Source organism: Ectothiorhodospira lacustris (assembly GCF_022227845.1).
Taxonomy (GTDB): Bacteria; Pseudomonadota; Gammaproteobacteria; order Ectothiorhodospirales; family Ectothiorhodospiraceae; genus Ectothiorhodospira; species Ectothiorhodospira lacustris.
The window spans coordinates 1-56,763 of record NZ_JAJNQN010000006.1 but is presented as its reverse complement, the minus strand read 5'-3'; the positions used below and the strand labels follow the sequence as shown (position 1 = coordinate 56,763).

The 56,763-nt window shown below is 63.8% G+C and carries 57 protein-coding genes (1 of these 57 only partly in view); 29 read left to right on the top strand and 28 right to left on the bottom strand.

The window, feature by feature from the left end:
* Both murU and ubiT read left to right on the top strand, forming a co-directional pair.
* Positions 1-587, top strand: partial view of an N-acetylmuramate alpha-1-phosphate uridylyltransferase MurU gene (gene murU, locus LQ956_RS06290; RefSeq protein WP_238629413.1) — the 3' portion only. 79 nt of this gene lie to the left of the window's left edge; 587 of the gene's 666 nt are visible here — the last part of the coding sequence; its start codon lies beyond the left edge, outside the window; it ends in the stop codon at positions 585-587.
* A gap of 85 nt (positions 588-672) precedes the next feature.
* Positions 673-1,200 carry a ubiquinone anaerobic biosynthesis accessory factor UbiT gene (gene ubiT, locus LQ956_RS06285; protein WP_274521505.1) on the top strand — a complete coding sequence of 176 codons (528 nt, stop codon included), beginning with the start codon at positions 673-675 and terminating at the stop codon, positions 1,198-1,200.
* 48 nt (positions 1,201-1,248) lie between these two features.
* On the opposite strand, the gene LQ956_RS06280 is transcribed toward ubiT, so the two are convergent.
* Both LQ956_RS06280 and rpmE read right to left on the bottom strand, forming a co-directional pair.
* Positions 1,249-2,049 carry a thermonuclease family protein gene (locus tag LQ956_RS06280; protein WP_238629412.1) on the bottom strand — a complete coding sequence of 267 codons (801 nt, stop codon included), beginning with the start codon at positions 2,047-2,049 and terminating at the stop codon, positions 1,249-1,251.
* Between the two features lie 16 nt (positions 2,050-2,065).
* Entirely contained in the window at positions 2,066-2,269 is a 204-nt protein-coding gene (gene rpmE / locus LQ956_RS06275; RefSeq protein WP_238621744.1) for a 50S ribosomal protein L31, read from the bottom strand.
* Between the two features lie 132 nt (positions 2,270-2,401).
* Here rpmE and rimO point away from each other — a divergent pair, with 132 nt between their 5' ends.
* Complete coding sequence (rimO, locus tag LQ956_RS06270; RefSeq protein ID WP_238629411.1) at positions 2,402-3,757, top strand: 30S ribosomal protein S12 methylthiotransferase RimO; 1,356 nt, start codon at positions 2,402-2,404, stop codon at positions 3,755-3,757.
* A gap of 264 nt (positions 3,758-4,021) precedes the next feature.
* Here rimO and LQ956_RS06265 read toward each other — a convergent pair whose 3' ends face one another.
* Together LQ956_RS06265 and LQ956_RS06260 are read right to left on the bottom strand one after the other, a co-directional pair.
* A complete protein-coding gene (locus LQ956_RS06265; protein WP_238621746.1) occupies positions 4,022-5,002 on the bottom strand; it encodes a malate dehydrogenase in 981 nt (326 codons plus the stop codon).
* Between the two features lie 77 nt (positions 5,003-5,079).
* Complete coding sequence (locus tag LQ956_RS06260; protein ID WP_238629410.1) at positions 5,080-5,331, bottom strand: DUF6489 family protein; 252 nt, start codon at positions 5,329-5,331, stop codon at positions 5,080-5,082.
* Between the two features lie 108 nt (positions 5,332-5,439).
* On the opposite strand from LQ956_RS06260, the gene LQ956_RS15045 reads away from it, so the two are divergent.
* The 5 genes from LQ956_RS15045 to LQ956_RS06235 all read left to right on the top strand — a co-directional run bounded on the left by LQ956_RS15045 (position 5,440) and on the right by LQ956_RS06235 (position 11,089).
* Positions 5,440-6,318 (top strand): 5'-3' exonuclease, encoded by an 879-nt coding sequence (locus LQ956_RS15045; RefSeq protein ID WP_238621748.1) that lies wholly within the window; start codon positions 5,440-5,442, stop codon positions 6,316-6,318.
* Between the two features lie 28 nt (positions 6,319-6,346).
* On the top strand, positions 6,347-7,012 hold the full coding sequence (locus LQ956_RS06250) for a DUF1007 family protein (protein WP_238629409.1): 666 nt from the start codon (positions 6,347-6,349) through the stop codon (positions 7,010-7,012).
* Positions 7,000-8,085 carry a nickel/cobalt transporter gene (locus tag LQ956_RS06245; protein WP_238621750.1) on the top strand — a complete coding sequence of 362 codons (1,086 nt, stop codon included), beginning with the start codon at positions 7,000-7,002 and terminating at the stop codon, positions 8,083-8,085. Before LQ956_RS06250 ends, LQ956_RS06245 begins: the two co-directional genes overlap by 13 nt.
* A 58-nt stretch (positions 8,086-8,143) precedes the next feature.
* Complete coding sequence (locus LQ956_RS06240) at positions 8,144-8,668, top strand: pseudouridine synthase (protein WP_238621771.1); 525 nt, start codon at positions 8,144-8,146, stop codon at positions 8,666-8,668.
* 363 nt (positions 8,669-9,031) lie between these two features.
* Entirely contained in the window at positions 9,032-11,089 is a 2,058-nt protein-coding gene (locus LQ956_RS06235; protein ID WP_238629408.1) for a transglycosylase SLT domain-containing protein, read from the top strand.
* 186 nt (positions 11,090-11,275) lie between these two features.
* Here LQ956_RS06235 and LQ956_RS06230 read toward each other — a convergent pair whose 3' ends face one another.
* From LQ956_RS06230 to LQ956_RS06215, 4 genes are read right to left on the bottom strand one after another with little or no spacing between them, the layout of a single operon-like run.
* Positions 11,276-12,160 (bottom strand): fructosamine kinase family protein, encoded by an 885-nt coding sequence (locus tag LQ956_RS06230; RefSeq protein WP_238629407.1) that lies wholly within the window; start codon positions 12,158-12,160, stop codon positions 11,276-11,278.
* The gene (gene rsmD, locus LQ956_RS06225; RefSeq protein ID WP_238629406.1) at positions 12,157-12,741 is read right to left on the bottom strand and encodes a 16S rRNA (guanine(966)-N(2))-methyltransferase RsmD; all 585 of its coding nucleotides are present in this window, start codon (positions 12,739-12,741) and stop codon (positions 12,157-12,159) included. Before rsmD ends, LQ956_RS06230 begins: the two co-directional genes overlap by 4 nt.
* On the bottom strand, positions 12,741-14,066 hold the full coding sequence (locus tag LQ956_RS06220) for a M16 family metallopeptidase (protein WP_238621754.1): 1,326 nt from the start codon (positions 14,064-14,066) through the stop codon (positions 12,741-12,743). Before LQ956_RS06220 ends, rsmD begins: the two co-directional genes overlap by 1 nt.
* Before the next feature lie 56 nt (positions 14,067-14,122).
* Positions 14,123-15,487: a M16 family metallopeptidase gene (locus LQ956_RS06215; RefSeq protein WP_430733393.1), complete on the bottom strand. Its 1,365-nt coding sequence runs from the start codon at positions 15,485-15,487 to the stop codon at positions 14,123-14,125.
* A 383-nt stretch (positions 15,488-15,870) separates the two neighbouring features.
* On the opposite strand from LQ956_RS06215, the gene ftsY reads away from it, so the two are divergent.
* From ftsY to ftsX, 3 genes are read left to right on the top strand one after another with little or no spacing between them, the layout of a single operon-like run.
* Complete coding sequence (ftsY, locus tag LQ956_RS06210) at positions 15,871-16,986, top strand: signal recognition particle-docking protein FtsY (protein ID WP_238629479.1); 1,116 nt, start codon at positions 15,871-15,873, stop codon at positions 16,984-16,986.
* 12 nt (positions 16,987-16,998) lie between these two features.
* Positions 16,999-17,667 (top strand): cell division ATP-binding protein FtsE, encoded by a 669-nt coding sequence (ftsE, locus tag LQ956_RS06205; RefSeq protein ID WP_238621756.1) that lies wholly within the window; start codon positions 16,999-17,001, stop codon positions 17,665-17,667.
* Positions 17,664-18,623 carry a permease-like cell division protein FtsX gene (ftsX, locus tag LQ956_RS06200; RefSeq protein WP_238629404.1) on the top strand — a complete coding sequence of 320 codons (960 nt, stop codon included), beginning with the start codon at positions 17,664-17,666 and terminating at the stop codon, positions 18,621-18,623. Before ftsE ends, ftsX begins: the two co-directional genes overlap by 4 nt.
* Before the next feature lie 399 nt (positions 18,624-19,022).
* Here ftsX and rpoH read toward each other — a convergent pair whose 3' ends face one another.
* The 12 genes from rpoH to bioH all read right to left on the bottom strand — a co-directional run bounded on the left by rpoH (position 19,023) and on the right by bioH (position 30,294).
* The gene (gene rpoH / locus LQ956_RS06195; protein WP_238621758.1) at positions 19,023-19,880 is read right to left on the bottom strand and encodes an RNA polymerase sigma factor RpoH; all 858 of its coding nucleotides are present in this window, start codon (positions 19,878-19,880) and stop codon (positions 19,023-19,025) included.
* A 108-nt stretch (positions 19,881-19,988) separates the two neighbouring features.
* Positions 19,989-20,144, bottom strand: a complete 156-nt coding sequence (locus LQ956_RS06190) for a hypothetical protein (protein ID WP_238621773.1) — start codon at positions 20,142-20,144, stop codon at positions 19,989-19,991.
* On the bottom strand, positions 20,144-20,341 hold the full coding sequence (gene ccoS / locus LQ956_RS06185; RefSeq protein ID WP_238621759.1) for a cbb3-type cytochrome oxidase assembly protein CcoS: 198 nt from the start codon (positions 20,339-20,341) through the stop codon (positions 20,144-20,146). Before ccoS ends, LQ956_RS06190 begins: the two co-directional genes overlap by 1 nt.
* Positions 20,341-22,830: a heavy metal translocating P-type ATPase gene (locus LQ956_RS06180; protein WP_430733392.1), complete on the bottom strand. Its 2,490-nt coding sequence runs from the start codon at positions 22,828-22,830 to the stop codon at positions 20,341-20,343. Before LQ956_RS06180 ends, ccoS begins: the two co-directional genes overlap by 1 nt.
* Complete coding sequence (locus LQ956_RS06175) at positions 22,827-23,654, bottom strand: FixH family protein (protein ID WP_238629402.1); 828 nt, start codon at positions 23,652-23,654, stop codon at positions 22,827-22,829. The genes LQ956_RS06180 and LQ956_RS06175 overlap by 4 nt, the downstream gene beginning before the upstream one ends.
* A gap of 21 nt (positions 23,655-23,675) precedes the next feature.
* Positions 23,676-25,070 carry a cytochrome c oxidase accessory protein CcoG gene (gene ccoG / locus LQ956_RS06170; protein ID WP_238621762.1) on the bottom strand — a complete coding sequence of 465 codons (1,395 nt, stop codon included), beginning with the start codon at positions 25,068-25,070 and terminating at the stop codon, positions 23,676-23,678.
* Positions 25,071-25,088: 18 nt separating this feature from the next.
* Complete coding sequence (gene ccoP, locus LQ956_RS06165) at positions 25,089-26,033, bottom strand: cytochrome-c oxidase, cbb3-type subunit III (protein WP_238621763.1); 945 nt, start codon at positions 26,031-26,033, stop codon at positions 25,089-25,091.
* The gene (locus LQ956_RS06160; RefSeq protein ID WP_238621764.1) at positions 26,030-26,227 is read right to left on the bottom strand and encodes a cbb3-type cytochrome oxidase subunit 3; all 198 of its coding nucleotides are present in this window, start codon (positions 26,225-26,227) and stop codon (positions 26,030-26,032) included. The genes ccoP and LQ956_RS06160 overlap by 4 nt, the downstream gene beginning before the upstream one ends.
* Before the next feature lie 20 nt (positions 26,228-26,247).
* The gene (ccoO, locus tag LQ956_RS06155; protein WP_238629401.1) at positions 26,248-26,982 is read right to left on the bottom strand and encodes a cytochrome-c oxidase, cbb3-type subunit II; all 735 of its coding nucleotides are present in this window, start codon (positions 26,980-26,982) and stop codon (positions 26,248-26,250) included.
* Between the two features lie 18 nt (positions 26,983-27,000).
* Positions 27,001-28,497, bottom strand: coding sequence for a cytochrome-c oxidase, cbb3-type subunit I (gene ccoN / locus LQ956_RS06150; RefSeq protein WP_238621766.1), 1,497 nt, complete (start codon positions 28,495-28,497; stop codon positions 27,001-27,003).
* Positions 28,498-28,661: 164 nt separating this feature from the next.
* A complete protein-coding gene (bioC, locus tag LQ956_RS06145; RefSeq protein WP_238621767.1) occupies positions 28,662-29,528 on the bottom strand; it encodes a malonyl-ACP O-methyltransferase BioC in 867 nt (288 codons plus the stop codon).
* Positions 29,521-30,294 (bottom strand): pimeloyl-ACP methyl ester esterase BioH, encoded by a 774-nt coding sequence (gene bioH / locus LQ956_RS06140; protein ID WP_238621768.1) that lies wholly within the window; start codon positions 30,292-30,294, stop codon positions 29,521-29,523. The genes bioC and bioH overlap by 8 nt, the downstream gene beginning before the upstream one ends.
* Positions 30,295-30,452: 158 nt before the next feature.
* Here bioH and plsY point away from each other — a divergent pair, with 158 nt between their 5' ends.
* Entirely contained in the window at positions 30,453-31,052 is a 600-nt protein-coding gene (plsY, locus tag LQ956_RS06135) for a glycerol-3-phosphate 1-O-acyltransferase PlsY (RefSeq protein ID WP_238629400.1), read from the top strand.
* A gap of 77 nt (positions 31,053-31,129) precedes the next feature.
* On the opposite strand, the gene tsaD is transcribed toward plsY, so the two are convergent.
* Positions 31,130-32,143, bottom strand: a complete 1,014-nt coding sequence (gene tsaD / locus LQ956_RS06130; RefSeq protein ID WP_238629478.1) for a tRNA (adenosine(37)-N6)-threonylcarbamoyltransferase complex transferase subunit TsaD — start codon at positions 32,141-32,143, stop codon at positions 31,130-31,132.
* A gap of 155 nt (positions 32,144-32,298) precedes the next feature.
* Between tsaD and rpsU the strand changes: the two genes are divergently transcribed.
* From rpsU to hemE, 3 genes are all read left to right on the top strand, one after another.
* Positions 32,299-32,514, top strand: coding sequence for a 30S ribosomal protein S21 (rpsU, locus tag LQ956_RS06125; RefSeq protein ID WP_008931893.1), 216 nt, complete (start codon positions 32,299-32,301; stop codon positions 32,512-32,514).
* A gap of 14 nt (positions 32,515-32,528) precedes the next feature.
* Entirely contained in the window at positions 32,529-32,981 is a 453-nt protein-coding gene (locus LQ956_RS06120; protein ID WP_238629399.1) for a GatB/YqeY domain-containing protein, read from the top strand.
* Positions 32,982-33,566: 585 nt separating this feature from the next.
* The gene (gene hemE / locus LQ956_RS06115; protein WP_238623223.1) at positions 33,567-34,634 is read left to right on the top strand and encodes a uroporphyrinogen decarboxylase; all 1,068 of its coding nucleotides are present in this window, start codon (positions 33,567-33,569) and stop codon (positions 34,632-34,634) included.
* 24 nt (positions 34,635-34,658) lie between these two features.
* On the opposite strand, the gene LQ956_RS06110 is transcribed toward hemE, so the two are convergent.
* Positions 34,659-35,252 carry a hypothetical protein gene (locus tag LQ956_RS06110; protein WP_238623222.1) on the bottom strand — a complete coding sequence of 198 codons (594 nt, stop codon included), beginning with the start codon at positions 35,250-35,252 and terminating at the stop codon, positions 34,659-34,661.
* A gap of 19 nt (positions 35,253-35,271) precedes the next feature.
* A complete protein-coding gene (locus tag LQ956_RS06105) occupies positions 35,272-37,707 on the bottom strand; it encodes a penicillin-binding protein 1A (RefSeq protein ID WP_238623221.1) in 2,436 nt (811 codons plus the stop codon).
* A 186-nt stretch (positions 37,708-37,893) separates the two neighbouring features.
* Here LQ956_RS06105 and LQ956_RS06100 point away from each other — a divergent pair, with 186 nt between their 5' ends.
* The 12 genes from LQ956_RS06100 to LQ956_RS06045 all read left to right on the top strand — a co-directional run bounded on the left by LQ956_RS06100 (position 37,894) and on the right by LQ956_RS06045 (position 51,563).
* Complete coding sequence (locus tag LQ956_RS06100) at positions 37,894-38,955, top strand: type IV pilus assembly protein PilM (RefSeq protein WP_238629398.1); 1,062 nt, start codon at positions 37,894-37,896, stop codon at positions 38,953-38,955.
* On the top strand, positions 38,955-39,524 hold the full coding sequence (locus tag LQ956_RS06095) for a PilN domain-containing protein (protein ID WP_238623219.1): 570 nt from the start codon (positions 38,955-38,957) through the stop codon (positions 39,522-39,524). Before LQ956_RS06100 ends, LQ956_RS06095 begins: the two co-directional genes overlap by 1 nt.
* On the top strand, positions 39,521-40,123 hold the full coding sequence (locus tag LQ956_RS06090) for a type IV pilus inner membrane component PilO (protein ID WP_238623218.1): 603 nt from the start codon (positions 39,521-39,523) through the stop codon (positions 40,121-40,123). Before LQ956_RS06095 ends, LQ956_RS06090 begins: the two co-directional genes overlap by 4 nt.
* Positions 40,116-40,667, top strand: a complete 552-nt coding sequence (locus LQ956_RS06085) for a pilus assembly protein PilP (protein WP_238629397.1) — start codon at positions 40,116-40,118, stop codon at positions 40,665-40,667. The genes LQ956_RS06090 and LQ956_RS06085 overlap by 8 nt, the downstream gene beginning before the upstream one ends.
* Before the next feature lie 18 nt (positions 40,668-40,685).
* Positions 40,686-42,860: a type IV pilus secretin PilQ gene (locus tag LQ956_RS06080; protein ID WP_238623216.1), complete on the top strand. Its 2,175-nt coding sequence runs from the start codon at positions 40,686-40,688 to the stop codon at positions 42,858-42,860.
* A 147-nt stretch (positions 42,861-43,007) separates the two neighbouring features.
* Positions 43,008-45,008, top strand: a complete 2,001-nt coding sequence (locus LQ956_RS06075; RefSeq protein ID WP_238629396.1) for an invasin domain 3-containing protein — start codon at positions 43,008-43,010, stop codon at positions 45,006-45,008.
* A 192-nt stretch (positions 45,009-45,200) separates the two neighbouring features.
* Positions 45,201-45,683, top strand: coding sequence for a GspH/FimT family pseudopilin (locus tag LQ956_RS06070; RefSeq protein WP_238629395.1), 483 nt, complete (start codon positions 45,201-45,203; stop codon positions 45,681-45,683).
* 20 nt (positions 45,684-45,703) lie between these two features.
* Positions 45,704-46,165 carry a type IV pilus modification protein PilV gene (gene pilV, locus LQ956_RS06065; protein ID WP_238623126.1) on the top strand — a complete coding sequence of 154 codons (462 nt, stop codon included), beginning with the start codon at positions 45,704-45,706 and terminating at the stop codon, positions 46,163-46,165.
* Positions 46,166-46,167: 2 nt separating this feature from the next.
* Positions 46,168-47,193 carry a PilW family protein gene (locus LQ956_RS06060; RefSeq protein WP_238629394.1) on the top strand — a complete coding sequence of 342 codons (1,026 nt, stop codon included), beginning with the start codon at positions 46,168-46,170 and terminating at the stop codon, positions 47,191-47,193.
* A gap of 9 nt (positions 47,194-47,202) precedes the next feature.
* Positions 47,203-47,712, top strand: a complete 510-nt coding sequence (locus LQ956_RS06055) for a pilus assembly PilX family protein (protein WP_238629393.1) — start codon at positions 47,203-47,205, stop codon at positions 47,710-47,712.
* 105 nt (positions 47,713-47,817) lie between these two features.
* Complete coding sequence (locus tag LQ956_RS06050) at positions 47,818-51,210, top strand: pilus assembly protein (protein WP_238629392.1); 3,393 nt, start codon at positions 47,818-47,820, stop codon at positions 51,208-51,210.
* A gap of 5 nt (positions 51,211-51,215) precedes the next feature.
* Positions 51,216-51,563: a PilY2 family type 4a fimbrial biogenesis protein gene (locus LQ956_RS06045; protein ID WP_238623122.1), complete on the top strand. Its 348-nt coding sequence runs from the start codon at positions 51,216-51,218 to the stop codon at positions 51,561-51,563.
* Between the two features lie 132 nt (positions 51,564-51,695).
* Here LQ956_RS06045 and LQ956_RS06040 read toward each other — a convergent pair whose 3' ends face one another.
* The 3 genes from LQ956_RS06040 to pilV (LQ956_RS06030) form a co-directional block, all read right to left on the bottom strand.
* The gene (locus LQ956_RS06040; RefSeq protein ID WP_238629391.1) at positions 51,696-52,922 is read right to left on the bottom strand and encodes a pilus assembly PilX N-terminal domain-containing protein; all 1,227 of its coding nucleotides are present in this window, start codon (positions 52,920-52,922) and stop codon (positions 51,696-51,698) included.
* A 121-nt stretch (positions 52,923-53,043) separates the two neighbouring features.
* A complete protein-coding gene (locus LQ956_RS06035; protein WP_238629390.1) occupies positions 53,044-53,613 on the bottom strand; it encodes a PilW family protein in 570 nt (189 codons plus the stop codon).
* Positions 53,614-53,624: 11 nt separating this feature from the next.
* Positions 53,625-54,068 carry a type IV pilus modification protein PilV gene (gene pilV, locus LQ956_RS06030; RefSeq protein ID WP_238629389.1) on the bottom strand — a complete coding sequence of 148 codons (444 nt, stop codon included), beginning with the start codon at positions 54,066-54,068 and terminating at the stop codon, positions 53,625-53,627.
* Between the two features lie 356 nt (positions 54,069-54,424).
* Here pilV (LQ956_RS06030) and LQ956_RS06025 point away from each other — a divergent pair, with 356 nt between their 5' ends.
* Complete coding sequence (locus LQ956_RS06025) at positions 54,425-54,808, top strand: type IV pilin protein (RefSeq protein ID WP_238629388.1); 384 nt, start codon at positions 54,425-54,427, stop codon at positions 54,806-54,808.
* A 3-nt stretch (positions 54,809-54,811) separates the two neighbouring features.
* On the opposite strand, the gene LQ956_RS06020 is transcribed toward LQ956_RS06025, so the two are convergent.
* Complete coding sequence (locus LQ956_RS06020; protein WP_238629387.1) at positions 54,812-55,279, bottom strand: DUF4124 domain-containing protein; 468 nt, start codon at positions 55,277-55,279, stop codon at positions 54,812-54,814.
* A 100-nt stretch (positions 55,280-55,379) separates the two neighbouring features.
* The gene (locus LQ956_RS06015; RefSeq protein ID WP_238629386.1) at positions 55,380-55,859 is read right to left on the bottom strand and encodes a tetratricopeptide repeat protein; all 480 of its coding nucleotides are present in this window, start codon (positions 55,857-55,859) and stop codon (positions 55,380-55,382) included.
* 234 nt (positions 55,860-56,093) lie between these two features.
* Here LQ956_RS06015 and LQ956_RS06010 point away from each other — a divergent pair, with 234 nt between their 5' ends.
* A complete protein-coding gene (locus LQ956_RS06010) occupies positions 56,094-56,516 on the top strand; it encodes a pilin (RefSeq protein ID WP_238629385.1) in 423 nt (140 codons plus the stop codon).
* The last annotated feature ends 247 nt before the right edge of the window (positions 56,517-56,763 follow it).

The window sequence follows — 56,763 nt, the reverse complement described above, 5'->3', positions numbered from 1 at the left end:
CGGTGGCCGGACGCCCCCTGATCGAGTACCACCTGTTGCGTCTGGCCACCGCCGGTTATCGGGACGTGATCATCAATCTGGCCCATCTGGGGGAACAGATCCGGGCACACCTGGGAGACGGGGGTCACTGGGGACTGCGCATCCGCTACTCCCCCGAGGACGAGGCACTGGAAACCGGCGGCGGAATCTTTCAGGCCCTGCCGTGGCTGGATTCGAACCCGTTTCTGGTGATCAATGGCGATGTCTGGACGGATCACCCGCTGACGCCGCCGACAATGCCTGCACAGGATCTGGCCCACCTGGTCCTGGTGGACAATCCGCCCCATCACCCGAGGGGGGATTTCCATGAGAACAACGGGCGGATCATGGCGGCGGGCGAGCCCCGCCTCACCTTCTCCGGCGTCGGCTGGTATCGGCATGAACTGTTTGCAGACTGCCGACCGGGGCGCTTCCCGCTGGCGCCCCTGTTGCGCGCGGCGATGATCCAGGGGCGGGTCGGCGGCCGGCATCATCGGGGAATCTGGCAGGACGTGGGGACGGTGGCACGACTGCGGGCACTGGATGACATGCTCGGCAACCCGGCGTAAGACTGGCCGCGTCCCCTCGATACGGGCTAGAATTTCAGGCTACCAAGGACACACCCGTCATACCGCGACAGTCACAGGTATTGCCATGCATCTTCCCAAGCCCCCCATCCTGCTGCCCCTGGGCGCCGGCCTTCGCCTGCTTCCGGACGCCGTCCATACCCGGGTCTTCTCCGCCCTCATGAATCACATGCTCAAGGGTCAGCCTGCGGCTGATGAACTGGGTCCGCTGGAAGGCAAGCGCATCTGCCTGGCGGTGACCGATCATTCCGGCAGCATCTGTTTCCGGGTCAAGGATGGGGGCGTCACCCACTGGGACTGCAAGGCAGCGAATGACTGGGACGTGCGCATTCGGGGTCGTCTGGAAGACTTCTGGCGCCTGGCCACCCGCAGTGAAGACCCGGACACCCTGTTCTTCAGCCGACGACTGGATCTGGAGGGGGAAACCGAGGCGGGCCTGTACCTGAAAAACCTGCTGGACACCGCCGAACCGGACTGGGAAAGCCACATCCACGCGGTGCTGGGGCAGCGTGCCGGCGCCAAGGCCGTGAAGATGCTCAACCACCTGGGCCTGGGCCGTTACCTGCCCGGAGGCCTGCACCCCACCGGCCACTGACACGAGAGGCCCGCGCCGGGGGATGCCCGGCGCGGGCCGGTGTGCAGGTCAATCCAGAATCTGCAGATCCGACGGATGGCGGATGCGGATGCGCGCCTGGCCCCGGTGACTGTAGACCAATCCCCGCCCCATCACCTGCCGCCCCTGAAGCACCGCCGGGTCCAGCCCCGGGAAATGAATCATATCCTCATGATCGATGCGGAAGGCCACATTCCCCTCCAGATTGATCCAGTGGGAACGCTGACTCTCTCCCAGACGCACCACCCGGCCCTCCACCTGCCGGAAACCCTCGGTATCCGGGGGTAACTCCTGCGAATTGAACACCCGCAGATGTTCCTGCTCCCAGATCTTCAGCCCGGCCTCGCGGGCCTGGGCCTCCGCATCCCGGTAGCACTGCAGATTCCAGTCGTTGGGGGGGATGGTCAACGCCACCGCCAGACCACGGGCCAGCAGCTCGGCGTGGATGGACTTGCCGTCCGGGGTGAACAGGTGGGCGAGACGCCGTCGGTAGTGATCCCGACGCTCACGGTCAAGCACCAGCAGCACCTGATGGTCATGGGCCTCCAGGATCTCGATCAGGGCATCCCGGGCCTCGTGGCCGAAAGGTTCGGCACTGTTTTCCCGCCGGAATATCTCCGGGGTATCCAGGCCGATCATGCGCACCCGGGTACCGTCGGAGAGGCGCACGGTATCCCCGTCATAGACATGATTGACCCGGGCCTGCTCCACCCGCCCCGCCGGGCCGCCGCAGGCATCGGGCAGCGTCACGGCCTGGGCCATGCCCGCCACGGACGCAACAAGGGCGCCGACCAGCAGCGCCCCTGTTTTCAAACCGGTCAATCGAGCCACGAAATCCGGCCCGATCTTACATTCCGTAACGACGACGGAACTTGTCCACCTGGCCGGCCGTATCGACGATCTTCTGCTTGCCGGTATAGAACGGATGGCAGGCGGAGCATACTTCCACCTGCAGGCTGTTACCGGCCTGGGTGGAACGGGTGGTGAACGTGTTGCCGCAACTGCAGGTCACGGTGACATCGTGGTAATCGGGATGGATATCCGCCTTCATGCAAGCACCCTCGAAAGCCTGTATAGCGCTAAGAAAAGAGCGGCAATATACTGGATGATCCCATCAGATACAAGGCGCGCGTGGATGGGCAGCCATTTTGGCCCCCCCCGCCGCCCCTTTTGCGAGTCATCCGTGAACCAGCTTTCCTCCGCATTGCCTCCCCGCGTCGGTTTCATCAGCCTGGGCTGCCCCAAGGCCCTGTCCGACTCAGAACGCATCCTCACCCAGCTGCGCGCCGAAGGCTACGGCGTCTCTCCCAGCTACGCCGATGCCGACCTGGTGGTGGTCAACACCTGCGGCTTCATCGATGCCGCCGTCACCGAGTCCCTGGAGGCCATCGGTGAGGCCCTGGCGGAAAACGGCCGAGTCATCGTCACCGGCTGCCTGGGCGCAGACGCAGACAAGATCCGCGACCGCTTCCCGAACGTGCTGTCCGTCTCCGGCCCCCATGCCTACGAACAGGTCATGACGGCGGTACACGCCCATCTGCCCGCCCCCCACGCCCCGTTCGAGAGCCTGGTCCCACCCCAGGGAGTACGCCTCACCCCCCGGCATTTTGCCTACCTGAAGATCTCCGAGGGCTGCAATCACCACTGCAGCTTCTGCATCATCCCCCGCTTTCGCGGTGATCTGGTCAGCCGCCCCGTGGGCGAGGTGATGCAGGAGGCGGAGAACCTGGTGGCCGCCGGCGTCAAGGAGCTGCTGGTCATCTCCCAGGACTCCGGCGCCTACGGGGTGGACGTGAAATACCGCACCGGGTTCTGGGGCGGCAAGCCCCTGCGCACCCACATCCAGAGCCTGGCCGAGGCCCTGGGCAGCCTGGGGGTCTGGGTGCGGATGCACTATGTCTACCCCTACCCCCATGTGGATGACCTGATCCCGCTGATGGCGGAGGGACGCATCCTGCCCTACCTGGACATCCCCCTGCAGCACGGCAGCCCCCGCATTCTCAAGGCCATGCGCCGCCCGGCCGCCGCGGAACGGGTGCTGGAGCGAGTTCGGCAATGGCGCGAAGTCTGCCCCGACATCACCCTGCGCAGCACCTTCATCGTCGGTTTTCCGGGAGAGACGGACGAAGACTTCGAAACCCTGCTGGACTTCATCCGTGAGGCCCGACTGGACCGGGTAGGCTGCTTCACCTATTCACCGGTGGACGGCGCCCCCGCCAACGAGCTGCCCGGCGCGGTGCCGGAGTCCGTCAAGGAGGCGCGCATGGCCCGATTCATGGAGGTACAGGCCGGCATCAGCGAGGCCCGGCTGGCGGAAAAGGTGGGGCGCCGGATGCGGGTGCTGGTGGACGATCTGGACGAGGACGGCACCGCCATCGCCCGCTCCAGCGCAGACGCACCGGAGATCGACGGCCTGGTCTTCGTGGAAGATGGGGAGGCACTGCGACCCGGAGACTGGGCCGACGTGGAGATCATTGACGCCTCGGAACATGACCTGTTTGCCCGGCAAACAGAGGGGACCGCCGGTCCGGCAAATTAAAGATCCGCCATTCCCTTCTCATCCGTCATTCCCGCGAACGCGGGAATCCAGCAGTGCTCAGCCCAACCTGGACTCCCGCTTTCGCGGGAGTGACGACGAGGGTGGGAACAGACCGCTTACACAAACGCAGCCCCGCTATTCCCTTGCACATCCGTCATTCCCTTACACCCGTCATTCCCGCGAACGCGGGAATCCAGTCACGGATGTTGAAAAAATCCCGAACGCCCCCCTTCTCCCCCAAGGAGACAAGGGGGGCGAAAACCCTCAGGGCAGCAGATGCGCCACGCCGTCGCGCTCTTCCCGCAGCTCCTGCTCCGTCACGGTCATGCGCCCGCGGCTGAACTCATCAATCTCCAGGCCCTGCACGATGCTGTAGTCGCCATTCTTGCAGGTCACGGGGAAGGAGTAGATCAAACCTTCCTCAATGCCGTAGCTGCCGTCGGAAGGCACGGCCATGCTCACCCAGTCACCATCCGGCGTGCCCAAAGCCCAGTCACGGATGTGATCGATGGCGGAGCCGGCCGCAGAAGCGGCGGAAGAGGCACCACGGGCCTTGATGATCGCGGCACCGCGCTGCTGCACGGTGGGAATGAAGTCACCCTCATACCAGTCCCTCGCCACCAGACCGGAAGCGGCATCACCCTTCACGGTGGCCTGACTGATATCCGGATACTGGGTGGCGGAATGATTGCCCCAGATGATCATCTGACGGATGTCCGTGGTGGCGGCACCGGTCTTGCCGGCCAGCTGGGCCAGGGCCCGGTTGTGGTCCAGACGGGTCATGGCGGTGAAGTTGCGCGGATCCAGATCCGGTGCATTGCGCTGGGCGATCAGGGCATTGGTATTGGCAGGATTGCCCACCACCAGCACCTTCACCTGACGGCCGGCCACCGCGTTCAGGGCCTTGCCCTGCACGGAGAAGATCGCCGCATTGGCCTCCAGCAGGTCCTTGCGCTCCATGCCCGGACCACGGGGACGCGCACCCACCAGCAGGGCGTAATCCGCATCGGCAAAGGCCTCTTCCGGCTTGTCGGAGATCACCGTACCGGCCAGCAGCGGGAAGGCACAGTCTTCCAGCTCCATCACCACGCCACGCAGGGCATCCATGGCGGGGGTGATTTCCAGCAACTGAAGGATGACCGGCTGGTCCTTGCCGAGCATGTCGCCGGAGGCGATGCGGAACAAGAGGCTATAGGAGATCTGGCCAGCCGCGCCGGTGACGGCAACGCGCACGGGGTTCTTCATGAAACTACCTCCAGAGTACTCGATAGGATGAACAAGGCCGGAATTCTAGCAGAAAGCATGCTCAGGCAATGGGACGGTCATTTCTTTTCGGAATCACTACCGCTCTGGGTAAAAGCCTGCCAGAACAACTTCTGCATGGCATCCATATTGGCGATGCCGCTTTGCAGCATGGGCTGCATGAGGGTCAGGGACTCATAACCCTGCTGACCCTCACGGATACGCCGGGCCAGATCATCCATCATTTCCTTCTGCAGCGGCGCCACATCGGGCAAGCCGAGAAAGGCACGCAATTCTTCCGGAGTGGCATCCAGCTCCACGGTCACCTTCATGACAACTCCTTCGCCGCGCAGACGGCGTTTGGGGGTAAACCCGCAAGGTAACAGATATCGCCCGCACTTGAAGCCATCCCGCACGGCCCGGCCTGATACAATCCCGCCGTGAACACACCCACCTATCTCATCGACACCAGCATCTTCATCTTCCGGGCCTGGTTCGCCCTGCCCGACACCCTCACCTGCCCCCGGGGGCAACCGGTGAACGCAGTCGTGGGTTTCATGAATTTCGTCCGCAACCTGATGCGGGAAGAACACCCCGAACGGATTGCCTTCGCCTTCGACGAAAGCCTGGGCAGGCACTATCGCCAGGCCATCTACCCCCTGTACAAGGCCCATCGCCCCCCGGCCCCGGAGGCCCTGAAACGCCAGTTCCGGCTCTGCCGTGAACTGCTGGATGCCCACGGCCTGACCACCCTGTCCAGCCGGGAATACGAGGCCGACGACCTCATCGGCACCCTGGCCACCCGCGAACGCCGGGCCGGGCATCCGGTGATCCTGGCCACCGGCGACAAGGACCTGACCCAGCTGGTGACCGACGGCGACCTGTGGTGGGAACCGCGCCAAAACCGGCGCCTGGACCCCGGCGGCATCCGCAAGATGCTGGGCGTCCGCCCGGACCAAGTAGCAGACCAACTGGCCCTGGCGGGCGACAAGGTGGACAACATCCCCGGCATCCCCGGCGTGGGCATGACCACGGCCGCCCGCCTGCTCAGACGCACCGACACCCTGGAAGCCCTGCTGGCGGACATCCCCGCCGTGGCCCACATGCCCATCCGAGGCGCCAGGCGACTCATGGGGCTGATCGAAGCCCACCAGGACACCGTGCGCCTGGCCCGGCGGCTGACGGGCATTCATTGCCAAGTACCGCTACCCGAAGGACTGGACCTGCGGCCCGGCCCCGATGACGAAACCCGGTGGCGCGCCCTGTACGCGGAACTTGGCCTGGACGGAACCCCGGTCACCCAGGCACTGTCCCTGTAAATCGATCGCTTATCGGCAGACACCACCCATGCCTCACCCAGGACTCCAACGCCCCCTGCGCACCCTCTGTTGCCTGCTGCTGACCCTGTCGGCGGTGACCTTCAGCCCGGCCGGAGCCCACCCTCATGCCTGGATCGACCTGGAGGTGACCGCCGTGTTCGACGACACCGGCCATGTGACCGGGCTGCGCCAGACCTGGCTGATGGACCCCTTCTACAGCGTCTTCCTGCTGGACGAGATGGCTCACAATGCCACCGGCGACACCCGGGAAGAAAAGCTGGCGGACATCGCCCGGCAGGTGATCGAAAATCTCACCGAGTACCACTTCTTCACCGAAATCCATCACGGCGAACAGCTCATCCGCGACGTGCGTGCCGAGGCCCCCACCCTCAAAGAGATCAACGGGCGCCTGGCGCTGAGCTTCACCCTGCATTTCCAGACTCACGTGGACCCCGCCCGGGCGTCGCTGCGTTATGCCGTCTTCGACCCCACCTATTTCATTGAAATCCTGCACGCCGAAAACACCGTGCCCCATCTGGAGGGCGGCACGGAGCGCTGCGAGATCCGCATCCACCAACCCCGCCCCGATCCGGTCCTGGTGGCCAGGGCCATGGCCCTGGACTACGACCAGACCGGTGACCCGGACCTGGGCAAGCACTTTGCCGAACGCGCCGAAATCCGATGCTCCGACTGATCCTCCTTTGTCTGGCGGCCCTGTTGCTGCCCCTCCACGTCCATGCCTCCCCACTGACCGGAGGGGGAGCGCCGGCGGCCGCACCCGCCCAGCCGTTGATGTTGTTCGAAGATGAAGCCCGAGCGGAACCGGGTCTGCGGGATCGCATGGTGGCCTGGGTCATCACCCAACAGCGCCAACTGCACCGCCGACTGGCCGACGGCATGCAGCAGGTACGGGAGAACCCCGGCCCCACCAGTGCCGGGGCGCTGATCCTGGTGAGCTTTCTCTACGGCGTCTTCCATGCCGCCGGCCCCGGCCACGGCAAGGCCGTCATCACCACCTACCTGCTCACCCACCGTCAGCACCTGCGGCGCGCCCTGAGCCTGTCCTTTGCCTCGGCCATATTGCAGGGGGTCACCGCCATCGCGCTGGTATCCGGCGTCCTGCTCATCGCCGGCATGGCCGCCCGTGAAGCCATGGGCCGGGCCTACCTGCTGGAGCAGATCAGCTTCGCCCTGGTGGCCCTGCTGGGGGCCTGGCTCAGCCTGCGGGCGGTGCGCGGCTATCTGCGGCTGTATCGCGCACCGGCACCGGCGCCGGTCCGACTGCAACCGCTCACCGTCACGCCCCCGGCCGGTCATGGCCTGCGCTCCGCCCTGCCCCGGGACGTGACCCACCCCCACGGCCCCGGCTGCGGTTGTGGTCACGCCCACCATGTCACGCCCCGGCAGGCGGCCGAAGCGGGCAGTCTACCCGCCATGATCGCCACCATCGTGGCCGTGGGCATCCGTCCCTGCACCGGCGCCATCCTGGTGCTGGCGGCCGCCCATCTGCTGGGCCTTTGGCCGGCCGGCATCGTTGCCGTCCTGGCCATGTCCCTGGGCACGGCCATCACTGTGTCCATTTTGGCCATCCTGGCCGTCAAGGCCCGCCATCTGGCGATCCGGCTGGCGGGCGGCGGCGAACACCGGGGCATGATCTGGGTGGGCCAGACCATCACCCTCGCCGGGGGATTACTGATCCTGGGCCTGGGCCTGCTGCTGTTCACCGGCAGTCCGGGCAGCGCGGGAAGTCACCCCCTTGGTCTCTAGGCACAGATCCGCCCCCCGGCGGCCCGTCCGGAAACCGCAGGATCGACCCACCCGCGTCATCCTGCTGAACAAGCCCTACGACGTCCTCACCCAGTTCACCGACGGCCAGGGCCGCCGGACCCTGGCCGACTTTGTTCCCATCCCCGGTGTCTACGCCGCCGGCCGGCTGGACCGGGACAGTGAGGGCCTGGTGGTCCTGACCAATGACGGCCGCCTGCAGGCCCGCATCACCGATCCGGCCCATCACATGAGCAAGACCTACTGGGTGCAGGTGGAAGGGGTGCCCGACCTCGAAGCCCTGCACACCCTGGAGACAGGCGTGACGCTCAAGGACGGCCTCACCCGCCCGGCCGAGGCACGGATCATGGGTGAACCGGCGGGACTCTGGCCGCGGGACCCGCCCATCCGCGAGCGCAGGCACATCCCGGTCACCTGGCTGGAACTGACGATCCATGAAGGCCGCAACCGGCAGGTACGGCGCATGACCGCGGCGGTGGGCCACCCCACCCTGCGCCTGATTCGCCAACGGATCGGCGCCTGGACCCTGGACGGACTGGCGCCGGGACAGTGGCGGGAGGCCTGAAGATCCGGCAACGGCAGGCCACCTCTTGCACGACCCGGGATTGCCACTTAAAGTCGCATCTTAAGAAGGGTTCGGAATACGCCGAGAAGATTAAAAGCACGTCATTCCCGCGAAAGCGGGAATCTCGGAACACCGTCGTCATTCCCGCGAAAGCGAGAATCTCAGAACACCGCCGTCATTCCCGCGAAAGCGGGAATCTCGGAACACCGTCGTCATTCCCGCGAAAGCGGGAATCCAGTAACACACTGACAATTATGGGGACCCCCGCTTTCGCGGGAATGACGGAAAGGGGCTTGCTCGATGTTCCTCCAAGGTCGCCATTTCCCCAAGCATACGCCGGTCCACCCGGAAGGGGTTCTTTCCATGTCTTCGCGCCGCCTGGCGGGCTATCTGCTCCCGCTACTCATCCTCCTACCCGGCCTCCTGGCCGCGGCCCCCGCCACGGGCACCGACGCCCAGCGGGAGCGCTTCCTGCAGACGGAACGTGCCCTCCAGCAGGGCAATCGCACCGCCTTCCAGCAAGGGATACGGGAACTGCAGGACTATGCCCTGCTGCCCTACCTGATCCACGCCGACCTCAATGCCCGGTTCCCGCGGATCGAACCGGGCGAACTGGACCGGTTCCTGGAACGCTGGGGCGACAGCCACCTGGGCCACCGCCTGCGCACCCGCTGGCTCACCCACCTGGCCGGCCAGGGGCGCTGGGAAGACTACCTGCGCCATTACCAGGGCGGTCTCGGGGCTACCCACACCTGCCAATATCACAACGCCCTGCTCAGGGCCGGCCGCCGTGACCAGGCCCTGGACGGGGTGGAAACCCTCTGGCTGGTGGGTCGTTCCCAGGTCAGTGAATGTGACCCGGTGTTCAACGCCTGGCGGGAAGCCGGTGGTCTCACCTCCCAACTGGCCTGGGAACGCTTCCGGCTGGCGATGGAGGCCGGCCAACCCGGACTGGCCCGATATCTGCGCCGCTACATGCCCGAGGGTGACCGGATCTGGGCCGACCGCTGGCTCAGCCTCTACGAAGACCCCACCGGCCTGACCCGCATCCAGTGGCGCGCCGATGCCCACCCGGGCGCCCGGGACGCCATCGTCCACAGTTTCAACCGGCTGGCCCGACGCGATCCCCGCGAAGCCCTGACCCTGTGGGAGTCCGACCGGCGCGACTGGGGCATGGCCCGGGAGGATGCCTATGAGACCCGGCGCTTCATCGCCCTGCGCCTGACCTTGCGGGAAAAACAGGGTGCCCTGCCCCACCTGGCCACCCTGCCCGACGCCGTATTCGACGACCTGCTGCGGCAATGGCAACTGCGGGCAGCCCTGGCCAAGGGCGATTGGGAAACCGTGGCCAAGGCCGTCACCCACATGAGCGGCGAGGCCCGGCAGGAAGCCGCCTGGCGCTACTGGCATGCCCGCGCCCTGGAGCAGCTGGGAGACCAGCGCGGTGCCCGGACCCTCTACGACGGCGTCAGCGAGGAACGCAACTTCTATGGTTTCCTCGCCGCCGACCGTCTGGAGAGACCCTACCGCATCGGCCACCGTCCGCTGGACGTCACCCCCGACCGCATGGCAAGAGTCGCCCAGGACCCGGCTCTGGCCCGTTCCCTGGAAATGCTCGCCCTGGGCCGCATCATCGACGCCCGGCGGGAATGGATGCACCTGCAGAATCGCCTGCAGCAGCGGGACCGGGGCGACCTGGAAGCCCTGGCCCTGATCGCCGGACAGGTTGGCTGGCATGACCGGGCCATCTTCGCCGCCGCCCGCGCCCAACGCTTTGACGACATCGACCTGCGCTTCCCCCTGGCCCATGCGCCCCTGATCATGGAAAAGGCCACGGTACAGGGCATCAACCCGGCCTGGGCCATGGCGGTGGCCCGCCAGGAAAGCGCCTTCATGCAGGACGCCCGCTCCCATGCCGGGGCCATGGGTCTGATGCAGATCATGCCGGACACCGGCCGCGCCATGGCCCCCCATGTGGGCGCCACGGTCAGCAATCCCATGCAACTGCTGGACCCGGACCTGAACGTGAGCATCGGCACCTATTACCTGCGTCGTAACCTGGACAACTTCGGCGGCCATCCCATGCTCTCCACGGCGGCCTACAACGCCGGGGCCGGACGCGTCCGTTCCTGGTTGCCCCGGGACGCGGAAGTCCCCGCCGATGTATGGGCCGAACTGATCCCCTTCTCCGAGACCCGGGATTACGTCAGGCGGGTGCTGGCCTACAAGATCCTCTATGAAGTACGCCTGGGCATGAGCCCCACCACCCTGAGCAGCATCCTGCCCCCGGTGACGCCCGCCGCCCGCCTGAGTCAGTCCCAGGTGCAGCACCAGGCCCGCTGGAGCGGCGCCAACGGCGGCCGCACGGCGGTGAATGATTATTGCGACGCGCCGGGGTATACCGACACGCCCTGCCTGTAAACCGTAACAGGATCGTCTGCCGCCTCCGCTTACCGGGTTCTGAACACGTCATTCCCGCGTAAGCGGGAATCCAGTGGCATACTGAAAATTCTGGACTCCCGCTTGCGCGGGAGTGACGGGCGAAATTAGAAAGCAACGGATGGAGTCAGGGAGTAGTAACTCAAGGGCAGCGGCTCAGCGCCTCCCTTACCCCACCTCGGCCAGCAACCGCCGGGCCACCCGCTCCGACTGCCCGGCATAACCCCCGCCGAACAGATTGAAGTGATTGAGCAGGTGATAGAGGTTGTACAGATCCCGCCGCACCCGATAGCCCGGGTCCAGAGGCCAGGCAGCCCCGTAAGCGGCATAGAACTCGGGTCCGCAGCCGCCGAACAACTCGGTCATGGCCACGTCCGCCTCCCGGTCACCGTAATATACCGCCGGATCGAAGATCACCGGCCGTCCCTCCCGGTCGGTGTCGTGGTTCCCACTCCACAGATCCCCGTGCAGCACCGAGGCCGTCGGCCGGTAACCCTGGAACAAGGCCGGCAATCCCTCCATCAGCCGTGCCACGGCATCGATCAGACCCGCCCGTCCTCCTCCCGCCTCTGCCGCCCGCCGGATCTGGAAACCCAGTCGGTGCTCCCGATAGAACGTTACCCAGTCATCGCACCAGGTGTTGATCTGCGGCGTACTGCCGATGGTGTTGTCCCGGTGCCAGCCGAACCGGGGGGCCGCATGCCGATGGAGGGCCGCCAACTGTTCCCCGAACCGGGCCGTGCGTGACGGGCCACCCAGAGGGACATGCTCCATCACCAGGTAACTGCGCCCCTCGATCACCCCGTGGCACAGGGGCTCGGGCACCCGGATCGCCCCCGGCGCCCGCAGGGCCAGCAGGCCTTCCGCCTCGGCGGCGAACATGTGGACCAGATCCGGACGATTGAGCTTGACGAAGAAACTGCGGCCGTCCTGCCCCTGCAGCACGGCGGTTTCATTGATGCAGCCCCCAGCGGCACCGCGCCGATCCTTGAGCACGAAGGGGCTACCGGAGGCCCGGGCGATCTCGCGGCAGAGAGCGGGCAAAAGGGTCATGCCGCCACCAGCCTGCCGAACACTTCGCCGGCCCGGGTCTCCCGCAACACCGTCCACCCCGCCGGTAGTTCCGTCTCCGGCTCCGACAGGGCCTGCTCCAGATACAGGCGCGCCCCGGGCCGCAGCAGGCCGGGACGGCTCAGATGCGCCAGACAATCGGGCAACAGCCCCTTGCCGTAGGGCGGGTCCAGAAACACGAGGTCGAAGGACTCGTCACAGGCGGCCAGATAGGCCAGTCCATCTCGTGCCATGACCTGGATCCGGTCCGTCCCCAGGGCCTCCACCTGAGTCTTGAGGTGCGCGGCTATCCGAACATCCCGCTCTACCATCACCACCCGCGATCCCCCCCGGGAAGCCGCCTCAAACCCCAGCGCCCCACTGCCGGCAAACAGGTCCAGACAGTGGGCACCCTGGATCACCGGCTGCAGCCAGTTGAACAAGGTCTCCCGCACCCGGTCCGGGGTGGGACGCAGGCCGGGGCCGTCGGGCACCGGCAACCGACGGCTGCGCCACTCACCGCCGATGATGCGCAGACGCCCCGGCGCACCCCGCCGGGGCTGCTTCGATATCCGGGTCTGCATCAACCCTCCCCGCCGACGATGACCGTCACCAGACGCGCCGGATCCACCCGGCGCCCGAAGGCCTCATTCACCGTAGCCGGTTCCAGAGCCTCCACCCGGGCGGTGAAGGTCTCCAGATAATCCAGCGGCAGGCCGTAGAAACCCATCATGGCCACATGATCCAGGATTCCCGAGTTGCTGGCGGTGCGCAGGGGGAAACCGCCGACGATATTGGCCTGGGCAGCCTTGAGTTCATCCTCATCCAGCCCGGACGCCACGAAGTCCTCCAGGGTCCGGCGCATCACCGCCACCGCCTCATCCGCCTGGGTGGCCTGGGTCTGCACCCCCATCAGGAACGGCCCCGCCGCCGCCATGGGTGAGAAATAGCTGTAGACACTGTAGGCCAGCCCCCGCTGGGTACGGACTTCTTCCATCAGCCGGGAGGTGAAGCCGCCCCCACCCAGACGATGATTCCCCACATAGAGGGAGAAATGGTCCGCATCCCCCCGGGCCATCCCGGGGTGGCCCATGAAGACATGGACCTGTTCGGAAGGAAAGTTCACCCGGATGGTCCGACCCGCCTCCGGCATGGCCACCGCGGGGAGCGCCGGGGCCGCCTCACCTGCCGACAGGACCGCGGCGATGCGCTCGGCCAAGGCCTCGGCCTCGGATCGGTCCAGCCCGCCCACCAGGGCCAGGATGCCGTTACGGGCCACGTAGTAGGTCTGATGGAAGGTCTTCAGGTGCCCCGGGGTGATGTCGGCCAGTCCGTCCTCGGTCCCCAGGGGAGAATGGGCGTAGGGGTGTCCGGCATAGACCGTCTCGAAGAAGGTGCGGCCGGCAATGGCCCCCGGGTTCTGCTGCTGGGCCTGCAGGGAGACCAGCGCCTGACGTCGGGCCCGGTCCAGGCCCCGCTGGGAAAACACGGGTTGGCCAACCACGGTGACGAAGGTCTCCACCGCCGTCTCCAGCCAGTCGGGTTCGGTCAGGCTGCGCAGGTTGAGGATGGCCATGTCCCGCTCGGAAGCGGCCCCGAACTGGGCGCCCACCCCTTCGAACCGCTCCGCAATGGTATCGGCATCCCAGTCACCGGCACCATCCTGCAGCAGGGTGTTGGTCAGGCGGGCCAGGCCGGGGTGATCACCGTCCCGGGCACTGCCGGCATTGAACACCAGCCGTGCATCCACCATGGGCAGGGCCGGAGAAGGCACGAAGTAAACCTTGAGGCCGTTTTCCGTCTCCCAGTGCTGGACCGCGGAGTCGGCCGGAGCCGTCATGGGCACGAGCAGCACCAGCAGGAGCAGCCCCGTCCAGCCGGGGCGTGACAGGCGGGAAAATGTCGTCATGTCAGGGTTCCTTTAACGTAAAAATCGCGCGTAGCACGCACTTGCGAATCAGGAAATCAGCGCAGATGGCCTTCGAAATACCCCGGCGGATCGTCCGGATCGATGGGCAACGGGTCCAGCCAGGCCACCGTGCGCCGGTCCGCCTCGAAATAGCGCCGGGCCACTGCCTGCACCTGTTCCGGCGTCACCGCCCGGATACGCTCGGCAAATTCATCCCCCAGCTGCCAGGGCAGCCCCACGCTCTCCAGCATCCCCAGGCGCATGGCCTGCCCCTGGATCGAATCCAGGCGATAGACCTCCCGAGCCACCACCTGGGCCTTCACCCGCTCCAGCTCGGCGGTGCTCACGGGTTCATCCTTCAGACGTTCCAGGGCCTTGGTCAGGGCGGCCTCCACCTCCGCCCGCTCCACCCCGGCGGACGGGGTGGCACTGAGCATGAACAGGGTATCCAGTCGGGACAGGGGGCTGTAACCGGCCCCGGCGGAGGCCACCAGCTCACTTTCACGCACCAGTTCCCGGGAGAAACGGGCACTCTCGCCGCCGTCCAGCACCCCGGCGGCCACCTGCAGGGCATAGGGCACCCAGTCTTCCTCGGCGGTCATGATCACCGGCACCTTGTAACCCACCAGCAGATAGGGGACCCGTGCCGGCGCCCGTACCGTGATCCGCCGCTCACCCAGCTGCGGGGTCTCGGTGCGGGATTTCACCGCCGGTAGATCCCGCGCCGGGATGGGGCCGAAATGGGTCCTGGCCAGGTCGTGCACGGCCTCCGGCGCCACGTCTCCCACCACCACCAGGATGGCGTTATTGGGGGCATACCAGCGGTCATACCAGTCCCGCAGATCGGCCACCGTGTACTCATCGATGTCCGCCATCCAGCCGATCACCGGAATCCCGTAGGGACTGCTCAACCAGGCGACGGCATTGAAGTGCTCGAAGGTCAGGGCGTTGGGATTGTCCTCGGTCCGCAGACGCCGTTCCTCCCGCACCACCCGCATCTCCTGGATGAACTCATCTTCCGGCAGGGTCAGATTCCGCATCCGGTCGGCCTCCAGCGCCAGGGCCGTCCCCAGATGCTCGGTGGCCAGCTGCTGGAAATAGGCGGTGTAGTCCCGGCTGGTGAAGGCATTCTCCCGTCCCCCCAGCGCGGCGATGGTGCGGGAAAACTCCCCGGCGGGACGGGCTTCGGTGCCCTTGAACATCATGTGCTCCAGGGCGTGGGAGATCCCGGTGATGCCCCCGTGCTCATGACCGGACCCCACCCGATACCAGACCATGGAAGACACCACCGGCGCCCGCTGGTCCGGCAGCACCAGCACCTTCATGCCGTTATCCAGCATGAACTCATGGACGTTGCTCCCGTCATCGGCCGTGAGCCATCCGGGCAGCAGCAGGAACAGCAACAGACATACCCTCGTCATCTTCTGTTTCATTTCGGCAGACGTCCCTCAGTGGTAGGATGTGCGTTCTTGAACACCGTAGACCTCATCAGCGCATGTTCGGTTTCCGCAAGAAGAAAAAGCCCGTAGACCAGCCCAAGCAGGCTGTCGAACCCGTGGAGTCCCTGGAAATCATCGAGGGGCTTGAGATCATCAGGCCCCCCGAGGGTATCAGGTCCCCCCGGGACCGGGGCAAGGCCGCGCCGCAACCCGGAACGGCACCATCGACACCCGCCGGGCCGCCCCCCCCACCGGTGATCACGCCCCCGGCAGCACCGGTGATTGAACCGACCGCCAGGCAGCCGGAACCCGCCAAGGCACCGGTGATTGAGCCGGTCGCTCCCGGGCCGGAAACACCCAAGCCGATGGCACCCGCCACGGCAGTGGCCCCGGCGGCTTTGAAAACCGCACCCGAGATCAAGGCCGAAGCCCGGCCGCCGGTCGCCCCGAGCGGTCTGCCGAAAATCCCGGACGCGGCACCACCCGGGGCGGAGGCCGAGAAGCGAACAGAGCCTGAAAAGGTCGAGAAGGCCGATACAGGCGAAGAAACCTCGAAATCGGGCCTGTTCTCCCGCCTGCGCAAGGGGCTGTCCAAGACCTCCTCCAACCTCACCGAAGGCATGGCGGGTCTGGTCCTGGGCAAGAAGGCCATTGATGACGAGCTGCTGGAAGAACTGGAAACCCGGCTGCTCATGGCCGACGTGGGCATCGAGGCGACGGAAACCATCCTGGAAGGTCTCACCCGGCGGGTCGCCCGCAAGGAACTCAAGGATGCGGACGCCCTGGTCAAGGCCCTGGAAGGGGCCATGGTGGACGTGCTCAAGCCGGTGCAGAAGCCTCTGGTGATCGACGCCGGGAAAAAGCCTTATGTGATCCTGGTGCTGGGCATCAACGGTGCCGGCAAGACCACCACCATCGGCAAGCTCACCCACCATCTGCGCCGGCAGGGCAAGTCGGTCATGCTGGCGGCCGGTGACACCTTCCGGGCCGCCGCGGTGGAGCAGCTGCAGACCTGGGGCGAGCGCAACCAGGCCACGGTGATCTCCCAGGGCCAGGGTGCGGATTCTGCGTCAGTGATCTTCGATGCCTGGCAGGCCGCCAAGGCCCGGGGCATGGACGTGCTCATCGCCGATACCGCCGGTCGTCTGCATACCCAGTCCAACCTGATGGACGAGCTCAAGAAGGTGAAGCGGGTGATCCAGCGCCAGGCTCCCGACGCCCCCCACGAGGTCCTGCTGGTGGTGGACGCGGGCACCGGCCAGAACGCCCTCAACCAGGCCCGGGAATTCCATCAGGCCATGGATCTCACCGGCATCGCCGTCACCAAGCTGGACGGCACCGCCAAGGGCGGCATCCTGTTCGCCATCGCCGAACGGGTGGGTGTGCCGGTGCGTTTCATCGGGGTGGGGGAAAAGATCGAAGACCTGCGGGAGTTCAATGCCGAAGACTTTGCCAGGGCCCTGCTGTCGGCTCGTGAATAGGTCCATGGCCTCATGATCCTGCTGCGCAACGTCACCAAGCGCTACCCCAACGGCCATGAGGCCCTGTCCCGGATCAACCTGAGTCTGGACCGGGGCGCCATGGCCTTCCTCACCGGCCACTCCGGGGCCGGCAAGAGTACCCTGCTCAAACTCATCTCGCTGATCGAGCGCCCCAGCCGGGGCCAGATCGTGGTCAACGGTCAGAACCTGGAATCTTTGTCCGGTCGTCAGGTGCCCTACTTCCGGCGCCAGATCGGCATCATCTTCCAGGATCACCACCTGCTCCACGACCGCAGCGTCTTCGACAACGTGGCCCTGCCCCTGGTGATCCAGGGCTACCGGCAGCCGGAAATCGCCCGTCGCGTCCGCGCCGCCCTGGACAAGGTGGGGCTGCTGCACAAGGAGAACGCCGAACCCGTCACCCTGTCCACCGGCGAACAGCAGCGGGTGGGTATCGCCCGCGCCGTGGTCCACAAGCCCGCCATCCTGCTGGCGGACGAACCCACCGGCAACCTGGACCCTCACCTGTCCCGGGAGATCATGCAGCTGTTCCTGCGCTTCAATCAGGTGGGTACCACGGTCCTGGTCGCCAGCCACGACCTGAACCTGATCTCGTCCCTGGGCAAGCCCATGGTGCATCTCAATGAAGGCCGCCTCCAGCGCCGGGAGGCGGAGGCATGAAACGCCGTCGCGCCCTGACCCTACCGCCGGTCCATGCCCGGTTTCAGGCCTACGGCATCAACCATCTGCGGGCCCTGGTGTTCAGCCTGGGCAAGCTCTACCGTGCCCCCTTCTCCAGCGCCCTGACCCTGCTGGTGATCGCCGTCGCCCTGACCCTGCCAACCCTCTTTCATGTGGTGTTGAACAATCTTCAGCAAGTCAGCCCCCAGTGGTCCCAAACGGCGCAGATCTCGGTATTCCTCCAGGATTCAGTGGCGGATGAACAGCTGCCGGCCCTGGCCACCCGCCTGGCCCAACGCCCCGACGTGGCCGTGGCCCTGCCCGTCACCCGCGCCGAGGCCCTGGAGGAGTTTCGTGCCCATTCCGGCTTTGCCGAGGCCCTGGACACCCTGGGCGAAAATCCCCTGCCGCCCCTGATCCTGGTGACACCGGCGCTGGAGCACGGCTCCACAACAACCCTGGAAGGGCTGGTCAACGCCCTGAACAACATGCCGGAGGTTTCCCGGGCGCTCATGGACCTGCAATGGGTACAGCGCCTGTTTTCCATCATGGAGATGCTGCAGCGCGCCACGCTCGTGCTGTCCCTGCTGCTGGGATTGGGGGTATTGCTGGTGGTGGGCAACACCATCCGGCTGGACGTGCAGAATCGACGGGAAGAGATCGAGGTAGCCAAGCTGGTGGGGGCGACGGACGCCTTCATCCGGCGTCCGTTTCTTTATGGTGGGCTGTGGCTGGGACTGGGAGGCGCCATGCTAGCGGTGGTGATCGTGACCATCACCATCCTGCTGCTGTCCGGGCCGGTGCAGGCCCTGTCGCAGCTCTACGGTGGGGAATGGCGCCTCGGCGGCCTGGGTTTTCAGGGCACCCTGGCCCTGCTCGGGCTGGGCGCGCTGCTGGGACTGGCGGGGTCATGGATCACGGTGAACCAGCACCTGCGCCACATCGAACCCCGTTAGGCATATTCCAAACACACCCATTCCCGCGAAAGCCTCACGCGTTACCGTAAAGCCTCACGCATCCTCGAAAAATCCCACGGCATTCCCATGGAAGTCCCGCGTCATCCCCATGGAAGTCCCGCGCTATCCCCGCAAAGTCCCACGTCATTCCCGCGGAAGCGGGAATCCAGTGACAGACTCACAAACCCTGGACTCCCGCCTTCGCGGGAGTGACGAGTGAATGACGCATTCCCGCAAAGTCCCACGTCATTCCCATGAAAATCCCACGGCATCCCCATGGAAGTCTCGCGTCATCCCCGCAAAGTCCCACGTCATTCCCGCGGAAGCGGGAATCCAGTGACAGATTCACAAACCCTGGACTCCCGCCTTCGCGGGAGTGACGAGTATCTGGAGCCGGAGTTAAGCCGCCATCGCCTGACGCAACTTGCGAATGGAATTGCTTTCAAGCTGCCGAATCCGCTCCGCCGACACCCCGTACTCCGCCGCCAGTTCGTGGAGGGTCGCCTTCTCCTCCGCCAGCCAGCGGCGCGCCAGAATGGCCCGGCTGCGCTCGTCCAGGGCGGCCAGAGCCTGCTGCAGGCGGGCCTGGTGATAACTGTCCCAATCGGTGCGTTCCATCAACGTCGCCGGATCACCCTCGTGATCCATCAGCACATCCGCCGGGGCGGCGGTATACGTACCTTCATCATCCGGTTCCGGATCAAAACATACGTCACGGCCGGCCAGGCGGGACTCCATCTCCATCACTTCCCGGGCGGATACCCCCAGGTCATTGGCCACGGTCTCCACCTCATCCTGACTGAACCAACCCAGACGCTGCTTGGCGCCACGCAGGTTGAAGAACAGCTTGCGCTGGGCCTTGGTGGTGGCCACCTTGACGATGCGCCAGTTACGCAGCACGAATTCATGGATCTCGGCCCGGATCCAGTGGACGGCAAAGGAGATCAGGCGCACATTCATGTCCGGATCAAAGCGCTTGACCGCCTTCATCAGGCCGATGTTGCCTTCCTGAATCAGGTCACCCAGATTCAGGCCGTAGCCGGAATAGCCGCGGGCGATATGGACCACAAAGCGCAGGTTATGCATCACCAGCTTGCGGGCGGCCTCCAGGTCCTGTTCGTCCCGCAGGCGGCGGGCCAGGGCCTGCTCTTCCTCGGCCTCCAGTACCGGCAGCCGGATGACGGCCGAGATGTAGCTGTCCAGATCCCCGACCGGGACAGCAAGGTGGCTGGCTGCCGGAGTCAGTGCGGTTGTCATGGATTGCGATCCTCCCCAATTCCAAGCGGAATGCTGCGAGTTTAGCACTCGCGAGGTTGGAGTGCTAACCGTGATGAAGAGTTCCCACCCCCTCACCCCAACCCCGGCTCAACGCCCGAACACAATCACGGACAGAAAACTCAGCCACGACACCACAACCAGCACCACAATGAACGTCATGGCCGCATTGTCAAAACTGAACATGGGGTGATTCAGCACCGGCAGACGCCGCAGCGCCCGCCCCCACTCGATCAACTTGTTCATCACTCACCCTCCCCGGAACCGGGTTTGTCATCCCGACGACGGCGCGGAATCCGCGGGTCATCGTCATCCATCAGGATCCGATGCGCCGGACCCTCCATATCGTCGTACTGACCGGATCGCACCGTCCACAGGAACGCCGCCAGGGCCAGGCCGAGAAAAATCATCCCCAGGGGGATCAGAATGTAGAGCATTTCCATCAGCGTGAATCCCGTAACCGCAATGCATTCACCACCACCACCAGCGAACTCAAGGACATCCCCAGGGCCGCCAGCCAGGGCGTGAGCAGTCCCGCCGCCGCCACCGGCAGCGCCAGGGCGTTGTAACCGATGGCCCAGCGGATGTTCTGCCGGATCACGGCCACCGTCTCCCGGGCCTTGTCCACCCCGGCCGGCAGCACCCCGGGCTGATCCCGATACAGGATCATGTCCGCCCCCGACTGGGCCAGCTGCGTCCCGCCCGCCATGGCCACCGACACATGGGCCTTGGACAGCACCGGGGCATCATTGACGCCATCCCCCACCATGGCCACCACCCGGCCTGCCGACTGCAACGCCTCCAGGGCCGCCAGCTTGTCCGCCGGAGACAGGCCGCCCCGGGCATCCTCGATCCCCAGTTGCCAGGCCAGAAAGGACACCGCCACCGGGGCATCCCCCGAAAACAGATGCACGGTGATGCCCCGAGCCTTGAGTCCCGTCACCGCTGCCAGGGCATCCGGGCGGGTACGGTCCTCCAGCACGAAGGCCGCCAGCAGGCCCTGATCGTCGCCCAACACCACATGCCCCGCATGGGGCCATTGCCCGACCAGACGCGCCAGACGTGGGTCATCGACGGCATCGGGGCCGAGCTCACGGACAAAACCCGGCGCGCCGATGCGCAGCCGACGGCCCCGGACCACCCCTTCCATGCCCCGGCCGGGATGGGCGCGGATCTCTCCGGCGGCCTCTATCGGCCCCGATCCGCCACCCGCCCCGACCCGCTGAAACACCCGCCCCACCGGATGCTCGGAACCGGCCTCCAGGATGCGGGCATATTTCAGGCAACCGGCCTCATCCACATCCCCCAGCACCGCCACCGTCCGCAGGCTCAGGCGTCCCTCGGTCAAGGTCCCGGTCTTGTCGAACACCACATCCGTGATCCCGGCCAGGTGTTCCAGGGCCTGCCCCCGGGCCGTCAACAGGCCGCGGCCGGTCAGTGCCCCGGTGGCCGCCGTGATCGCCGCCGGGGTGGCCAGGGCCAGGGCACAGGGACAACTCACCACCAGCATGGTCACCATCACCCAGAAGGCGCGGGCAGGATCCACCCACAGCCACCACACCAGCCCCGTCACCAGGGTCAGCAACAGGACCGCCCCCACGAACCAGCCCGTACCCCGTTCCGCCAGCCGGGCCATGGGGGGCTTTTCCGTCTGCGCCCGCGCCAGCAGGCGCTGGATGGATGAGAGCACCGTCTCCTGCCCCACCTGGTCCACCCGCATCACCAGCGGGCTTTCCACATTCACCGTGCCGCCCACCAGGGTATCCCCCGCCGACCGGCGCCGGGGCAGGCTCTCGCCCGTGAGTAAAGACTCGTCCACGCTGGAGGTCCCCAAGAGCACCACCCCGTCCGCCGGCACCGGCGCCCCCGGCCTGACCCGCACCCGGTCTCCGGGCAGCAATTCGGTCACCGGCACCTCCTCATCGCCCGTCTCCCCGATACGGGTGGCCACCGTCGGCAGCAGGCGCCCCAGGGATTCGGTGGCCTGACCTGCCCGCTGACGGGCCGCCATCTCCAGATACCGCCCGGTGAGCAGGAAGAACACGAACATGGTTACCGACTCGAAATACACATGTTCCGGATGCCCGGTCACCGTGGCCCAGGCGCTGGCGACAAAGGTGGAACCGATGGCCAGGGCCACCGGCACGTCCATCCCCAGGCGTCGCCGACGCAGGTCCCGCCAGGCGGACACAAAGAAACCGGCCCCGGCATAGAACACCACCGGTGCCGCCACCAGCATGGCCACCCAGCGCAGGAACTGCATCATGTCGTCCTGGCCGGGCACCCCATGGCCCAGCCACAGGGCCACGGCGATCATCATCACCTGCATCATCCCCAGGCCTGCCACCGCCAGACGCCGCAAGGCCCGGTCCCGCTCCTTGCGAAAGACCGCCTCCCGGCGTCCGGGATCAAACGGATGGGCCCGGTAACCGATCTCCGTGATGGCCCTCAGGATGGCGCTGAGGCTGATCCGGCTCTGATCCCATCGCACTCGGGCGCGATGGGTGGAATAGTTCACGGCAAAAGACACCACCCCCGGCAAAGCCTGCACATGACGTTCACTCAGCCAGACGCAGGCGGCACAGACGATGCCCTCCAGCATCAGCGAGGCCTCCCGCAAATTCCCCGACGTCACATGCACAAAACTGCGCTGTACCTGCTCGCTGTCGTAGAGGGCCAGGGCATCCAGGGCCGCGGCGGGATCCGGCGGGGCGCCGGCCTTTTCCGTGCGATGGCGGTAATAATCGGCCAGACCGGCATCGATGATGGCCGCCGCCACTGCCCGGCAACCGGGGCAGCAGAAGGCCTGTGCTTCCCCCTCCACGGTCAGGCTGAAATCCGTGCCTGCGGGCACCGGCAGGCCGCAGTGAAAGCAGGACCGAGCCGCGCCCGGCGTGCCCGCCTCAAAGGCGGATTGCAGGATCACGTTCACCCTTCACGCACCGAGGTCATGCCCCGCTGTTCGTGCAGGGCCTCCCCCCGGCGGACCTGCAGCAGCAGATCCCAGCGGCCGGGAGCGGGAAAGCGCAACCGGGCCTGATACAGGCCGGGACCGATTTCGGTCATGTGGAAGGGCTGATCCAGGCGCTCATCGGAGGGGCGCATGAACTCCCCCGCCACCAGCGCCCGGCTGACCGGCGCACCGGTACGGTCCGTGACCTTCACCTGGAAGATGCTGTCCCTGTCCAGACGGGGGGCCTCCAGCCAGCCCTGACGCACCTGCCAGCCCCGCTCGGCCTGGATCCGGGCCTGTTCCATGTACTTCTGGGCCAGGGCCTGATTCTTGTGGGAGATGTGGGCGGCGGTGCCGGGAAAGAAGGACGTCACCTGTTCGGCCCCGCTGCGGGGTTCGGGCAGGAGTCTCCCCACCATGCCGCTGGGCATGCCCTGGTGGGCCAGGGTCACGAGGATGCCGTTCACGGTGGCGATGACGATGAAGAAGCCCACGATGGCGGCGGGTGCCCAGTGGATGCGCAGCCGACCGGCCTGCCGGCTGTCGCGAGTCTTCTGGTTTTCCAACTGGGACATGATGATGCCCAGGCCATAGGGGGTGATCATGTAGAGGGCCAGATGGATGGCAAAGACATCGGCGCCAGGCCAGAACACGATGGAGACGGGGATGAACACCAGCAGCACCGCCGCCAGCACCGTGAGGGACACCTGGTAGGCCCGTAGACGAGTGAAGCGGTAGAGGACGAAGAACAGCACCATGGCGGCGCCGACGCCAAGACCCAGGCTGAGGACGAGTGAATCCATGATCGTGTCTCCGGTTAAAACCTATCTCAGTATGAACTGCGATCCCACCAGCACCGGCTCCAGCCCCTCCGGCATCACCGGCACCAGCTCAAACACCAGTACCTGCCGGCGCGCCGCCCCCGTCGGGGCCTGATAACGCACCCGGGCCAGCAATGTGGTCCGATGCTCCGGCATCAGCGTCACTCGCTCGATCCGCCCCATGTCCAGCACCGCCCCGTCCAGCCCCGACACCCGCACCTCCAGAGTCATGGGGTGCTGGGTCTTGTTGTTCACCTTGATCTCGTAACTGTTCTGGATCGAACCATCCGACAGACGCACAAACAGCGGCTGACGGACCTGATTCACCGAGGCATCCAGCGGTGCCTGATGGGCCACCCCCCAGACCAGGAGCGCCGTGATCAGCAACAGCGGCAACCCGTAACCCAGGGTCTTGGGCTTGAGCCACCGGGTCTTGCGGCCCTCCAGGGCATGCTCGGAGGTATACCGCACCAACCCCCTAGGCCACTTGAGGCGATCCATCACCGCATCACAGGCGTCCACGCACAGGCCACAGTGGATGCACTGGTACTGCAGACCGTCACGGATATCGATACCCACCGGACACACCTGTACACAGTAATCGCAGTCGATGCAGTCACCGACCCCGGCGGCCCGGCGCGTCGTCAGGTCACGCCCCCCGGCCCGCAGGGTGGCCCGCCCCGCGGTCCCCTCCCCACGGTCGCGGTCATAGGAAATGATGAGGGTATCCCGGTCGAACATCACACTCTGGAACCGGGCATAGGGGCACATGTAGGTACAGACCTGCTCCCTCAGCACCCCGGCCAGCAGCCAGGTGGTCAAGGTGAGAAACCCGGTGGTCACGTAAGCGGCAAAGGGCGCCTGTCCGGCAAAGAAGGCCGCCGTCAGGGCGGGCGCATCGGCCCAGTAGAGGGTGAAGGTCAGCCCGGTGAGAAAGGCCACCCCCAGCCAGGCGGCATGGGTCGCGCCCTTTTTCAGGAATCGCCGGACAGTCCAGCCCGACCGGTCCAGGCGCATGCGAGCGCCGCGGTCACCCTGGATGCCCCGCTCGATGGCCATGAACACATCGGTCCACAGGGTCTGAAAGCAGAAATAGCCGCAGAAAACCCGCCCTGCCAGCCCGGTGACCATGAACAGCAGCAGGGCCAGGATGATGAGCACCGCCGCCAGCCAGAAGATATCCTGGGGATGGACCAGCAGGTCGAAGAGATAAAAACGCCGGCCGGGGATATCGAACAGCACCGCCTGGTCAGGCCCGAATGCCCGTTCCCAGCGGACCCAGGGCAACAAGAAGAACACCCCGTAGGCCAGAGCCAGAACGGCCCATTTCAGGTTGCGAAAACGGCCCTTGACGCTGCGGGGATAGATGGGAATACGGGCCTGGTATTGCTCGGACATTCAATCTCCATACTGCGGTTAAAGCCCCCCACCCAGTTGATGCACATAGGTGGCCAGCACCCGGATCTCCGCCGGGGAAAGCCGATCACCGAAGGCGGGCATCTCCCGCTGCACCCCGCGCAGGATCAGGTCCCGAACCAGGGCCTGACGCTCGGCATGGCTTTGCGCACCCGTCACATCGATGTTCTGCCAGATGTCGTTGGTCAGATTCGGCGCCCCCTGAGACTTGAGCCCCAGCCCCTCGCGGCCATGACAGGCATAACAGCCGCCCTCGTAACCCTGGTAGATGGACCCGCCCAGGCTCACCTGCTCCGGATCCCCGCCCTCGTGTCCGGCCAGGCTCAGCACATAGGCGGCCACCGCATCGGCCTGCTGGTCATCGAAGGTTTCGCGGTAAGGGGGCATGTAACCCATACGTCCCCGGGTGATGGTCTGTTCGATGGCCTGGATGGTACCGCCCCAGTGCCAGTTGTCGTCCGCCAGGTTCGGATACAGACCGATGATGCCCGCGCCCCCGGTCTGATGACAGGCGGCGCAGAAGTCACCGAAAATCCCCCGGGCATAGGAATTCACGAACGCCAGCATGTCCGTATCGGACAGCACCGTGTCATGGTCCGCCGCCGCGATCACCTGCAGAAACTCCCGCTGACGCACCGCCGCATCACTGGTCTGCATCTCCCGCACCAGCAGCGCCCGGCTGTTCCAGTGGCTACGCTGGGGCTCACCCTCCACCTCGTAATTGATCCAGGAAATCCCCTTGGTATAGGTCCCGGCGATGGGCCAGGCGGGGTACAGCAGCCAGTAGATCAGGGAAAACACCACCGTGGCGTAGAAGCTCCACAGCCACCAGCGCGGCAAAGGGTTGTTGTACTCGCGCAGGTCATCGTCCCAGACGTGGCCGGTGGTTTTCACACCCCCCGGCTTGCCGGAGGCCGACTGCTGCTCGTGTCCGGGTTCGTTCATGACTGTTTCTCGTCTTGGTGCTTTTGATCCGGCTCATCGTCGTCAAAGGGAATGTACCGGTAGGACTCCAGCCGCTCCGACCGCTTGCGGCTGGAAAACAGATAAATCAGGATGCCGACGAAGGTGCTGAAAAACAGCAGCAGGGCCACCATCTTGCTGTTATTGAGATCCGTGATCCAAGACCAGAGATCCATAAGAACCTCCCACATCAAAACTACCTGAATTCCACGAAGTACCCTTCGTCATACCGGGTGAAGTCCACCAGGGTCCCCAACATCTGCAGATAGGCCACCATGGCATCCATCTCCGTGATCCGGGAGGGGTCCCCATCGTAGTTTCCGCGCCGGGCCTGGGCCTCCAGGTTCTCCCGGGCGCGGGTAATGTCCAGTTGCCGTGCCGTCTCCTCGCCGAAGCGTTCCACATTGGCGGCAAACTCCTCCTCGGTCAGGGAATAGGGTACCCCGGCGATGCGCAGGGCGCGCATGCGCTGCTCAATGTCGCCATAGCGCAGATCCCGCCGCGCCAGCCAGGGATAGCCGGGCATGATGGACTCGGGCACCACGGCACGAGGCTCGATCAGGTGGCGGACGTGCCAGTCGTTGGAATACTTGCCCCCCACCCGGGCCAGATCCGGTCCGGTGCGCTTGGAGCCCCACTGGAAGGGATGGTCATACATGGATTCCGCCGCCAGGGAATAATGCCCGTAACGCAGCATCTCGTCCCGGAACGGTCGGATCATCTGGGAATGGCAGGTGTAACACCCTTCACGCACGTAAAGATCCCGGCCCCGCAGTTCCAGCGGGGTATAGGGACGCACCCCTTCCACCTCCTCCACGGTATCGTCGATGTAGAACAGGGGCACGATCTCCACCAGCCCCCCGATGCTGATCACCACCAGGGTCAGGGCGATCAGCAGGCCGGCATTGGTTTCTATGGTTTCGTGTTTCATGGCGGTGCAGTTCCCCCGTCAGGCCCGCGAAGCAGATGCCGTCGTGTCGGCCCGGCCGGACGCGGCCTGCCGAGCCGCCCCCCGACGCACCGGTTCGATGGTCTTGTAGATGTTGTAGGCCATCAGCAGCATCCCGGCCAGGAAGAACCCGCCCCCCAGGGCACGAACCACATAGGGCTGATGCAGGAACACCACCGTCTCGATGAAGGTATAGGAGAGATTGCCGAACTCATCGAAGGCCCGCAGCATCAGGCCCTGCCCGATCCCCGCCACCCACATGGCGGTGATGTAGAGCACGATGCCGATGGTGGCCAGGAAGAAGTGCACGTACACCAGGCGGACGCTGTAGAGCCGGGTATCCCACAGCCGCGGGATCAGGTGATACATGGAACCGAAGGTGATCATGGCCACCCAGCCCAGGGTCCCGGAATGCACATGTCCCACGGTCCAGTCGGTGTAATGGGACAGGGCATTCACGCTCTTGAGCGACATCATCGGTCCTTCGAAGGTGGCCATGCCGTAAAAGGACAGGGAAGTGATCAGGAACAGCATGATGGGATCGGTGCGCAGTTTGTGCCAGGCCCCGGAGAGGGTCATGATCCCGTTGATCATCCCGCCCCAGGAGGGCAGCAGCAACAGGATGGAGAAGGTGGCCGCCAGGGTGGAGACCCAGTCCGGCAGGGCCGTCCAGTGCAGGTGGTGGGCACCCACCCACATGTACAGGAACACCAAAGCCCAGAAGTGGACGATGGACAGCCGGTAGGAATAGATGGGCCGACCCGCCTGCTTGGGCACGAAGTAGTACATCATCCCCAGGAAGGCGGCGGTCAGGAAGAAGCCCACCGCGTTATGGCCGTACCACCACTGGGTCATGGCATCCTGCACCCCGGAGAACAGGGAATAGGACTCCAGGCTGAACAGGCTCACCGGGATCGCCAGGTTATTGAAGATGTGCAGGATGGCCGTGGCCAGGATGAAGGCCATGAAGAACCAGTTGGCCACGTAGATGTGGGGCTGGGTCCGGCGCAGCAGGGTCATCAGATAGACCAGGAAATAGGCCACCCAGACCACGGTGATGAGCAGATCGATCTGCCAGGTGAACTCGGCGTACTCCCGTCCCTGAGTGTAGCCCAGCATGTAGGTGATCGCCCCCAGCGCCACCGCCAGGTTCCAGCCCCAGAAGGTGAATTCCGCCAGCTTCGGCCCGAACAGGCGGGTCTGGCAGGTTCGCTGCACGATGTAGTAGGACGTGGCAAAGAGGGCGTTGCCGCCGAAGCCGAAGATCACCAGGGTGGTGTGCACCGGCCGGAAACGGCCGTAGGTGATCTGCGGGATATCGAAGTTCAGGAAGGGAAAGGCGAGCTGAGAGGCGATCCACACCCCCACCCCCATGCCAAGCACGCCCCAGACGAGGGTCATGATGGTGAATTTCTTGACGATTTCGTAGTTGTACTGCTCGGAAGGCGCGACCTGGGTACGACTGCGGTCGGCGTCGGCGGAGGAGGTCTGTGCCATGGCGAGGTCTCTGGAGTCTTCCTTTTTTTAATAAAGGGTATAGACCCTTCCCTGGAATTTTGCGAACCGGCGATCGTCGGCTCCGCGGTCATCATATCCGACTATAACCCAAGGAATTAAAGGGTTCGACTCAATGGAATTGATAGGGGCAACAGGAAGATTGATCAGCCCGGGGCAATCGGGATCACCCCCCGCGCCGGCATCGGACTGGGCGCCGGCGCGGCCGTCACCCAGGCATGCCCGTAGACCACCTCATAGGTGGCCGGCAACACCCCTTCCGCAGTCCGGAACGACTCGTAGGCCGCCTCCGCCGCCCGCAATCGCGATGGCGTGGTCAATCCCCGCCCCCGCCCCAGCAAGGCATTGGTGGCCCCGATCGCCTGCAGATCCCGCATCAAACGCCGCATCTGCGGATAGGTCACCGTGATCCGCTCCACATCCATCACCGGGTCCGCAAACCCGGCCCGCACCAGAGCATCCCCCACGTCATGCATGTCCAGAAACGCGTTCACATGGGCATGGCCATCCACCGCCTCCCAGGCCGAGCGCAGCTCATGGAGGGTATCCGGCCCCAGGGTCGTGAACATCAGCAGCCCGCCGGGGGCCAGCACCCGCCGGAACCCGGCAAAGGTCCGCTCCAGATCATTGCACCACTGAATCGTCAGACTGGAAAAGATCAGATCAAAACCGGCATCGGCAAACGGCAACGCCTCCACATCGGCACACACCAGGCCCGGCCGCCGCCACCAACCACTGCCCTTTCTCACCTGCTGCAGCATGGATGGCGACAGATCCAGCCCCACCACCCGCGCACCCCGATAACGCCGACGCAGTCCGTGCAGCCCCTGCCCCGTTCCCGTGCCCGCATCCAGCACCCGCGTCGGCTGCAGCCGGATCCACTCCAGCCGCTCCAGCAACCGGGCACAGACCTCCTTCTGCAGCACGGCCGCTTCGTCATAGGATGTCGCGGCCCGGTCAAAGGTGGCGCGCACCCGCTGCTTGTCCACGCGGTAACGGGTGAGATCAGTCATGCATAAAACTCCGGAGAATGGCCTCGAATTCGGCCGGTCGAGACAGAAACGGGGCATGGCCGGCGCCCTCGATCACGGCGGTGCGCATGGTCGGCCGCAGCGCCCGGAACGACGTCTCGGCGGCGGCGGGCACCAGGGTATCGTACTCGCCGAACACGGCATGCACCGGACATGGGAGGGCGGCCAGGGTCGGGCGCAGGTCCATGTCCCGCAACAGTCCCAGCCCCTCGGTCAGGGCCTTGGGCGTGGGCGGGCTGTCCAGCAGACGGCCACGCAGGGTCTTCAGCGTCGCCTGGGCATCGGGCAGGCCATGAAACTGCAGGGCCAGAAAGCGGTTCAGCGTCACCTGATACTGGGCCGCCAACCCCTGGGCAAAGGCATCCAGGATCGGCAGGCGCATGGCATGGGGCCAGTCCGGGGCCTGCACGAAGCGCGGCGTGCCGGCCACCAGGATGACCCGGTGAACCCGTTGCGGATGGCGCGCCGCGGCCTGCAAGGCCACCAGGGCGCCCAGGGACCAACCCACCAGGGTGGACCCGGCGTCCGGCAGGGTGACGGCCAGGCGATCCGCCAGGGTATCCAGATCCCCCAGTCGGGTCTCATCGGCGGCGGCGCCATGGCCGGGCAGATCCACGCGGTGGACCTGAAAATCATCGGCCAGGGCGCGAGCCAGATCCTCCCAGACCCCGGCGTTGAGGCCCCAGCCATGGACCAGGGTCAGCGCCGGGCCGTCCCCCAGGGAACAGGTCTTCAAAGCGGCAGTCACTCAAAGCTCTCCGGAACAAGTACATTAAAACCGTTCACCCCTCACCCCAACCCCTCTCCCACAAGGGGAGAGGGGCTTTAAGGCACTTTCTCGGTTATCATGCGCGGCAAACCCAACCGCCCGAACGGTCCACCAGGCCGGCGAGGATACTCCACCCCATGCTGCTGCCCATCATACTGACCATCGCCGCCTACCTGATCGGCTCCATCTCCACCGCCATCATCACCTGCAAGCTCCTGGGCCTGCCCGACCCCCGCACCCAGGGGTCCGGCAACCCCGGCGCCACCAACGTACTGCGCTCCGGCGGCAAAAAAGCGGCCATCATCACCCTGGCGGGCGATCTTCTCAAGGGGCTGATCCCGGTCTTGGTCGCCCAGGCACTGGGGCTGACAGGGCTGGCCCTGGCGCTGGTGGCCCTGGCCGCATTCCTCGGCCATCTGTTCCCGGTGTTTCATCAGTTCAAGGGCGGCAAGGGCGTGGCCACCGGGCTGGGCGTACTGCTGGGCCTGCACTGGGCGGTGGGCCTGTGCACCCTGGTCATCTGGCTGCTGGCCACCGCCGGCACCCGCACCTCATCCATCGGCGCCCTGGCCGCCGCCACCTCGGCCCCCATTTGGGTGGCCCTGATCATGGGCGATGCCTGGGTCACCATCGCGGCCTGCTTCATGATGGCCTTCATCTATGTACGGCACGCCGGCAACATCCGCCGCATCATGAACAAGACGGAACCCAAGATCGGGCAGAAAAAGCAGCCCTAGGCCCGACGAATGGCAGCGGTGGCCGGGGATGCCATGCTTCGCGGCCAAAGGCCGCGCCCACAGGGCGACCGAAGGCGCTACACCGGCACCAGCTCATCGATCCCCCAGCGGGCGCGGGCCGGGATCTCCAGCCCGCAACGCGCCCCGGCGGCCAGACGCAGCGCACCGGCCAGGGCGATCATCGCCCCGTTGTCCGTACAGAACTCGATGCGCGGATAGAACGCCTGCCCACCCTCCTCGGCCACCATCTCCGCCAACGCCGCCCGCAGACGCCGATTGGCCCCCACGCCACCGGCCACCACCAGACGCTGCGCACCCACCGCGTGCAACGCCCGCCGGCACTTGATCACCAGGGTATCCACCACCGCATCCTCGAAAGCCCGCGCCACGTCCGCCTCCAGCCGGGCATCCCGGGACGGATCCTGCAACGTGGTCAACGCTCGCGTCTTCAGACCGGAAAAACTGAATGCCAACCCCGGCCGGTCCGTCATCGGCCGGGGGAAACGAAACCGCCCCGGATCTCCCTGCTCCGCCAGCCGCGCCAGCGCCGGGCCACCCGGATACCCCAGACCCAACAACTTGGCCGTCTTGTCAAAGGCCTCACCCGCCGCATCATCCAGACTTTCCCCCAGAATCCGGTATCGGCCCATCCCCTGCACATCCACCAGCATTGTGTGTCCGCCGGACACCAGCAGGGCCACGAAGGGAAACGCCGGTGCCGGTTCCTCCAGCAGAGGTGCCAGCAGATGCCCCTCCATGTGGTGCACGGCCACCGCCGGGACCCCCCAGCCCCAGGCCATGCTCCGGGCCACCGACGCCCCCACCAGCAGCGCGCCCAAAAGCCCCGGCCCGGCGGTGAACGCCACCCCGTCCAGGTCCTCACCGGTCACCCCGGCCTCCCCCATCACCCGGCGCACCAGCGGCAACACCCGGCGCACATGGTCCCGGGAGGCCAGTTCCGGCACCACCCCGCCATACTCCGCATGCAGGGCCACCTGACTGTGCAGGGCATGGGCCAGCAGCCCCCGACGGGTGTCATACACCGCCACCCCGGTCTCATCGCAGGAGGTCTCGATCCCCAGGACACACAGGGCGTTTTCGGCATCAACAGGGTTTTTCAGGCTCATTTCACTCACAGGGCTTTGGTTTTTGATCCGCACCATCCTATAATGCGTGATTCTCCGCCGGAGGTGGAGTAGCTGTGCCCCTGAACCTGTGAACTGAATTGACGGACGGTGACGATTTTATGCCCCACGTGCGAGTAAAAGAGAACGAACCCTTCGAGGTCGCCCTGCGCCGCTTCAAGCGCACCTGCGAAAAGGCCGGTGTACTGACCGAAGTGCGCCGTCGCGAGTTCTATGAAAAGCCCACGGAAGTGCGCAAGCGCAAGGCTGCTGCTGCCGTGAAGCGTCAGATGAAGCGCCTTTCGAAGGAAATCAGCCGCCGCGAGCGTCTGTACTGAGTCCCTCTCGCCCCATGACGACCTCATCCCTCAAACCTCGGATCACCGAGGACATGAAGGCCGCCATGCGCGGCGGCGACAAGTCCCGTCTGGGTACGGTGCGTCTGATCCTGGCCGCCATCAAGCAGGTGGAAGTGGACAGCCGCACCGAACTCGACGACACCCAGGTTCTGGCCATACTGGACAAGATGGTGAAGCAACGCCGCGAATCCATCACCCAGTACCAGCAGGCCGGCCGTGACGATCTGGTTCAGGTGGAGCAGGCAGAGCTGGAGGTGATCCAGGCCTACCTGCCCCAGGCCCTGACGGACGATGAAATCCGGCAGATGATCGATGCCGCCCTGACCGAATCCGGCGCCGAATCGGCCCGGGACATGGGCAAGGTCATGAACCTGCTCAAGCCCCGCATGCAAGGCCGCGCCGACATGGCCGCGGTCAGTGGGATGGTCAAAAGCCGCCTGTCCTGACGCCGCCTCACTCCTTGGTCATTGAATCATTCCCGGGCCACTGAGTACATCGTTCCTCATCGGATACGTCGGCTATTTACCCCCGTCATTCCCGCGAAAGCGGGAATCTACGGCTGCGTCAGCTATTTACCCACCGTCATTCCCGCGAAGGCGGGAATCCAGGCGGCCCCCTGAAAACATGGACTCCCGCTTCCGCGGGAGTGACGGCCAAAAGAACACCATTCCCGGGCCATTGAATACCTCATCCCTCGCTAGACACGTCATTCCCGCGAAGGCGGGAATCCACAGCCCCCCACGGCCACGCCGACCATCTACCCACCGTCATTCCCGCGAAAGCGGGAATCCATGCGGCATCCCGAAACCCCTGGACTCCCGCCTTCGCGGGAGTGACGGCCAAAAGAAGGCCATTCCCCCCAGGACGCCCCCGCACCCGGGGGAGCCTCCCCGCCGGCACATGGCGACAACTCAGACCGGCACATCGGCCGTTTTCATGACCTGGCCCGGGTAAACACCCCTCCATCCATATACGTACACGGACAACCCTTCGTATAATCGGGGGTTTAACCCCATGTGCATCGAGAACTCATGAGCCAACTGAAAAATGACCGACTCCTGCGGGCCCTGCTGCGCGAGCCTGTGGACACGACCCCCATCTGGATCATGCGACAGGCCGGCCGCTACCTGCCGGAGTATCGCGCCACCCGGGCCAAGGCCGGCAGCTTCATGAACCTGTGCGAGAACCCGGAGCTGGCCTGCGAAGTCACCATGCAGCCCCTGGACCGCTTCCCCCTGGATGCCGCCATCCTGTTCTCCGACATCCTCACCATCCCGGACGCCATGGGCCTGGGCCTTTACTTCTCCGAGGGTGAAGGCCCCCGCTTCGAGCGCCCGGTACAGGACGCCGCCGCCATCCGCGCCCTGGGCGTGCCCGACCCGGAAGACAAGCTGCGCTACGTGATGGACGCCGTGCGCCTGATCCGCAAGGAACTGGACGGCCGCGTGCCCCTGATCGGCTTCTCCGGCAGCCCCTGGACCCTGGCCACCTACATGGTGGAAGGCGGTTCCTCCAAGGAATTCGCCCGCATCAAGGGCATGATGTATGACGACCCCGACACCCTGCACCACCTGCTGAGCGTACTGGCCGACACCGTCGTGGCCTACCTGAACGCCCAGATCGCCGCCGGCGCCCAGGCCGTGATGGTATTCGACACCTGGGGCGGCTCCCTGAGCCCGGAGAACTACCGCCTGTTCTCCCTGCAGTACATGCAGCGCATCGTCGAAGGCGTGACCCGCGAAGCCGAAGGCCGCAAGGTACCCGTGGTGCTGTTCACCAAGGGCGGCGGTCAGTGGCTGGAAATCATGGCCGACACCGGCTGCGATGCCCTGGGTCTGGACTGGACCGTCAACATCAGCGATGCCCGCAAGCGCGTGGGTGACCGCGTGGCCCTGCAGGGCAACCTGGACCCGGCCGTGTTGTACGCCTCCCCCGACAAGGTGCGCGAAGAAGCCAGAAAGGTCCTGGCCGGCTTCGGTCACGGCAACGGCCACGTCTTCAACCTGGGCCACGGCATCCATCCGAAGATCGATCCGGAAAATGTCGCCGCCCTGGTGGAAACAGTGCACGAAGAAGGCAAGCAGTACCACGCCGGCTGATAGGACGGGGTGAGGGGCCTACCCTCACCCCTCCAACATCTGCTCCACCTCCTTCACCCCCGCCCGCTTCATCGGCCGTCCGTCCACCGGACTCGGGGGCGGCTGACGGATCCCGTCCACCGGGAACACCACCACATCCACATCCACCCCCTCCGCACCAAACTCAATGCAGGGGTAAAGCACATGGCCCTGTCCGCTCCGCACCCGGCGTTCGTCCGCCCGCCAGCTCACGCCCCGATCCTGCAGAAAGAAAATGACCTCCTCCGGACTGTCCGCAAACACATGCAGGGTCAGCTCATCCCGGCCATTGACAATCCCCGTCAGCACCGGCCCCACCAGACGGGGATTGAAGGACGCCAGCATCCGCATGGCCTTCAACGCCACCTGACGCAGATGTCGAAGCTGCAGCCGTGACTCGTCGTCCTCGAACAGACGCTGACGCTCCATCACCGCCTCCTCGATCTCCGTGTTTCTGGGGAGATTCCGTGTCTGCCCCGCCCCCAGCCGGTCCGCTGCCTTGCGCTTGGCCAGGCGGTAATCCACCACCCCTTCATCCAGGATAATGCGGGCCGCCTCCTCGGCAATCATCTGACGCACGCGAAGATCATTGGTGGACATGACGGCCCTCCCGATAGCTTCAAAAGATACTTTCCGGCGTATGCTCATCCGCCATCGGACCCGGCGCATCCCGGGGCAGCTCCGGCGGCAACTGCTCCGGCGTGAATGCCTCGAAGATCGTGCGCTGGGTCCGGCTGGTCACCCGGCCGCCGGTTTCCGCATCAATCCGCAGACTCACCATGCCGGAAGGCTGGGACCAACGACGCTGGGGCTGCCCCTTCAAGGCCTCCCCCATGAAATCCACCCAGATGGGCAGGGCCGTGGAACCGCCGGTCTCACGCCGACCCAGGGACGTGTACTGATCAAGGCCCACCCAGGCGGTACTGACGATATGGCCGCCGAAACCCGCAAACCAGCCATCCCGCAGTTCATTGGTGGTCCCGGTCTTGCCCGCCACGTCCTCCCGGCCCAGGGCACGGGCACGGCCGCCGGTGCCGCTTTGCACCACGTCGCGCATCATGCTGTACATCTGATAGGCATTGGAGGCCGGAATGGCCCGCTCCGCCGCCAGAAAGGCCGGGCCGTCCCCGGAGGGCCATGTCAGCCCGTCCATCCCGAGCTTGGCCACCTGATCATCCGGCAGCGTCGGCGCCCTGCAGGGCGACTCACAGACCCGGCGGGGCACGCTGCGGAGCACCACCACGCCCGCGGCGTCCTCCACCCGATCAATGAACCAAGGCTCCACCCGATACCCGCCGTTGGCGAACACCCCATAGGCACGGGTCAGCTCCAGCGGCGTCACCGAACCACTGCCCAGGGCCATGGACAGCGACCGGGGATGGCGCGCCGGATCCAACCCGAAACGGCCCAGATAACCGTGTACCCGATTCACCCCCACCTCATCCAGCAACCGGATGGACACCAGATTGCGGGAATGGGCCAGGGCCTCCCGCAACCGGGTCGGCCCGTAGAAGCGACCACTGTAATTACGCGGCCGCCACTCCCCCTGCAACGACACGTCATCGATGACGATGGGCGCGTCATTGATCACGCTGGCCGGAGAGAAGCCATGGCCCAGGGCCGCTGAATAAATGAAAGGCTTGAAGGCCGAACCGGGCTGACGCTCCGCCCGCACGGCCCGATTGAAATTGCTGCGATAGAAATCATAGCCCCCCACCAGGGCCAGCAACGCCCCATCCCGGGCATCCAGGGCCACCAGCGCCCCCTCCACCGCCGGCACCTGACGCAACACCCAGCGGTCCTCGGACTCGCGCAGCAGACGCACCACATGGCCGGGACGCACAACGTCCGACACCCCCCGGGGCGCCGGCCCCCGGGTGGACTCATTCACGTAGGGCCGCGCCCATTCCACCGCAGCACGGTTCAGCGTCACCCGCTGCCCCCGCCCCACGTAGACCGTCGCCCGCTCGGCGTTCGCCTCGACCACCACGCCCGGCCAGAGCTGCCCGGCCACCCGCGGATAATCCGCCAGCACCCGATCCAGGGCCGCGTCGGTCTCATGCCGACGCAAATCAATCTCCGCCTCGGGGCCGCGATAGCCATGGCGCAGGTCGTACTCCATCAACCCCTTCCGCAAGGCCCGGGTGGCCGCCCCCTGCATGGCCGGGTCCAGCGAGGTATACACCCGATACCCATCCGTATAGGCCGCATCGCCGAAGCGGGCCACCATGTCCATTCGCACCATCTCGGCCACATGGGCCGCGTCCACCTGCACCACCGGGTTATGCAGCCGGGCCGTCTCCGGCGCCTGCCGGGCCGCCTCGAACGCGGCGGTATCGATGTATCCCAGCTCATGCATCCTGCCCAGCACATAATTGCGCCGCGCCACGGCCCGGGCGGGATTGGTGACGGGGTTGGCCCGCGAAGGGGCCTGCGGCAGGCCGGCAATCGTCGCAATCTGGGCCAGGGTCAGGGCATCCACGTCCACCCCGTAATACACCTGGGCCGCCGCCCGCACCCCATAGGCCCGCTGCCCGAGGAAGATCTTGTTCAGATACAGCTCCAGGATCTCGTCCTTGCTCAACTCCCGCTCGATACGGATGGCCAGGAAGATCTCCGTCAGCTTGCGGGTATAGGTCTTTTCCCGCTCCAGGAAGAAGTTACGCGCCACCTGCATGGTGATGGTACTGCCCCCCTGAGTCTTTTCACCGGTGGTCAGCAGGTTGACCGCCGCCCGGATCAGACCCACATGATCCACCCCGGGATGAGTCTCGAAACGGTCGTCCTCCGCCGCCAGAAAGGCCAGGCGCATCAGCTCGGGCACATCGTCGATGGCAATCGGCTCCCGGCGCTGCTCGCCGTATTCCGCCATGAGCAACCCATCACGGCTGTATACTCGCAGCGGCACCTGGAGCTGCACCTCGCGCAGACTCTCCACATCCGGCATCTGCGGTGCCAGATAGGCATAGGCAGCCGCCGTGAACAGCACCCCCAGGGTGAACACGCCGAAGACGGCCATCAGGCCAAGGACAAGGGATTTGATCAGGAAGCGCATGAAAATGCCTGCAGGCTCGACAACACGGCCCGATATCGGGAGAAGGCAACCACTCTTCGGAAATACCGCACGCCACAGGGATGAACGGCGGGACATAAGGTAGTAATTCCGAAAACTTGGGTCTAGTATCTGGAAAAAACTATAAGCCACTCCACCCAAGTGTCGCAATGAATTGAAGGGGTCACCGTGATAGGACTCGCCCGCAAACGCCCCACACTGATCGGGATCGACATCAGCTCCACCTCCGTGAAGATGGTGGAACTGTCCCGTTCAGGCAACAGCTATCGGGTGGAAGGCTACAGCGTCGAACCCCTGGCGGGCAGCGCCGTGGTCGAAAAGACCATCCAGGACGTGGACGCCGTGGGCCAGGCCGTCAGATCCGCCTACCGGCGCCTGGGCAGCACCAACAAGCTTTGCGCCCTGGCCGTCCCTTCCTCGGCGGTCATCAACAAGGTCATCACCATGCCGGCCAATCTCAAGGATGACGAAATGGAAGGGCAGATCCAGGTCGAGGCCGACCAGTACATCCCCTTCGCCCTGGAAGAGGTCAACCTGGACTTCGAGGTCATCGGCCCCGCGCCCAAAAATCCCGATCTGGTGGAAGTCCTGCTCTCCGCCTCCCGCAGCGAAAACGTAGAAATGCGGGTGGCCGCCGCCGAACTGGCGGGCCTGACCCCCAAGGTGGTGGACGTGGAGGCCTACGCCATCGAGCACGCCTACCCCCTCCTGGCCGCCCAGGCCCCGGAAATGGACATCAACGGCCTGGCCGCCGTGATCGACGTGGGCGCCACCATGACGGCCATCACCATCCTGCACAAACAGAAGATCATCTACACCCGGGAACAGAGCTTCGGCGGCAAACAGCTTACCGAAGACATCATGCGCCGCTTCGGCATGTCCTACGAGGAAGCGGGGCGCAGCAAGAAGGAAGGCGGCCTTCCCGACACCTACGTCCCCGAGGTGCTGGAGCCCTTCAAAGACACCATGTCCCAGCAGGTCGCCCGCTTCCTGCAGTTCTTCTATGCCGCCAGCAGCCATACCCATGTGGACCAGATCATCCTGGCCGGCGGCTGTGCCGCCATCCCCGGCGTGGATGAACAGATCGAAGCCCGGCTGGCCACCCTCACCCGGGTGGGCAATCCCTTCAGCCGGATGAGCCTTCACCCCCGCGTCAACCCGCAGCGTCTGGGCAGGGACGCCCCATCCCTCATGATCGCCTGCGGCCTTGCGATGAGGAGTTTCGACTGATGTCCCGCATCAACCTGCTCCCGTGGCGAGAACAACGGCGCAAGGAACAACAAAAGGAATTTACCGTCATCGCCGCACTGGTGGGCCTGGCCTGCCTGGTGGCGATCTTCCTGGCCCATGTCCAGGTCAACAACCTCATCCAGCAGCAACAACAGCGCAACAACTTCCTGCAGAACGAGATTCGTCTCCTGGACCTGCAGATTGCCGAAATCCAGGAACTGGAAGCCACCCGCCGCGCCCTGGTGGACCGCATGACCATCATCCAGGAACTGCAAACCAGCCGGCCGCTGGTGGTCCGGCTGTTCGACGAACTGGTCAACACCCTCCCGGGCGGCACCCACCTCACCGGCGTCACCCAGCGCGACAACAACCTGGAAGTCACCGGCCGGGCCGAATCCAACGCCCGGGTCTCCGCCTACATGCGCAATCTGGAAGACTCCCCCTGGTTTGCCGAACCGGTCCTGCTGGTGATCGAAACCCGTGAGGAACGGGGCGTGCGCCTGAGTGACTTCCGCCTCACCGTCCGCCAGGCCTCCCCCGGCACCGAGAATACGGAGGCATCCCGATGAAAAAGGGCAGCTTCGATCTCAACGACCTCAACAACATCGACCTCAAGACCATCGGCTCGGCACCAATGCCGGCGCGGATTCTGGTGCTGGTGATCATGGCCGCCGCCCTGCTCGGCGTCGGCTACTGGTTCGACACCAAAGGCCAGATCGAAAATCTCCGCCAAACCGAGGCCCGGGAAATCCAGCTGCGCCAACAGTTCGAGACCAAGCAGCGCCGCGCCGCCAACCTGGACGCCTACAAGGCACAGTTGGAAGAAATGCGCCGCAGCTTCGGCACCATGCTGCGCCAGCTGCCCAGCCAGACCGAGATCCCCAACCTGTTGGTGGATATCTCTCAGACCGGCCTCTCATCCGGCCTGGAGATCGACCTGTTCCGCCCGGAAAACGAGATCCGCCGCGGGTTCTACGCCGAAAAGCCCATCCGCCTGCGCATGAAAGGCAACTATGACCAGGTGGCCACCTTCACCAGCGGCGTCGCCTCCCTGCCTCGCATCGTCACCCTGCACGACATCAACCTGCGTCCCGAGCAGGGCACCAACCAGCTGACCATTGAGGCCACCGCCAAGACTTATCGCTACCTGGAAGGTTCCGATGGCTGATCCCAGACACACCCAAGGCCGCGCCGGCACGCTTGTGGCCGGCCTCCTGGCCGTCACCACCCTGGGCCTGACCGGCTGCGGCAGCGACCTCTCGGACCTGCAGCGCTATGTAGAGCAGACCAAACAGCGCGCCGGCGGCCGCATCGAGCCCATTCCCGAGATCGTCCCCCACGAGGTCTTCATCTACCCGGGCCACGAACGCGACCCCTTCGACAGCGCCGTGATCATCACCCGCGCGGCCGAAACCGCAACCCGCACCCCCGGCAGCATCACCATCGACGTGGATCGCACCCCCGAATACCTGGAGCGCTTCCCCCTGGATACCCTGCGCATGGTGGGCACCCTGGAACAGGGCGGCATGCAGTGGGCACTGGTCCGCACCCCGGAACGCACCATCCAGCGGGTAACGGAAGGCAACTACCTGGGCCAGAACCACGGCCGCATCGACCAGATCGGCCCCGGCGGCATCGACATCACAGAAATCGTGCCGGACGGATTCGGCGGCTATATGGAGCGCAGCGGCTCCATTGCGCTCACAGAATAGGCAACGAGGAACAGACGCATGACACCGGCAACCTTGCGACGCACCCAGCCCCGGACGGCACCCGCCCCCCGGTCCCCCGGGCGCCCCTTCGCCCTCCTGGTCCTGTGCCTGCTGGCCCTGTGCTGGCAAAGCGCCGCCGCCCAGACCCGCGCCCTGGAACAGATCATCTACAACACCCTGCCCGGCGACCGACTCCAGGTCATCATGCGTTTCACCGCGCCGCCGCCGGAACCCATGAGCTTCACCATCGACAATCCGGCCCGCATCGCCCTGGATTTTCCCGAGACCCGCAACGCCCTGCCCCAGCGCAGCCAGACCATCAACATGGGCCTGACCCAGTCCGTCAACAGCGTGGAGGCCTCGGGCCGCACCCGGGTGGTATTCAATCTGGTGCGCATGATGAGCTACGACACCCGCCGGGACGGTAACGACCTGGTACTCACCCTGGCCCCCGCCGGCGCCCCGGCCACGGCCGCCGCCCCACCTGCGGTATCCGGCCTGCCCGCACCCACCCGGGAAGCCCCGTCACCGGCCCGACAGGCCCGCGGTATCTCCAACGTGGATTTTCGCCGCGGCCCCGAGGGTGAAGGCCGGGTCATCATCGCCCTCAGCGATCCCCGCACCCCGGTGGACGTGCGCGAGCAGGACGGCCGCATCGAACTGTCCTTCCATCGCACCCACCTGCCGGAACGACTGGAACGGCGTCTGGACGTGACCGACTTCGCCACCCCGGTACAGACCATCGACGCCGTGCTGGAATCCGAGCGGGTCCGTATCAGCGTCGCCGTCACCGGCGAGTACGACGTCCTCTCCTATCAAGCCGAAGGCAGCTACACCCTGGAGGTCAAACCCCTCACCCGGGAACAGCGGGAAATCCTGGAGCGTGAACGCTTCGTCTACACCGGCGAACGCCTGTCCCTCAATTTCCAGGACATCGAAGTGCGCTCCGTGCTGCAGCTCATCGCCGACTTCACCGACCTCAACGTGGTGGTCAGCGACACCGTGACCGGCAACATCACCCTGCGCCTGCGCAACGTGCCCTGGGACCAGGCCCTGGACATCATTCTGAAAACCAAGGGACTGGCCCTGCGCCAGAACGGCAACGTCCTCTTCGTGGCCCCCTCGGAAGAGATCGCCGCCCGCGAACGACTGGAACTGGAATCCCAGCGTCAGGCAGCCGAACTGGCCCCGGTACGGGCCGAATTCATCCAGGTGAACTACGCCCGGGCTGCGGATGTGGCCGGCATCATCAGCGGCGATCAGAACCGGTTCCTGTCGGAACGAGGCAGCATCACCGTGGATTCCCGCACCAACACCCTGCTGGTTCAGGACACCGCCGACACGCTGCAGGAAATCCGCCGCCTGATCAACACCCTGGACATCCCGGTACAGCAGGTACTGATCGAGACCCGCATCGTAGTGGCCACCGATGACTTTGCCCGCGACCTGGGCGTACGCTTCGGCGTCACCGGCGTGCGTCAGCACGGCGACACCATCTACGGCACCGGCGGCGGCCTGGCCGCCGCGGACGGCATCATCCGCGATGCCGTCAACAACCTCAACACCAGCGGCTCCCCCTTCCCGGTGGACATCCCCAGCCTGAACGACCGGCTGAACGTGAACATGCCCGTCACCTCCCCCGCCGGCAGCATCGGCCTGTCCATCCTGCGCCCGGACGTACTGCTGGACCTGGAACTGACGGCCCTGCAGGTGGAAGGCCGGGGCGAGATCGTCTCCACCCCCCGGGTCATCACCGCCAACGGCCAGACCGCCGTGATCAAGCAGGGCGAGCGCATCCCCTATGAAGAGGCCACCACCTCCGGCGCCACCGCCATCCAGTTCATCGACGCAGTGCTGTCCACCGAAGTGACCCCCCAGATCACCCCCAACGGCAACATCATTCTCAACATCCGGGTGAACAAGGACAATGCCGGCACCCGCGAAGTCCGCGGCACCCCCTCCATCGAGACCCGCGAAGTGAACACCCAGGTCTTCGTCCGCAACGGCGAAACCGTGGTGCTGGGCGGCATCTACGAGATCACCAGCCTGGACCAGCTGCGCAAGACCCCCTTCCTGGGTGATCTGCCGATCATCGGCCAGCTCTTCAGGCAGCGTAGCCGGACCGAGAACAAGGCGGAACTGCTGGTATTCGTGACGCCGAAGGTGGTGGAGGAATCGACGTTGAATCGTTGATGAACGGCGGGATAGCGCGCACAACCAGGCGATGGGCAGCCCCGTTCATGGGCATGGCCGACCAGTCTCAATATTGTCGCTTCAAGGAGGGTTCCCCTCCTTGGGCAAGGGCAGAACATGATTAACAGACATTCAGACATCCTAGGAGTGAAAATCGGCGGCATTCTGGCGGCGGCGTTACTGCTGTTCGCCTGCGGAGGGGGGGATAACGGCGGATTCTCGGGCGATGATCAGCCGGGCCCCGGCACTCCGATTGCCGACAGCATCCAGGCCTTTGCCGTCGACAACAAGGTACAGATCAACGCCGACGGCTCGGACTTCGCCGACATCAGCGTCCTGGTCAAGGACGCCCGGAACCTCCCCGTGGGCGGCGTGCCGGTGGTCATGTCCGTTGACCCGGACGGGTCTCGGCCCGGCAGCCAGGGTTACAACCTGGTCGTCGACAGCGCCGTCACCGCGGAAGACGGCACGGTGACCGCCCGTCTCCGCAGCAGTCAAAACCTCCTCGCCGGCAACGCCGTGGTCACCGCCAGGGTGGAAAACACCAGCCTGAGCACTTCCATCGGCTTTGTGTTCGTCGGCCCCGGCCTCACCGCCAGTCCCAGCCAGCTGTCGATGGTGCAGGGAGAGCGGGACACCATCACCGTGACCGCCACCGCCGGTGCCGGCGCCCCGGGCAGTAATCAGACCCTCTGTATCGACGCCCCGTCCATCACCCAAGTGGTTGCCGATGCCGGGGTGAACACCGCCGGCCCCGCAGGCTGTCCCGCCTCGGTGGTCACCAACAGCAACGGCGTGGCCACCTTCAGACTGGATGCCCAGACCCTGGGCACCGGCACCCTGCGGCTCACCGGCCTGGGACTGACCGTGGACATCCCCGTTGCCGTGGTTGCGGCGGGCGTACAGTTCTCCACCCCGTCACAGGAAGACGCCTTCGAATTGACGGAAGCCGTCGATATCGTCGTTCAGGTCCCTGCCTATACCGGCAACCTGCAGTTGGCCACCACCTCCGGCATCATCAACGGCGGCACCAACCTGGCCGTGGTATCCGCCATCGGCGGCACGGCCACCGCCACCCTTACCGGCTTCAGCAGCGGCCGCATCACCCTATCGGCGGAAAAACAGGACGGTTCCGGCGAACGGGCCACCACCACCTTTTTTGCCTTCGATGACAGCCCGCTGATCCCGGACCAGACCAACGTGGCCATCCAGGCCAGCCCGGCCACCCTGGCCGTGGGCTCCACCAGCACGGCCGACATCACCCTGACGGCCACCCGTGATCTACCCGGTCAATCCAACGACATCCCCGTGCCCCCGGGCGAACTCATCACCTTCGAGTTCGATGGCCCCAGCCAGGGTTCCAGCCTCAGCAGTCCCTATGCCTATACCGATGAAGACGGCATCGCCTCCGTGCGCTTCCTGGCGGGCGGCACCGCTTCATCAGGCGAGGGCGTGCGGGTACGCGGCTGCATCACCTCCATCAACAAGTGCGCCACGACCACCGTCACCCTGACCAATCGGCCGGGCTCCCTCACCATCGGCCTCTCCAACACCATTGGTGCCACCAACAACGACACCGCCTACGTGCTGCCCATCTCGGTCATCGCCACCGACATCAACGGCGGCGCCCTGGAAAATGTAAACGTCTCCCTGCGAGCCTGGCCCACCCGCTACCGCACCGGGTTCCGTGACCTGGAAGGCGACCTGATTCCGGTGGACACCCTGGCCAACGAGGATACGAACCGGAACGTGGCCCGGGACCTCAACGATGACTGGTCCACCACCTCCCGCGTCGGTGTCACCCTGGGACTGGCCCCCATTCGCCAGCGGTGTGAACCCGCCGACGGCCCCGAGCCCTCGCCTGCGGTCACCGACAATCTCCAGGCCTACCAGGCAGGGTGCAAGCTACTGCCGGAGTCATCGGTTGCCAGCCTGCCCGGCGTGGTCACCACCGATGAGAATGGTCTGGCCACCTTCAATCTCACCTATCCCAAGGACCGGGCTCAGGTGGTGGAGATGGAGGTTCTGGCCACCACCCGGGTACAGGGCACTGAAGTGCAAAGCTCCCGTATCTTCTTCCTGCCCCGCGAGGAAGAAGATGACAACCTGCCTCACTCCCCTTACAACATTTATTTTGAATCTCAATAGTGTTGGATGTTGACGCGGGGGCGCAATGCCCCCGCGCAGGGCGCCCGCTCAACCAAAGCCTACCGGCCCCATCGTCGCTTTCCTTTACACATCAAAGTGTTGCCCAAAACCACAGTCCCGATCATTCCCCCAAAGATTCCGTTCATCGACCCGGCAGCGACTGCGGCCCGATACCCGTCTAGACTCTATGCCATGAACAGAGCCAACGGATTCACACTTGTCGAGTTGATGGTCACCCTGGCCGTGGCCGCCATCCTGGCAACGGTGGCAGTGCCTGGTTTCACCCAGATGATCCAGAGCAACCGGGTCACCACACAGACCAATGAACTGGTATCCGCCTTCGCCCTGGCACGCAGCGAAGCCATCAAGCGCGGGGGCCAGGTTTCCGTGACCGCCACCGGCAATAATTTTGCCAACGGCTGGTGCGTGCATTTGGGAGCAAACTGCACCGATACGGACATATTGCGGCAGTTCCCGGCAATGAAAAACATGACGGTCACCCCCGGCAGCCAGGCAGCCATCCGCTTCGATGGCCGTGGCGCCAAGACAGAACCGGCCGGGGTGATCAGTCTGGAAATCAAACCCCAGGGATGCCCATCCGGAAAGGCCGGCATGCGCCGGACCCTGGAAATTCACAATACGGGACGCTCCAGCGTTACCTCTGGATCTTGTTGATCACCGAAGGGGAGTCGCAAATGGAATGCCGTCGCACCACATCTTTCCCTCCCCCACCGCAACAAGGCTACACCCTGATCGAAGCCATGGTCGCGGTTCTGGTCCTCGCCATCGGCTTGCTGGGACTTGCCGGTCTGCAAGCCACCGCCATCCGCTTCAATCACGATGCCCAGCTTCGCTCCCAGGCAACCTTCCTGGCCTACGACATCACCGAGCGCATGCGCGCCAACCTGACCGGCGCCTACGAATCCGGTTTTTCCGGCAACCCGAACTGCGATACGGACTTCACCCCTTCCGGTACCGCGCCGGCCTCCGACGATCTGGAAGAATGGCGAAACCTGCTGGCCTGCCTCTTGCCTCGGGGGGACGGCGCCATCATCCGGGCCGGAGACACGGTCACCGTCCACATCCAATGGAATGAGCGAGAAGACCAGAACGCCGACTTCCTTCAGCAGTTCGAGTTCAGCACGAGGCTGTTTTAGCCATGGACAGACCCGACATCGCCAGCCTGCCTCCTTGCGCACGCCGTGAAACCGGGCTTTCCCTGGTCGAACTGATGGTGGCCATGGTCATCGCCCTCATCATCACCGCCGGAATCATCCAGCTATTCCTGGGCACCCAGCAGACCTACCGCCTCCAGCAACAGCTGTCCGTGATTCAGGAAAACGCCCGTTTTGCCACCGACGAGATCAGCCACGCCGTACGCATGGCCGGCTTCGTGGGCTGCGTAAGAGCCAACGAAAACCTCAATGTCAACATCATCGCCAGCCCGGCCGGCTCCGTGGTCTTTGACGTCGATCAGGTGCTGGACGGGCTCGACAACGTCCCCGCCGGCACCACCCTCGGCGGCCGTGTCGTGACCGAGGGGACGGACCTGCTGATCATGACCGGCGGTCGTATTCCCGTCGGACGCCTCATCGAGGAAAAGGTGGCCAATGCCAACGCCAAGCTTGAAAGCAACGTGGGGCAGTGGAAGGCCGGAGACATCCTGATCATCTCGGACTGCGAGTCCATGGATATTTTCAGGGCCACCAACGTTTCCCAGAACACCTCGCCCATCACTATCGCCCACGCCTCGTCAAGCAATACCACCAACTTCCTGTCCAAGGTCTACGAAGAAGGCGCCGACGTCATGTCCTTCCTTCAGACCACGTTTTTCATCAGCCAAAGTGATGCCGTCCCGGCCCTGAATGCACTCTGGCGACGGACATTTCCCGGTCAAGTGGAAGAGCTGGTCACCGGGGTCGAAAACATGCAGATTCAATATGGCGTGGACACCAATGAAAACGGCCTGATCAATGTTTACCGGACCGCGGATCAGGTCACCGCCACGGATGATTGGCCCAACGTCCTGAGCATACGCATCAGCCTCCTGCTGGCATCCTCGGCCGACAATACCCTCGACGCGGCTCAAACCGTCTATTTTAATGGTGCGGCCTTCACCGCCGAGGACCGACGAGTCAGACAGGTGGCCACCACCACCATCGCCATTCGCAACCGACTGCGCTGAGGTCGCCCCATGACCGGCCATCCCCTGAAGAGCGCGCCATGCCAGCAAGGCTCGGCTCTCATCATCGCCCTGGTCTTTCTGCTGCTCATGACCATGGTGGGCGTCTCCGCGCTCCAGCAGACGACACTCCAGGAACGCATGGCCGGCAATTTGAGAGACCGCAACCTGGCCTTTCAGGCCAGCGAGGCCGCCTTGCGGGCCGGTGAACGCTGGCTGGACGAGGGTGCCAACATGCTGATCGCCGAAGGCACGGCGACACCGACCGACCCCAGGAGCTGGGATGGTGCCGCATATTCCGGGATCTACGCGATGAATGATCTCCAACTTGCGGACGATCCAAGATATCGGGTGTCCACCCCGCGCCTGGTGCGCGAACGCTCAGTCGATATCGCCGGCGAGGGTGCCGCCGGGGCCGGCAGTGTCCTGAGCTATTATCCCGTCTTGTCCCGTGGCGTCGGCGGAACGGATTCGGCCATCGCCATCGTGCAGAGCTACTGCCTCTGGCCCTGCAGACCTTAGTGACCCACGGACGCACGAAATCAGGAGTTGCCAATGATGACATCCAGTCCCCTCCAACGGCGGCCCCAAGCCCGCCCACTGTCCGCCGGACTCCTGGGATTTGGCATGGCACTGTTCACGGCGCTCCCCGCCGCCGCCCAGGTCAACATCGCCAACGCCCCCCTGTTTCTGACCGCCAGCGTCGACCCCAACGTGGTCTTCATCATCGACGACTCGGGATCGATGCAATGGGAGACCATGCCCGATGAACTGACCAAGACGTTTGGTAACGATCTGAACAGCCAATACGTCATGTGGACCTTCCCCCGGGTGCAGAACCTGCACGGCGGCAGCCCGCAGTACAGCAACCAAAGGACCGTCCGCTTCACCCATAACAGCAACACTGCCTATTTCCGCTCATCCCACAACAACACCGTCTACTACAACCCGGCCATCACCTATAAGCCCTGGTTCAACGCGAATGGCACCACCCTGCCCAACGCCGATCCGGCAGCGGCCCCTAACCGCCCCCTGTTTCCGGAATTCGGGACGCGCAACCTGACGGTGGACAATACCCAGACCACAAACTGGCTCAACAACAACGGTGGCCACACCAATACGAGCCAGACCTTTTACCCGGCACTCTACTACCACTACAACAGCGGTTCGGTGACGAACGTAGACAGCTACACTCGGGTGGAAATCCGCTCCACCACGGAAAGTTACACCGGTCATGGGCGGCAAAGTCGCACCGATTGTAGCGGTGCGGCCAGCGCCACCTGCACGTATGCCGAAGAAATCCAGAATTTTGCCAACTGGTACAGTTACCATCGAAGCCGCATCTTTGCCGCCCGCGGCGGTATCGGCGCCGCCTTTGCCATCCAGCCGGAAAACCTGCGGGTAGGCTACGGGGCGATCAACAAGGGCTACAGCAACATCGATGGCATCAGCACACGCACCGTGGTGAGCGGCGTACGGCCCTTTTCCGGCAGTGACCGGGAAGCCTTTTTCAATGCACTCTACACCCGAGCAGTCCCGGGTGCCGGCACGCCCCTGCGCATGGCCCTCAGGGGCGTGGGCGAATACTATGAGCGCACCGATGATCGCGGCCCCTGGAGCAGCACCCCGGGCCAGAGTGGCGGCCAGGACCTGAGCTGCCGCCACAGCTCCGCCTTCCTCATGTCCGACGGTTACTGGAACGGTCCGGAACCGGGCGTGGGCAATCAGGACGGTGACGGCAACACCAATCTGACCGGCCCCGGTGGTGTCGCCGGCGGCTATACCGTCTCGGCACCTTTTTCCGACACCCATAGCAACACCCTGGCCGACGTCGCCATGAAGTTCTGGAAAAACGACCTTCGCCCCGACCTTCCCAACCGGGTCCCCGTCAGCGAACGCAACCCGGCCTTCTGGCAGCACATGGTCACCTATACCGTGGGACTGGGGGTGTCAGGCAGCATCGACAAGGACCAAGCCTTCCAGGCAGCCACGCCGCCCTACTCGGCCCTGTCCACGCCCTGGCCCAATCCCCACCCCAGTGACGCCGACTCCGCCAAGATCGATGACATGCTCCACGCGGCCATCAATGGCCGCGGCGGTTTTTTCAGTGCCTCGGACCCCAAAACCTTTGCGGACGAACTGGCCGCGGTGCTGGAGGAATTTATCGGACGGGTGGAAAGCTCCGCCACCTCCGCCGCGGCCAGCTCGGCAGTCCTGCAGGAAGATACTCTGCTCTACACCACCGGCTTTCGGTCCGGTGACTGGTCCGGCAGCCTGACGTCTAAACAGATCGGCGAAGGCGGCAACCTGGACGGCAACTGCCCGGCCTGCTGGGACGCCGAACAGAAGCTGCGTGCCAAAGGGCATGCGGCTCGAAACATCGTCACCACCAATGGCACCGGACAGGGCATCTCTTTCCAGCCCGGCGCCCTGACATCCGCCCAGATCAATGCCCTCAACCACACCCCTAGCGGCACTCAGGACAACCTCGCCGCCGAACGGATAGCCTGGCTGCGCGGCGATGAAGCGGCCCACCAGAGCTTCCGTAGCCGCTCCGAGTCCGGACCGGCCCGATTGCTGGGAGACATCATCAACTCGGATCCCCAGTTCATAGGACAACACTACAACGGCTTCAGCCGTCTGCTGGGAGCACCGGCCTTCAGACAGCGGGCGCGGGTGATCTATGCCGGTGCCAACGACGGCATGTTGCACGCCTTCGATGCCGACTCCGGGGAGGAGTTGTTTGCCTTTATCCCCGGCGAGTTGCTGAAACCCGAACCGAACACCTCGTTTTCACCCTTGGCCCGCCTCATGGACCCGGAATACAGTCACCGCTTCTATGTGGATGGAACCGCCTATGTCGACGAGGCCCAGATCGGCGGCCAATGGAAGACCATATTGCTGGGCACCATGGGGGCTGGCGGGCGCAGCATCTTCGCGCTTGATGTCACCGACCCGTCAAGCTTCGGCCCCACCAAGGTGCTATGGGAATTCACCGACAATGACCTGGGTTACAACGTGGGGCAGCCCACCATCGCCCGCGTCGGTAGCAACGGTGAATGGGCCGCCATCTTCGGCAACGGCTACAACAGCAACAGTCACCAGGCGATGCTTTTTGTCGTTCGCCTCAGCGATGGCCAGCTGATCCGCAAGATCAGCACCGGCACGGGTAGCGGCGGCTCGCCCAACGGGCTGGGGGCGCCACGCTGGACCGACTGGCCGGACCGCAGCCTGAAGGCCACCAGGGCCTATGCCGGTGATTTGCAGGGTAACCTGTGGCGATTCAACCTCAGCCACAACAACGCCGGTCAGTGGTCCGCCACCCAGCTGTTCACGGCCCAGGACCCCGGCGGCAATCCTCAGCCCATCACCTCGGCCCCCGTACTGGCCCTTGACGAAGACGGCGACAACATCATGGTGGCCTTCGGCACCGGCAGCTATTTCCGGGTGGAGGACGGCGGCAGCCCCGGCAATCAGGTACAAACGATCTACGGCCTGGTGGATACCAACAGCCTGATCAGCGGCCGTAACCAGCTCCTCAAGCAGGAAATCGTCGCGCAAGGCTCCCACACCACGGGGGGCAGGAACTACACACTTCGCCGGATCTCCGACTACGATCTCCAGTCCAGCCACCGGGGCTGGTACATCGACCTGAGTTGGATCACGGGGGAACGGGTGATCAGTGGTCCGACGCTGCCGCGCGGCTTCAACGAGCAACGGGTGCGCTTCACCACCATGATCCCGGATGAAGACCCCTGCGGCACCGGCCGCAGGGGGTTCCTGATGGAACTGAACCTGTTTTCGGGATCACGGCCGGACCGTGTGATCTTTGACTTGAACGAAGACGGCGAGTTTGACGCGGACGACCACTGGAATAACGCGCCCCCCACCGGCCTTGAATTCGGCACGGGAGAGCGCCCCATCAGTGTGTCCGGCTATGTCTTTGACGGTCAGGGCAGACGGATCACGGTCGAAGACCCCCGGATGCACGGACGTCAGTCCTGGCAACAACTGAGGTAACGGATATGGATTGGCACAACACCACCAACGCCCGCCTCGTCGGCGGGCCATGGATCGGCAAGGGCCTGCGGGTCATGCTGCTCGCGGCGCTTGGTGCCTTGCCGGTCACCACCCTGGCAGACCCGGTCAGCATCGTGGGGAACATAAACGCCGTGGATATCGCCCGAGGCAGCATCATCATCGATGAAACCGTCTACAGGCTGAGCAGCAATCTGAAGATCACCGCCCTGGATGACGGTCGATCACACTTTGAGCAGCTCCGGCCGGGGACCTACATCAGCTATCTCACCACGGGGTCGGGTGATGCCATCAGTGTCACCCACATTCAGATTTTGGATTATTTGCCTGAATAAGGAAGTTGTAAATATCAACCGTGGAGGGGCTTGGTCTTATCCCGAACCATTGCCATCATCGCGGACATGGAAAAGGATTCTCGACCAAGCTCCTCCAGAAGCAGGAGAAACATTCCTGCCAAATCAAAACGGTTAATGATACGACCAGCTACTCAGAGAAGACCGACCCTGCCCCTCCACGACCTCGTTATCCACTGACTCCACAGGATTCCACATTGCCTTGGCCTGTTCATTCAACAACTCACGAGCCGCGACAAGCGCACCTTCGTCATAGCGATAAGTAGAAGTGCCACCACCATCAACATCAAACTCAAAATTTGCCTCTGCATTACCAAACTGCCATTGTTCATCACAGCCTATCACCGGATTTGCAAAAACAACCGAACCGCCAAGATTGCCACCCTTCCCGCCACCGGACACATTGAAGCTTTGACCGGTCACAATAATCAGACCATCGAAATTAGGCGTGCCACTGAAGCTAAGATTCCCCTCGACAAGGAGAATCCCCGCACCGGAATTATTACCCTTCAGCTCTAAATTGCCTTGAACCACAGTAATCTTCAAAGCGCCCTCGGAGCCCATATTGTCAGGCGCACTACCGGCAATAGAAGGATTGTCAATCACCGTCTGCTTGATCTGAGAAATAAAACCCATCAAAGCTTCCGGATTACCAAAAGGCGTATCAAAATCGACCTCGGCTATCCCTCCATGATAGTTATCCATTCGACCCTTAGCTTCGATATCCTCAACAATAATGTCATAGTTTGATTTTTCGGGAACCACTTCCTTGCATCCACCGGTCCCATCGGACACCGTCTGGCGCTGAGCATCCATCCGTGTTGTTGCTATGGCCGGACCAATATAACCACCCTCACCATCCCCTCTGCCATATACTTTAAGGGCATTGGAATTCGCGGTATCGAATGAACCGATGGTGCCTATGATGTTGATCGCCGCGGTCCTACTCAGGACCGGGTCGGCGGGGGAATAACAAATCAACAAGACCCTCTCTACATTTGTTGCGACAACGCGCCCCGTGCTTTCAATTTGAAACTGCGCCGGCGGTTCACAATGATCACCATCACCGGCGGGAATAATATTGGCAACCCACTCAATATCTACATTATTGCGCTTAAAATCATCAGTAACAGTGGTTGGGCAATTCCCCGCGTCACACTCCAGCTTCGCTGCAACCAAGCCTGTCTCGGCAGCAAAAAAAGCCTCGGCCATCTGCCGCTGATTACCAGCCATGCGCTCATTCATTTGAGAACTATTCATGCTGGCAATGCTGATAATGGTCAAAAGCAACAACATGACAAGACTTACAACCAGCGCCACACCCCGTTGTTGTGTGTACATAATGGAACTCCAGAACAAAATGAAAATTCTGATTGAGCATACCCAAAGAACCGGCAACAATCAGACTCGAACAAGCCTCAGTTGAGCATCAAAACCATACAACAGAAAACCACAGAGCAATCTAAATCATATTGATCACTCTATTACGCAAAGCCACATTGAAAACAAGCTCACTCGCCACCGCACCCGACACCACCAAAAACTCAAAACGAACCAAAACCGCATTATCCGAGACATCACATGAAGCGACAGGAGCAAAACTTGCCGCGTCGACATCATATGTCATGCAGCCAACGCCCATGCTTTGAAACAGAAAATCGTCGCCCCCTCCCAACTCCACCACAACACCATCGTCATCTTCACATCTAAATTGACCCTGCACTAAAAAACACTCATAGCTTTCATCGCCATTCTGAAAACCAAGCCTGTTGCCGGCAGAATCCCAAACAACATTTTCGGCACCCCTCAGACTGACTACCAGATAATCGGAAAGAAACCCCACATTATCCTGCATTGCAGATATCCGCTGAAGGTCCGTATAGGACATGCGGGCACTTAAAAACACATGCCCGACTCCGGCCAGCACGATCAGCCCGAGCACCATTGCAATCATCAATTCAACAAGGCTGAAGCCGGATGAAAACCTGCGGAAATAATATTTTTTCTTCATGAGCGCCAGACCAGCCATCATTTAATCAGGAATCACCTGAGCAAGTTAACTCGATAAGAAAAAGAAGATTGTTGCTCTCCATCACCGGCAAAGCGCCCCTCATCCCATTCCACGGTAACCAAGTAAGTGCCGTCATCCAGCGCAAGGCTTGAACCCATCCCTCCTGGCAAACGAAAAATACCCGCATCCTGACCTTGCCAATCACTGAGCCATGCCGTTTCCAAGGCAGTGATATCCGCGGCATCAGGCGCCTTGTATGCACTTAAGGCCCAGAGCCTTTCACCTGCATCAATAGCCATCACACTGGCCACCGTCCTCATATAAGCAGACTGCCCGGATTGAAGCGCTTTGATTTGAAGCGCGGCCAAACCAAGCAACCCCATGGAAAGAACAACAACTGCAACCATGACTTCAACGAGAGAAAGACCTCTCTGGCAACGCATGCGTGGATGGGGAAAAATCATTGCTCTTGCCATAATGTTTTGCTCGGTTACATACTTCGCTGGTTGTCATGACCACAGATGAATCAGTGATATACCCCAACAACAAAGACCCTGAATCCAACAAATCATTGAATACCGGCACATCCAAATCAAAAAATAAATTACAAAAGACCAGAATCAATATTTAAAATCACAAACACCAGCCAAGGCTTAAATCATCTTAGATCAGTATAGCAGGACCAACCTCACCTCATTGACGAACTCGACAAACGGGGCATTAAAGTGAATGACCGGCCAAACAGGATAGTTAACGACTTGACAACCAGCGCCATCAATACATAATCAACGGCAAACCCACGGGAACACCATCACAACAGAGACAACAACCAATGAAACTGAAATCCACCGCAAAAGCCATCGCAGGGTTTACACTGATTGAAGTCATGATTGTCGTAGTCATCATCGGCATCCTTGCCTCGATCTCCTATCCTTCCTATGTAAGATATGTGGAAAGGACCCAGGCCACTGACGGAAAAGTTGCACTCCTGGATGCGGCGCAAAGGCTTGAGCGCTGTTATACAACACAGCTCTCATATGCAGGCTGCACCATCCCCGGTGAATCACCCGAAGGATTCTATAAGATTACTTCAGCAACCCCATCTGCCACCACTTTCACAGTGACGGCAACCGGGCAAGCCGGTCGCGTTCTTTCTTACTGCAGCAGCATGACCATCAACCAAGCAGGCGTGAGAACACCGGATGAGTGCTGGTAACATTTACAAATCAGGCCCTTGACTTCTCAGTCGGGCAATTTCTTCGTGCTGAGCCTTGATCTGCGGATCATAAAGAGACTCGACTTCTCGTAATTGTTTCGACAGGGAACGCAGCCAGCCGGTGTCGGTTTGCCGGCTCTGCTCCATCAGCATGAGACGATGGCGCTCATCGACCTCTGCCAGCTTGACGCGCCGCTCATGTTCAAGCCTTCGTAGTTCACGTTCGGCTTGAGCAAGACGCTGCCGATACTCCGTTTCCGAGGCATTGGCTCTGGCCATCTCCCGCATGCGCGCAGCACTTTCGGGATCCGATTTACCCGCACGGATATCAATGATTTCGGCATCGGGGGCGCAGGGAGCCTGGGAAAAGATTGCCTGACCATCAGGCCCTGTGCAGCGATAAACCTGCCCTTGAACCGGGCTGATCACGGCGACGAAAAGGATCGTCATTACCGAAGCCACTGATTTCATTTCGCTACCTCCAGCAGTAACTGGTAGCTAATTTGACAGCAAATCAGGCTGTTAGTGGGATTTCAGGCGACGAAAGGCCATTCAAAGTGGACGGAAGACGTCAGCGCGCCGCCCCCGAACCCACCAAGGCTTCAATCTGATACCGGCTGATGGAGTGGCCACGCTCGGCGGCGCGCCGGATCCAGGAGAGCCCCAAGGCCTCGTCCCTGGGCACCCCCTCCCCCGTGATGTGACAGCGGCCCAGCCAGTGCATGGCGTCCGGGTACTGCTGGTTCGCGGCGGCTGTCAGCCAGTGGATGGCCAGCTCTTGGCATCCGGCCTCCATCAACATCAGGGCCACGTCGTGGCGGGCCGCGGGGTCACCGGCGTCCGCCTGCTGGATGACGTGAAGATCCTCGTCTTCCAGATCCGGCAGGGGGATATCCCCGCGGATCAGTTCCAGCTCGATCCTGGCATGTCCCGGCCCTCGCCCTCCTGTCCTGCCCAAGCGCCTTACCGTGCCGGTGGCGATGCGCCGCCAGAGGGTCCTTCTGCTTAGACCGGTCAGCTGGATGGCCGATTCCAGGGTGATTGATGGCATGCGCGGGTCCTCCATTGAATGGAGTTTAGCGGGTGGAGTAATCCCGCTGGAAGGGTGTGGCATTGAAAAATAATGCCGACTATTTTAGTCGGCATTATGGAGTGGTGCCAGGGTGTGCTCAGGGGCCGGGCGTGAGTACCGGGCAAGGGGGGATTGGTACCGTTTATCTGCGGATCGGGGTTGGCATCATGCTTGCTCTGCTGGATGTGTCATCCAAATGAGTGGAGAGCTGTGATGCAGAATCAGAAGGGTTTTACTTTGATTGAACTGATGATCGTTGTGGCGATCATTGGGATTTTGGCGGCGATTGCGATTCCGGCGTATCAGGATTATACGGCAAGGGCAGAAGCATCATCTGGTTTAGCCGTTGTCAATCCATTGAAAACTGGTGTTGAAGACGCGTTGGCACGAGGTGAATCTGGATCAGGAATTGACCTTTCCGCCCTGGGAACAGCCGCCGATGCAAGCCCCCTGGGAACTACTGCTGTAAACATTGCAGATAATGGCACCGGCACGATCACCTTCACTTTCGATGGCGCAGCAGGACCTAAGATCAAGGATGCTGTAATCACTCTTACTCGTGACGAAGACGGTCGCTGGGAATGCACAACCGATACTGAAGAGAAATATCGCCCTCGCGGTTGTGGAGCTGAATAATACGGACAGAAAAAACCAAGTAGACTTACTCCTCCAAACCCCGGCCAAGCGCCGGGGTTTGCTTTTCCAGATCTAGCGCACTATCTAAAGAGTATCAAAAGGACACCCACTTTTCGCCGACCTCCCCAGAAATCTAAAGAACACCCACTTTCTGCCGACCTCCCCCACCCAAGAATCTAAAGGACACCCACTTTTCGCCTGAAGAATCTAAAGGACACCCACTTTTCGCCGACCTCCCCCGCCCTCT

Excerpts from the sequence above, each read along its gene's own strand:
- LQ956_RS06190 (WP_238621773.1), bottom strand. The coding sequence starts at position 20,144 with ATGAACAAGTTGATCGAGTGGGGGCGGGCGCTGCGGCGTCTGCCGGTG.
- rsmD (WP_238629406.1), bottom strand. The coding sequence starts at position 12,741 with ATGCAGACCCGGATATCGAAGCAGCCCCGGCGGGGTGCGCCGGGGCGT.
- LQ956_RS06250 (WP_238629409.1), top strand. The coding sequence starts at position 6,347 with ATGCCTCACCCAGGACTCCAACGCCCCCTGCGCACCCTCTGTTGCCTG.
- rpsU (WP_008931893.1), top strand. The coding sequence starts at position 32,299 with ATGCCCCACGTGCGAGTAAAAGAGAACGAACCCTTCGAGGTCGCCCTG.
- LQ956_RS06015 (WP_238629386.1), bottom strand. The coding sequence starts at position 55,859 with ATGCCATCAATCACCCTGGAATCGGCCATCCAGCTGACCGGTCTAAGC.
- LQ956_RS06175 (WP_238629402.1), bottom strand. The coding sequence starts at position 23,654 with ATGGATTCACTCGTCCTCAGCCTGGGTCTTGGCGTCGGCGCCGCCATG.
- LQ956_RS06095 (WP_238623219.1), top strand. The coding sequence starts at position 38,955 with ATGTCCCGCATCAACCTGCTCCCGTGGCGAGAACAACGGCGCAAGGAA.
- bioC (WP_238621767.1), bottom strand. The coding sequence starts at position 29,528 with ATGACTGATCTCACCCGTTACCGCGTGGACAAGCAGCGGGTGCGCGCC.
- LQ956_RS06110 (WP_238623222.1), bottom strand. The coding sequence starts at position 35,252 with ATGTCCACCAATGATCTTCGCGTGCGTCAGATGATTGCCGAGGAGGCG.
- ccoN (WP_238621766.1), bottom strand. The coding sequence starts at position 28,497 with ATGGCACAGACCTCCTCCGCCGACGCCGACCGCAGTCGTACCCAGGTC.
- LQ956_RS06215 (WP_430733393.1), bottom strand. The coding sequence starts at position 15,487 with ATGACGAGGGTATGTCTGTTGCTGTTCCTGCTGCTGCCCGGATGGCTC.
- ccoP (WP_238621763.1), bottom strand. The coding sequence starts at position 26,033 with ATGAACGAACCCGGACACGAGCAGCAGTCGGCCTCCGGCAAGCCGGGG.
- LQ956_RS06160 (WP_238621764.1), bottom strand. The coding sequence starts at position 26,227 with ATGGATCTCTGGTCTTGGATCACGGATCTCAATAACAGCAAGATGGTG.
- rpoH (WP_238621758.1), bottom strand. The coding sequence starts at position 19,880 with ATGACAACCGCACTGACTCCGGCAGCCAGCCACCTTGCTGTCCCGGTC.
- LQ956_RS06050 (WP_238629392.1), top strand. The coding sequence starts at position 47,818 with ATGGCACTGTTCACGGCGCTCCCCGCCGCCGCCCAGGTCAACATCGCC.
- LQ956_RS06060 (WP_238629394.1), top strand. The coding sequence starts at position 46,168 with ATGGACAGACCCGACATCGCCAGCCTGCCTCCTTGCGCACGCCGTGAA.
- LQ956_RS06265 (WP_238621746.1), bottom strand. The coding sequence starts at position 5,002 with ATGAAGAACCCCGTGCGCGTTGCCGTCACCGGCGCGGCTGGCCAGATC.
- LQ956_RS06070 (WP_238629395.1), top strand. The coding sequence starts at position 45,201 with ATGAACAGAGCCAACGGATTCACACTTGTCGAGTTGATGGTCACCCTG.
- LQ956_RS06040 (WP_238629391.1), bottom strand. The coding sequence starts at position 52,922 with ATGTACACACAACAACGGGGTGTGGCGCTGGTTGTAAGTCTTGTCATG.
- ubiT (WP_274521505.1), top strand. The coding sequence starts at position 673 with ATGCATCTTCCCAAGCCCCCCATCCTGCTGCCCCTGGGCGCCGGCCTT.
- rpmE (WP_238621744.1), bottom strand. The coding sequence starts at position 2,269 with ATGAAGGCGGATATCCATCCCGATTACCACGATGTCACCGTGACCTGC.
- LQ956_RS06260 (WP_238629410.1), bottom strand. The coding sequence starts at position 5,331 with ATGAAGGTGACCGTGGAGCTGGATGCCACTCCGGAAGAATTGCGTGCC.
- LQ956_RS06035 (WP_238629390.1), bottom strand. The coding sequence starts at position 53,613 with ATGATGGCTGGTCTGGCGCTCATGAAGAAAAAATATTATTTCCGCAGG.
- plsY (WP_238629400.1), top strand. The coding sequence starts at position 30,453 with ATGCTGCTGCCCATCATACTGACCATCGCCGCCTACCTGATCGGCTCC.
- LQ956_RS06045 (WP_238623122.1), top strand. The coding sequence starts at position 51,216 with ATGGATTGGCACAACACCACCAACGCCCGCCTCGTCGGCGGGCCATGG.
- LQ956_RS06230 (WP_238629407.1), bottom strand. The coding sequence starts at position 12,160 with ATGACCCTTTTGCCCGCTCTCTGCCGCGAGATCGCCCGGGCCTCCGGT.
- ccoS (WP_238621759.1), bottom strand. The coding sequence starts at position 20,341 with ATGGAAATGCTCTACATTCTGATCCCCCTGGGGATGATTTTTCTCGGC.
- LQ956_RS06020 (WP_238629387.1), bottom strand. The coding sequence starts at position 55,279 with ATGAAATCAGTGGCTTCGGTAATGACGATCCTTTTCGTCGCCGTGATC.
- ccoO (WP_238629401.1), bottom strand. The coding sequence starts at position 26,982 with ATGAAACACGAAACCATAGAAACCAATGCCGGCCTGCTGATCGCCCTG.
- LQ956_RS06085 (WP_238629397.1), top strand. The coding sequence starts at position 40,116 with ATGGCTGATCCCAGACACACCCAAGGCCGCGCCGGCACGCTTGTGGCC.
- LQ956_RS06055 (WP_238629393.1), top strand. The coding sequence starts at position 47,203 with ATGACCGGCCATCCCCTGAAGAGCGCGCCATGCCAGCAAGGCTCGGCT.
- LQ956_RS06220 (WP_238621754.1), bottom strand. The coding sequence starts at position 14,066 with ATGACGACATTTTCCCGCCTGTCACGCCCCGGCTGGACGGGGCTGCTC.
- pilV (WP_238629389.1), bottom strand. The coding sequence starts at position 54,068 with ATGGCAAGAGCAATGATTTTTCCCCATCCACGCATGCGTTGCCAGAGA.
- LQ956_RS06010 (WP_238629385.1), top strand. The coding sequence starts at position 56,094 with ATGCAGAATCAGAAGGGTTTTACTTTGATTGAACTGATGATCGTTGTG.
- LQ956_RS06120 (WP_238629399.1), top strand. The coding sequence starts at position 32,529 with ATGACGACCTCATCCCTCAAACCTCGGATCACCGAGGACATGAAGGCC.
- ftsX (WP_238629404.1), top strand. The coding sequence starts at position 17,664 with ATGAAACGCCGTCGCGCCCTGACCCTACCGCCGGTCCATGCCCGGTTT.
- LQ956_RS06080 (WP_238623216.1), top strand. The coding sequence starts at position 40,686 with ATGACACCGGCAACCTTGCGACGCACCCAGCCCCGGACGGCACCCGCC.
- LQ956_RS06235 (WP_238629408.1), top strand. The coding sequence starts at position 9,032 with ATGTCTTCGCGCCGCCTGGCGGGCTATCTGCTCCCGCTACTCATCCTC.
- LQ956_RS06105 (WP_238623221.1), bottom strand. The coding sequence starts at position 37,707 with ATGCGCTTCCTGATCAAATCCCTTGTCCTTGGCCTGATGGCCGTCTTC.
- ccoG (WP_238621762.1), bottom strand. The coding sequence starts at position 25,070 with ATGTCCGAGCAATACCAGGCCCGTATTCCCATCTATCCCCGCAGCGTC.
- LQ956_RS06245 (WP_238621750.1), top strand. The coding sequence starts at position 7,000 with ATGCTCCGACTGATCCTCCTTTGTCTGGCGGCCCTGTTGCTGCCCCTC.
- LQ956_RS06025 (WP_238629388.1), top strand. The coding sequence starts at position 54,425 with ATGAAACTGAAATCCACCGCAAAAGCCATCGCAGGGTTTACACTGATT.
- hemE (WP_238623223.1), top strand. The coding sequence starts at position 33,567 with ATGAGCCAACTGAAAAATGACCGACTCCTGCGGGCCCTGCTGCGCGAG.
- ftsY (WP_238629479.1), top strand. The coding sequence starts at position 15,871 with ATGGCACCCGCCACGGCAGTGGCCCCGGCGGCTTTGAAAACCGCACCC.
- LQ956_RS06090 (WP_238623218.1), top strand. The coding sequence starts at position 39,521 with ATGAAAAAGGGCAGCTTCGATCTCAACGACCTCAACAACATCGACCTC.
- pilV (WP_238623126.1), top strand. The coding sequence starts at position 45,704 with ATGGAATGCCGTCGCACCACATCTTTCCCTCCCCCACCGCAACAAGGC.
- ftsE (WP_238621756.1), top strand. The coding sequence starts at position 16,999 with ATGATCCTGCTGCGCAACGTCACCAAGCGCTACCCCAACGGCCATGAG.